We start from the raw sequence: 57,671 nt of genomic DNA on the forward strand, positions 1-57,671 counted from the left end.
TCTTTTCCTGCAACACATTCAACTCCTTTTTATAGTATCCACCATATCTTACCACTACTGGTTTCGGATTCCACCTCCATTTTGAAATGTTGCGAATTTATTCACAAATTTTATGCCAAGAAAATATTTTTCAGAAAATTATAATTATTCGTTGATATTAAGCGAAAAAATCCATATAATTATAAAAAGCATCAGAGGTGATTTTCATGAATGAAAAATCATACACCGAATTAATGAAGCTTGGTGCCATGAAACGCAATCGAATGAAAGAGAACTTCGTCCAAGATTTATACATCGACATGCTCCTATCCGAGATCCAGCTAACGGTTGAAAAGGAAAAATTATTGCAAAAAATTGACTTGGCCATTGACCGTCGTGACAAAAATTTATTTCTCCGTTTATCTGGGCAGCTGAAGGAAATTAATAAACGATTTGGAACTTAAAACACATTCCCACCGAACCGTCGACAAGACGGTTCTTCTTTTGAAAAAAAATAAGGCTAAAGACATAGAGATTGTCTTTAGCCTTATTTTTATTGTTCATTTCGATGTTTTACCTGGTATTCCTCAAGCGTGGAAATACGGTCAAGCATCGGAGGATGTGTATAACGGAAAATTTTTACCAAGAACGGCGGGTTCACCTGGCTTAATCCTGAGCGGGTTAATTCCTGAAAAGAGGTGATCGCTGCCTCTGGATTTTTGGTCATTTCAATCGCATACCTGTCAGCCCGTTTTTCCTCATAACGGGAAGTCAAATTTGTTAAAGGGCTGGCCACAAATAACAGCATGGACAGAATCATGAAAAATAATGGGAGTGAGCGAATATCCCTTACATCTGAGATTTTCAGTTCCTTGCCAAAACGCCGTGCTGCCCAATTCATTAACCTGTAGGTCAAATAAAGCCCGAGCAGCGAAAGCAGCAGGTAGCCGCCTATCCCGAAATAAATATGTTTCTCGACATAATGGCACATTTCGTGGGCCATGATAAATAATATTTGGTTATCCGACAGCCTATTTAAAGTCGTATCCCAAAGGACAATTCTAGCATTAGAGCCAATCCCCGTTACATAGGCATTTAAAGCGTTCGTTTTATTCGCCATATTTACTTCAAATACATGCTTCGCAGGAATCTCTGCCTTGTCGGCAAGCGTCAGAATCTTCGTTTCCAGCTCCTTATTTTTTAAAGGATAAAAATCATTATATAACGGGTCGATGACAACCGGCTGCAGGAACATCATGAAAATGGTAAACGGGATTGATAACAGCCAGCCATAAAGCCACCAGCGCTTTTGACTTTTCTTCATCAGCCAGTAAAGAATCGGAACAATAATTAACCAGGTTCCATAATTAATCCAAAAGTCAATCAGCTCGTCTTTCATCCATGAGGCAAAGGTTTGTGTTGAAATATGATACGTTTTCGATAAAGAATAACTAATGTAGTTTAAAGGTAATGTCGCTACAAAGGCAAAAAAGGATAACCAAATCAGATAGATTGCCGTTTGCAGCAGTCTATACTTAGAAGTATTTTCAGCCCAGCGCTTAAATGCCTTTGAGAATCCAAATAATAAAATAAGAAAATAGAAAAGCCATTCGAACGGAGTCGATAAGAAAAACAGGAGGTTTCTAATTTTCGAATAATCCTCGCTTAAGTCTAGCTCTCTTCCGTTTAGAAATGTTGATGGGTCGGCTTTTGAACCTTCATATTCAAATGGCAGTTTCGTATCGGCAAAATAAAATAAATACCAATAAAAAAATAATCCATATAGGACAAAGGCCAAAACCGCATAGACCCCCATTTTTCTCACCATGATTTTGTCCCCCTTTGTGTACAACCTCTCTATACATAGTTTAGTACAAAAGCGATAAATTAGAACAAAGCATAAAAAAAACATGGCGGCCGCCATGTTTTATTTCCCTTTAAAAATTGGTTTTCTTTTTTCAGAAAAAGCTTGTAAGGCCTCGACGCGGTCTTCTGTCGGGAGCGTCATCTCGTAAGCCTTTCTTTCAATTTGAAGCCCTGTATTTATGTCAGCATTCATCCCATTTTTAATCGCAAACTTTGCTTGCTGGAGCGCAATTGGACCATTTGCAAGCAATTGTCTGCAAAAGGATAGGCTCTCATTTACTAAATTTATTCGCTCAACAACTTTCGTAAGAAGCCCGTAGTTGAAAGCCTCATCCGCTGTCAGCCGTCGTGCGGTCAGGATGAGCTCCAATGCTCTTGCCTGACCGATTAGTCTTGGAAGCCGCTGTGTTCCGCCAGCACCTGGAATAATAGCAAGGCTCGTTTCGGTTAGACCCATTAATGCCTCTTTTGCTGCAAACCGAAAATCGCAGGCCAAGGCAAGTTCCATGCCGCCGCCAAAGGCAAAGCCATTAATGGCTGCAATCGTTGGCTGCGGTAGTTGATCAATGGCATTGAAAACCTCATTTATTTTAAACAAATTTCGCTTCACTTGCTCATCTGTAAGGTTTTTTCGTTCTTTTAAATCGGCACCAACACTAAAGGCCTTCTCTCCTGCTCCAATAAATATGACAGCGCGGATATCCGGGTTGATACGAATTTGTTCCACTTTGCTCTGCAATTCAAGTAATGTCTCATAATTAAAAGCATTTAATGCTTCGGCCCGATTAATGGTAACTATCGCCGCATGATTTTTAATCTCAAGTAAAATTTGCTCCAATTTTTTCACCCCTTCAGTACATAAATTCTAAAAAGGCAGGCCAAATGCCTGCCTTTTTCATTAAAAATTTCTATAAAAATTATTTTCCAACAGCTTGTGTAACCTGGACCTTAAGGGCACGCCTTAATATCTTTCCTGTCGTGTTCTTAGGCAGTTCCTCCAAAAACTCAATCGTCGTTGGGACTTTATACTTAGCAAGATGCTCCTTACAATATTCGAGGACTTGCTCCTTGTTAAGTTCCGGATTTTTTCTGACAACATAGGCATTTACTGCTTCACCTTGGTTAGAGTCGGGAACACCGACAACAGCGACTTCAACCACATCAGGATGATTGTAGAGGACTTCTTCAACCTCTCGTGGATAAACATTATAGCCGCCAACAAGAATTAAATCTTTTTTCCGATCGACGATATAGAAATATCCCTCTTCATCCATTCTCGCCATATCACCGGTATGAAGCCAGCCATTGCGGATTGCTGCGGCAGTTTCCTCCGGCATTTTATAATAGCCCTTCATTACATTTGGACCGCGGACAATTAGTTCACCAACAGCGCCGACAGGAACCTCTTCCCCTAATTCATCGACCACTTTATTCTCCACTCTTAGTATTGATGTACCAATCGAGCCAGGCTTGCGCGGACGGTCAAGCGGGTTAAAGCTTGTGACAGGCGACGCCTCTGATAACCCATACCCTTCAGAAACCAACACATTAAATTTCTGTTCAAAATTCTTTAATAAAGCGACAGGCATCGAAGCCCCGCCTGAAATGCACAAACGCAATGATTTCAGGTCATCAGGATTTCCTTCAGGATATTGATGAAGGAAATTATACATGGTCGGGACACCGGCAAAAACAGTGGCTTCATAGTCTTTAACAAGCGCAAAAATTTCCTTAGGACTAAATTTCGGCACAATTAACATTGTTGCACCGCTTAATAATGGTGCATTTAAGGATACCGTTAAGCAAAAAACATGAAACATTGGCAGCGCTGTTACTACTCTGTCATCATTATTCATTTTTAGGTATTCGCTGACATCGTTGGCGTTACTAAATAAATTCTTATGGGTTAACATCGCACCCTTTGGTTTTCCGGTAGTTCCGGAGGTATAAAGAATAATCGCGGTATCCTCTTCCTTTAGTTCAGGACCTTGGAAAGACAATTCCCCCGCAGCAACAATCTCTGAAAACGATTTCATTTTTGGGTAGACAGTAAGATTTTCAATTTCTGATTGGACAATACTGTTTGGCGTTGTTTCACAGAATACATAATTCTCTACTTTAGGCAGAAACGTATGCATTTTTTCCGCCAATGGGATCGCTAAGTCAAGTGCAACGACCGTTTTCACATCGCCGTTATTTAAAATATAGCCAATTTCATCTGGTGTATAAATTGGATTTACGGGAATGACGGTTACCCCTAGCCGCAGCGCCCCATATAAGCTGATTACAAAATGTGGTGAGTTCCCCAATAATAAGGCAATATGATCCCCTTTTTTGACCCCTAGTTTTTCAAGACCTGAAGCGAATCTTGTAATCGCCCCATCTAGTTCTGCATAAGTACTTGCTTGATCCATAAAATAATACGCCGGTTTATCAGCAAATTTCTTAGCTGTTTCATGAAGCTTTAATGATAGATTCATGATTTCCCTCCCCTAAGTGAATGAATAGTCATTCATAAATTCGTAGAAATTTTCTAAATATATTATATTGCTAGAATCTTAAGTATTCAAGTGCAAGAAATAAATTTGCAACAAAAAACACGGTGTTTTCACCGTGTTTTTGGCTGTGTTAAAAGTAAATGTTGATTTCCGTTCCAGGCGCGAGCGGTTCGCGGGGCGGGCGGTGAGCCTCCTCGGCGCTATAGCGCCTGCGGGGTCTCACCTGTCCCGCTGCTCCCGCAGGAGTCTCACGCCTTCCACTCCAATCAACATGGTGCTCAAAATCAACAATGTTCTTTAACACAGCCTTGTTGTTAGTAAATTAAGTTAATGAATTCTTCCTTCGTAATTTTCCCAAAATAATAGCTCGTATCAATTGCTGCTAGTGCTTTTTCGATTTCGCTTTTTTCGTAGCGAATGTCCTTTAAGCAATTTTCAATTTCTCTGACGTCGCCGACGCCAAAAAAGTCGCCGTAAATTTTACAATTCTCTAAAATGCCTTTGTTTACTTCTAGACGGACATCGATGGAGCCCACTGGAAAACGATGAGAATGCTGGAGATTGAAATTAGGTGATTTCCCATAATTCCATTCCCAGTTGCGGTAGCGTTCTTTAGAGAGCTGATGAATCTGTTCCCAATCCTCTTCCGTCAGCACATATTCTGGTATTTCCTCTTGCCCGTCGAAAATGTATTTTAGAAGCAACGAACGGAACTCATCCATTTCGATTTTTTCTGTTATAAACTCGGAAATGTTGGCAACACGGCTGCGAACTGATTTAATTCCCTTTGATTCAATCTTATCTTTTTTAACTCTTAACGCTGATACAACGTTTTCTATTTCGGAATTAAGCATCAGGGTGCCGTGACTGAACATTCTTCCCTTCGTTGAAAACTGCGCATTTCCGGAAATTTTTCTTCCCTCTACCTCAATATCATTTCTGCCGCTGAGCTCAGCATTTACGCCTAATTTGTTCAGTGCTGCAATTACCGGCTCCGTAAATTTGCGGAAATTATGAAAGCTTTCTCCATCATCCTTCGTAATAAAACTAAAATTCAAATTGCCAAGATCATGGTATACCGCTCCACCGCCTGATAACCTGCGAACAACGTGAATCCCATTACTCTCTACATACTCTGTATTAATTTCTTCAATCGTGTTTTGATTTTTTCCAATGATGATGGATGGTTCATTTATGTAAAATAATAAATACGTTTCGTTGATATCAAGATTTTTCAACGCATATTCTTCAATCGCAAGATTAATACGCGGGTCGGTGATGCCTTTATTATCAATAAATAACATTTTATTCTGCCCCTTCTTATAGTGAAATTGATAGAAACTCGTCTGCAAGTTTAATTATACCAGTATATTCGCCCGAGGCCTCATTAATTAAATCAGATAAAGTTCCGTAATGGGGCAGATGGGTGAGAATTAACTGTTTAACAGCTGCTTTTTCTGCAAATTGACCTGCCTCCACGCTGTTCATATGTCCTGCTGACTGGCCGTTTTGATGCCCGTAAAAATTGCATTCACATAGTAAAACATCGGAGTTGCGGCTGAATTCGATAAACTCTTCTTTAAAGGAACTATCAGCTGTGTACACAATCGCTTTCCCGCCTGCTTCGATTCTCATCGCATAGCATGGGACAGGATGATTAGTTTTTAAAAATGAAACTTGGAATGGTCCTATCATAATTGTACTAGTGGGATCATAGGCAACACCTTGAGTAATATTTTTATAAGTCAATTTGGCAAATTCATGTTTGTCAAATTCATGTCCATATAGGGGTAATGTTGGGAATTCCTTGCCTAAAAACCCTTGAATCAGTCTAGCATGCTGCAGGACACCAATATCTGCGATGTGGTCAGGATGATAGTGAGAAATGATGACCGCATCCAGCTCGTCTGGCTGAGTAATATTTTGCAATTTGGAAAGAACTCCGCTCCCGCAATCGATTAATAATTGAAAGCCATAATGTTCAAGTAAATAGCCAGAGCTGGCTGCATTCTGTTTCGGGTATCCGCCCCAAAAACCGATAACTGTTAGTTTCATGAATAATCCTCCATCTCAATAGACTCACTTTTAATATACTCAAATATTCAATTCTTTTCATTAAGCAGATAAAAATTAGAAAAACCAGCCGAAAACATTACGGCTGGTTCGTAAAACTTATTCACTTACTAAAGTAGTATTTTGATGTTTAAACTGATGTTTATGTCTCATTGTAAAATACAAGATAGTAACAAGGGCGAATGCAGCAAGGAAGCTCGATAGAATCATAAAGTTTTGCCACATGAAGCTAAAGTCGCCGCTTGAAATTACTGCCTTTAAGCCACTCACAGAATACGTCATTGGCAGGAATGCATTAAAATGCTGTAAGAAGTTTGGAATTAATTCAAGCGGGAATGTTCCTGCGCTTGTTGTTAATTGGAAAATAAGAATAACAATTGCAATGAATCGCCCTGCATCAGCAAATACTGAAACAAGAAGCTGAATTAACGCGACAAAAGTTAAACTTGTAATGATTGAGAACAAAATAAATATCGGTATACTTTGAACTTCAAGTCCTAACCCTGCAAGAAGAATAATGTCGGCAACTATAGCTTGGATAATCCCAACACCGGCCATAATCGAAAACTTGCTAAAAAACCAATTAAATCCACTTGAAGGCACGACCGCCGCATCACGAAGCGGAAAGACAATCGATAACAGCAGTGCACCAACAAACAAACCTAGAGAAAGGAAGTATGGTGCAAATCCTGTTCCATAGTTAGGCACATGATTAATTTTTTCATTATTGAGTTTTACTGGATCTGCCATCATATTATAGGTTTTATCATCAGAATGAACCTTTGAAGCTTCTTTGGCACCATCTGATAACTTATCAGCCAACTCTTTGGCACCATCTGAAAGTTTCGTTGTACCATCTTTTAATTGGTCCGAACCATCGGCCAATTGCCCTGCTCCAGATGTAATGGCGGAGGCACCTGCTGTTAATTGGTTCATCCCATTTGAAAGGTCAGAAGCGCCATTTTTCAACTCTCCTGAACCTGCATATAAGTCATGAATCCCTTTTTGAAGATCTTGCTGACCACTATTAATTTTGCCAATACCGGTAATCAATTGATCGAAATAAGGGGTTGTTTGTGCTTTAATTTTATCTTCCAAGCCGTTCGTTGAGCCGGCTAATTTTTCATTAACGCCTGATTTAAATTGCTTAAAGCCTGCGTCTAGTTTCGGGTTTAATTCTGCTAAGATTTGTTGTTGTAACTGTTCTTTCGTTGGTGCATTTTTTTGCTCATTAGCCATTATTCCTTGTACGAGTGCCGGGTCTACTTTGTTATCAATTAAGGTTTGAGCTAATTTCTGCATTTTTTCTGTTTGTTCTGTAATGGTTTGCTCAGCAATTTGTGCCGCTAACATCCCGGATAATTGAGACTTAAACTGATCAATACCATTGTTTAGTTCACCAACACTTCCGGTTAATTCTTTTTCAATCCCAGAGGCAATCCCTGCTGGAAGGTCACGCTTTAATTGTTCAGCACCTAAGTAGGCATCTTTTGTACCAGCAATAAGCAATGGCAGATTGGCATCTGCTTTTGCTAACCCGTTTTTCAGTTCAGTTGAGCCTGCGGCAAGTTTAGTAGAACCAGCATCCGCTGTTTTCATCCCATTGTTAAATTCAATCGATTTCTTTGCCAGCGTCGCAAGACCTTCATTTAAATCCTCGGAGCCTTTATTTAAATCAACTGAGCCGTCGCTTAATTGACCTGCACCATCGCTTGCTTTTACAACGCCGTCAGCAAGCTCGGTAATTTTATCAAACATTGTTTCAGCATATGTCTCGGTTACCTTTTCAGCAACAGCTGTTTTAATCTTTTCTGCTGCTGTACCGCCGATTTGCGCTGAAAGGAAGTTATAGCTCTCGTTTGGGGTATAAATTAGTTCTAGTTTTTTCGGCTTTTCGTCCAATAAGGTGGTGGCGTTCTTGGAAAAATCCTTTGGAATTTCAATGACCATATAATATTTTTGGTCTTTTAGATTTTTATAGCCTTCTTCTTTATCAACAAATTCAAAACCAAAGTCCTTGCTTTTCTTTAGCTTTGCAACCAAGTCATCACCCAATTTAAGGTGATTGCCGTCAAGTGTTGCACCTGCGTCTTGATTCACAACCGCAACTGGCAGCTCGTTTAGTTTGTCATATGGATCCCAGAACGCCCATAAAAACATACCGGCATACATAACAGGGACAAACATAACGGCAATAATGGGAATAAGCACTTTTTTATTTTTGAAAATCGTCAATAGCTCTTCCTTTAACAAGATGTTTTTCACCTTGAAAACCTCCTTTTATATTAATGACTATTTTGTTCATTTGGTCATTATACTGCTAAAAATAGGGACTATCATGAGTGACAATCCTTAAAACATACACATTTAGTTTGACTTCAAATATCCATAAATGACCGTATGAATATTTCAGTCAGTTAATACTTTAAGAGTATACATCCATTTTTATTTGATGGCAAGGAAAAAAAAGAAGCTGACATTAATAGACAGCTTCTTTTGAAATATTGTTCACTTTTAAGTAATCGAGTACGTTCTGGACGGCTGCCTCTCCTTGATCAATGCAATCGGGAATGCCGACGCCTCCATAAGATGAACCAGCCAAGAATACTCCTGGTAACTCTGCTTTTACTTGCTCTAAAATGCCTGTTAACCGTTGTTTGTGTCCTACGGTATATTGCGGCATCGAATTCTTCCAACGGGAAACAAGCGCGAAATCAGGATTCATCGTGATATCCATGGTTTTCTTTAGGTCATCGAGCACAATTTTAATGATTTGATCATCTGAAAGGTCGACAATTGTTTCATCTCCCGCTCTTCCTACATAACAGCGGAGCAATACTTTCCCTTCTGGAGTAGAATGAGCCCACTTTTTATGTGTCCAAGTACAGGCAGTGATGGAATAATCGCTGTTTCTTGAAACAACAAATCCTGTTCCATCAATATCTTTCTTAATTGCTTCTTTTGGAAAGGCTAATGCTACTGTAGCAACGGATGTTGATGGCACGGATTTAAATGGATCAAAAAAGCTATAGGTTGAAAACATCATTTGCGTTACCTTGTGTGGGGTAGCGGCAATAATACAATCCGCCTTTATCGTTTCCCCATTATTAAGGTAAATTTCATATTTTTGCTGTACTTTAGTAATTTTATCAACACGGTGCCCTTTTAAAATCGACTTAGGGTCCAGTTTTGCTTCAATCGCTTCCGCAAATGATTGAAGACCGCTTTTGAAGGTTAAAAAAGCACCTTTTGTTTTTTCCTTAGTCTCAGGTTTTTTCGGTTGTGTTGGGGAGGATCTTTTCATTCCCATGATCAGGCTTCGGTATTTCTGTTCCACCTCGTAAAATTGCGGGAACGTGGACATTAGGCTCAATTGGTCAATATCACCGGCATAAATGCCTGATAATAACGGTTCGATTAAATTTTCAACCACTTCATTGCCCAATCTTCTTCTAAAGAACTCGCCTAATGATTGGTCTTTTCCACTTTCAGACCGAGGGAGAATAAAATCAGCCGCAGCTCTTAGTTTACCGGGAACGGAAAAAAGACCTGTTGTAAGAAATGGTCCTATCTCTGTAGGAATTCCCATGATCGAACCTCCGGGCATAGAGTGCAGTTTCTCGTTAACGAGAACATACGATTTACCCGTGGAATTAGGAATTAATTGGTCATCCATCCCAACTTCCTTTGCCAGTCGTATAATGCTTGTTTTCCGCGCCAAAAATGAATCCGGGCCTCTTTCTATCGTGTATCCGTCGCGATGGGCGGTCTGCATCTTTCCTCCGAGACGGTGTGATGCTTCTATGAGTTGAATTTCGATTGGCAGTTTATGTTCCTGGATTGTTTTTTGAAGATAGAAAGCCGACGCGAGCCCTGTTATTCCTCCTCCAATAATGACAACCTTTTGTTTTTCTTCCGTCACGGACGTCACCTTCTTCCGTTTATTTTCCTACAATGTTCATTCCGCTGCCATTTTAAGAACGACAGCTGCTAAGCAATCTATAAATTCTTCCTTGGCATTCGGCATTTCCGGACGGTAGTAGCTTGCTCCTATTTCGTCCGTTACATTTTTACATTCAAAATCATTATCATATAGCACTTCTAGGTGATCACAGACAAACCCGACAGGTGCGTAAACAAATGCTTTATAATGATGTTCTTTATATAAATCCCTTGTTAAATCCTGTACGTCTGGCCCAATCCATGGCTCTGGAGTATTTCCGGCACTTTGCCAGCCAATTTGATAATTCTTTATTCCTGCTTGTTCCGCAATTAAATCAGCTGTTTCCTGAAGCTGTTTTGGATAAGGGTCTTGAAATTGTAAGATCTTCTCTGGCAAGCTATGTGCTGATACAATAAGTACTGCTTCATCTTTTTCTTCTTCCGGCAACTGTTCGAAGATTTGTTTCACTTTTTCGGCCCAATAGCCAATAAATTTTGGCTCCTGATACCAGCTTTCAATTGTTCTAATTTTTAAGCCGCCCAATTTTTCTGCTTCCTCTACAGCTCTTCCGTTGTATGATTTGACACTAAAGGTTGAAAAATGAGGCGCCAGGACAATGCTAACTGCCTCTTCAATCCCGTCTTCATGCATTTGTTTAACAGCATCTTCAATGAATGGTTCGATGTGTTTTAACCCTAAATACATTTTAAATTCGATTTGATCTTGAATTTTATTTAAGTGCTCTTCAAGCTTTTCCGCCTGGTCAAGAGTGATTTTTGCAAGTGGAGAAATCCCGCCGATTGCTTCGTAACGACTGCGAAGCTCGTCAATCATCTCTGGAGTTGGTTTCCGGCCATGACGAATATGCGTATAATATCTTTCTAAATCCTCTAATTTATATGGGGTTCCGTAAGCCATTACAAGGAGGCCCATTTTCTTCTTTGTCATATTGCTAGCACCTCATTTTTAAGTCTCTACGCGTTTGCTTTTTTAGGTAAAAAAGGGCCATGATTCTACTAATCCTAATGACCCTTAAAAAGCAGCTCATTCTATTGTGCCAAAAAACTGGACAGCTTACCAATTTTAACACTTGCTGACGAGCACCTAGCGACTTGATTTGGAGGCAGAATACTCATGTATGAATGATGCTAATCTTTTCAACGTTTCTGGTTTAACAGATGGGAATACCCCGTGACCTAAATTAAAGATATAACCGTCTTGTGCCATGCCTTGGTCTAAGATTGCTTTTGCTCTTTCCTCAATAACCTCCCAAGGAGCTAAGAGAATAGCAGGATCAAGGTTGCCTTGAACAGTTTTATGAATGCCAAGTGCTCTTGCCTGTTGAATTGGCAAGCGCCAGTCTAACCCAACAACATCGATAGGAAGGTCATTCCATTCTAATGCCAGGTGGCTTGCGCCAACACCGAACATAATTAACGGAACATTTTCTTCTTTTAATGACGCAAAGATTCGATTCATAATAGGCTTAATGAAATAACGGTAATCCTCTACATTTAAGGCCCCAACCCATGAATCAAAAATCTGGATTGCCTTTGCGCCAGCCTTTATTTGTGACTTCACGTATGTAATAACCATATCGCCTAGTTTATCCATTAATGCAAACCATGCTTTAGGCTCTGTATACATGAACGCTTTTGTCTTATTGTAGTTTTTTGAAGGGCCGCCTTCTATCATGTAGCTAGCAAGGGTAAACGGTGCTCCAGAAAAACCAATTAATGGCACATTCAATTGCTCTCTCGTTAATAACTTGATTGTGTCTAATACATACGGAACATCTTCTTCCGGATGAATTTCTGTTAATTTTTCAACATCGGCTAGTGATTGGATCGGATTGTCAATTACTGGTCCAATTCCACCCTTAATTTCCACATTCATCCCCATCGCTGGAAGTGGAGTCATGATATCTTTGTAAAGAATTGCTGCATCAACGTTGTACTGTTCAACAGGTAAGCGTGTAACATATGCACAGAGTTCAGGCTGATGTGTGATTTCAAATAGCGAATACTTTTCTTTAATTTCCCGGTACTCCGGCTGGGACCGCCCAGCTTGGCGCATATACCAGACAGGTACATGATCTGTTTTCTCTCCTCTGGCTGCTTTTAAAAATGTTTCATTAAATGTTCTATTCATGAATAAAATCCACCTTTCAAAGACATGTCTGCATTCCATTTTAATATATTACGCATAAATTTAAAAACTTTCGCTTGATGTAAACTCTCTCCACTATATCTGTTTATCCTATTTGTGTATAGATAACGATAATAACTGTCAAAAAAAAGTCGTATTTCTCGCGATAAATTATTTGATTTAACAGTGAGCATACTGGAGAATTATCAGTATAGACTAGTAGAAAATTATTATTGAAAGGGGAAGATGCAAATGAACATCTTTTTGACCGCAGGAACATTCGATTTTTTAAAAAGGATGGAAAACACATATCCAGAAGAAGTAATGGTGACCATGGTCAATCAGAATGGAGCCTTATTACTTCATGAAACAAACGGAAAAACCTTATTTAAAGAACCGCGCCGCTATGAAGTGCTGGAAGCAAGCGGTGAATTAAAAAAAGAGGGCTTTGCGGTCATGAACAATATTCCTGTGACAGAAGAAGGACGCCCCGTATTTGAACATCAAATGAAAAATAGTATCAGAAAAGTGGAGAATCAGTCAGGGTTTAGTTCATTTCGAATTCTTCGCCCGTTATCTTCTAATACATATGTCATCATGACGGTGTGGGAAAATGAACTTTCCTATCAAACGTGGCAAAGTTCCGAGTCTTTTTTTGGAACACACCAAACTAATGCGTTCGTGAATAACCTGCAGCCAAAAATTTTCGAAAGCGGCTCATACGTAAGCAAATATACGATAACGGAATAGGCTTTGTTACAGCTGAAATGGAGGATATTACTCCATTTTTTTATTTCCTTTTTTAAATAAAATTTCTTCCTTTCCTCCTCACCACTTGTTGCAATTTTCATATTCTGTATTACATCCAAACAGGGCGAATGCCCATGATCCTTGGGTAGTAGAGAGGAGGAAAATGAATGATTGTCGAGCTTACTGCTCTTCATTGGATATATGTAGTCTTTATTGCGCTTATTATCGGGGTTATGATCATGCGACGCGATACGACGATTGTTTGTATTGCCGGGATATTCTTAATCGCGATTACAGCCACCGGCAGTTTAAGTCATGCGATTAGCAGTATCTTTAATAGTTTCAGCTATGCCATTACCGAGTTATTGTCTACTATTCTTGTGATTTCCATCATTGTCGCCATGAGCAACACGTTAACAACAACCGGGATTAATGATGTCATGATTTCTCCTTTTCGAAAATTGATCCGTAACCCTACTCTTGCCTATTGGACTATTGGTATTCTCATGATGGTCATTTCCTGGTTCTTCTGGCCTTCACCTGCAGTAGCCCTTCTAGGAGCTGTTCTTCTACCGGTGGCGATTAGAGCAGGACTTCCGGCACTTGGCGTTGCGATGGCGATGAACTTGTTCGGACACGGGATTGCCTTATCGGGAGACTTTGTGATTCAGGCAGCACCAAAACTGACGGCTGATGCTGCCGGACTTCCTATCCAAGACGTTATTAATGCCAGCATCCCGTTGGTATTTATTATGGGACTTGTGACAACTGTGGCTGCCTTTTACTTTTTAAAAAGGGATATGAAGCAGGGCGTTCTGAAAACGGCACCGGCAGTTGTATCGCAGTCACCGACAGAAGTTTCCAACCAGCCGGAACTTTTATCCACAGCCCAAAAACGATTCTTCGCTATCCTCGTTCCATTATTATTTGCAGCTGACGTGGCTGCCATGTCTATCCTCGATTTAGCAGGCGGGGATGCAACTGCATTAATCGGCGGAACCTCGATCCTAATTCTTTTATTGATCACATTAACAAGTCACAAAAACAAGGGACTTGAAAAAACAACTCAATATTTAATTGAAGGATTCACCTTCGGATTTAAGGTATTTGGCCCCGTAATCCCAATCGCTGCTTTTTTCTATTTAGGTGATTCCGGATTTGGAAAAATTATTGGCGACTTTTTACCAAAAGCTTCGCAAGGAATCGTCAATGATTTAGGTGTTGCCCTTGCTGGCGTTGTTCCCTTAAGTAAAGCAGTCGGGGCTGTTACTTTAACAACAGTTGGCGCTATTACCGGACTAGATGGTTCCGGATTCTCGGGAATTTCCCTTGCCGGATCGGTTGCAAGTTTATTTGCCATCGCAATTGGTAAAGGGGCGGCCACGCTGACAGCACTTGGGCAAATTGCCGCCATTTGGGTAGGCGGCGGTACACTTATCCCATGGGCGTTAATTCCGGCAGCCGCCATCTGTAATGTTGACCCATTCGAACTCGCAAGACGAAACCTCGTACCGGTCATTTTGGGCCTCATCGTAACCACAATAGTAGCAATGTTTTTGATCTAAATTTTTAAAGCGGCTGACTTTGTCGGCCTTTTTTAGCCGATAGGAAAGTATAACTTTCCAATCAGGCATAAGTGCAACTACGCTCTGTCTTCGCCTAACGGCGAGTTTTCTAATGTCTTATTTGAAGAAAAGTGTTAAAATAGTTTGAAAATACTATTAAGCAGTTGGGGGGATTATAAATGCTAGAAAAATTGTTTTCCAAATTAGAAGCTTCCTATGAAGATATGGTTGCTATCCGCAGATACCTGCACCAGCATCCGGAACTTTCCTTTCATGAAGATGAAACGGCAAAATTTATCCAATCCTTTTATGAAAAGCTCAATATAGAAGTAAAAGATAAGGTTGGCGGCAATGGCGTGGTTGCACGAGTGTATGGCAGCAAGCCGGGTAAAACGGTTGCATTACGGGCGGACTTTGACGCATTGCCCATCCAAGATGAAAAAGATGTTCCCTACAAGTCATTGGTGCCTGGCGTTATGCATGCCTGTGGACATGACGGACATACGGCAACACTTCTCTTGCTCGCTAAAGCATTAAATGAACTTAAAGACGAGCTTGAAGGTACATACATCTTTATTCACCAACACGCAGAAGAATATGCACCCGGCGGGGCGAAACCAATGATTGAGGACGGCTGTTTAGATGGAGTCGATGTCATATTCGGCACCCATTTATGGGCCGGAGAACCGACTGGAACTATCCAATATCGAATAGGTCCAATTATGGCGGCGGCTGACCGCTTTGAAATTGAAATTCAAGGCCAAGGCGGACATGGTGCACAGCCTCATAAAACGAAAGATGCGATTGTAACCGCCTCACAGCTGGTAGTAAATCTCCAGCAAATCGTCAGCCGCAGAGTCAATCCCGTGGAATCTGCCGTTGTTACGGTCGCCTCCTTTACGGCGCAAAATGCCTTCAATGTCATTGCAGACAAGGCAAAGCTTGTTGGAACCGTCCGGACCTTTAATGAAGAGGTTCGAACATTCATTGAGGAGGAAATAGAACGCGTCATCCATGGTACATGTTTTACGTCTGACTGTGCCTATAACTATGATTTTGTCAGAGGGTACCCAGCAGTAGTTAATCATGCAAAGGAAACTGAGTTTTTAATTGCCTGCGCTCAGGATGTTGCTGAGGTGAAAACAATCGAGGAAACTGAGCTGCAAATGGGTGGCGAGGATTTTGCCTATTATTTAGAAAAGGTGCCAGGAACATTCTTTTTCACCGGAGCCAAACCGCTTGGTAATTCGCAAGGTTATCCACATCATCATCCCAAATTTGATATCGATGAAAACGCGATGCTAATTGCCGCAAAAACGCTTGGCGCAGCAGCAATTAAAATTCACGGAAATGAATAATAAGAAAAGCGCAAGCGCCCTGGTCAGCGGCGTATGGCCTGGAGCGCTCCAACTGAGATAAAGGAAACACGAAGAGCCGGAGGCGCATTCGTGCTTGACTTATCGTAGGGCGGAGAGCGAAGGACATTAGCCGCTAGGGCGCTGGAGCTGGACAATAGTAAATCCCCTGACCTTTTCATAGTTCAGGGGATTTTTGTAGCAGCCTCAGGCGATAGGCGTTCATTGCGGTTTCGCCTAACTGCTTTAAAAGATTATTATTGGCATAGGCACCGACAATCGCTCCAATACCAGGGACAAGCTGAAATAGCTTCGCAAGGTCAATATAATCCCGATATTCCTGCTGAAACTTTCGCCAATCCATTTCAACAAGGTCATGCTTGCGGCTTTCCCAATTTTCAATATCGGCTAATGTAGTTCTGCGAATTTCATTACTTGAAAAAGCAAGCTGAAAAACATGGAGAATAAATAACCGTTCTTCATATTCCTTAGTATTAAAACCATAAACGGAAGCTGCTTCAAACAGAAATTTCATCTTGATTGTAAGTAATAAGGGAAAGTCCGCGAGACCAAGTAGTATTCCGCCCGCGCCGGTCCCCGCTCCCTCCGCCACCGCTGTCTTCTGATAGGCCGCAATTTTCCTGCGTGCCAATTCATCTCTTTCAGCGAGTGTTAACCCGCGTGCCTGATCTTTCACTGTCGTTGCCTGCGAGCCAAATAATGTGGCTTTTACCATTGCCTTTATGCTCTCCGTCATTACCTCATGAACCTTCTCGGGAATCCAGCCATTAATTTTCCCTTGGGCTTTTTTCGATAAGCGATTTATCATTCCTGAACGTCTAGATAATTTCCGTTTCCATTCTTCTACTTCTTCGTAAACCTTTAATTCATATTCGTTCACGTTATTCCACCCCCTTCTCCAATGACATAACCTTCATTACGACGGCAACCTCATAAAAGTTTTAAAGAAAACTCGCCGATTGGCGAGCCGTTAGGCGGTTCATGAGGCGTAGTTGCACTTATGCCTGATAGGAAAGTTATACTTTCCTATCGGCCAGAAAAATCTCCCTTCAACACGAAAGGAGATTTTCAACTATACTTTTAACCGTTTTCTACTGTATAGATAAACGAATAAATAACTAAACACAGCACCTGCCAATAATGCTAACAGTGCAATCATCATCTCACCTTTAATTAGGATAAATAAAGCAAAAATTGCCGTTTGGATTAATAAAATGACCATCATTAACTTATGGAAAGCTGCGATTTTACTTTTTGGAGCTACTGGATATAAATCAACCCAAAGCTTGTTTTGATGATGATTCCAAAGAGGCAGCAATTGAAACCCCGTCAAATATAAAAATAAAACGCTAAGCAGCATCTGCCCCAAGCCAAAAGAAATAAAATAGATCCCAAGTGCGCCAATGACCGTTAGGCGGATAAATAGCCCCAGATAATCCGATGAGCGCAAAAATGCCCGTGAATATAAATACAGATAGGTCTTGTCCTTCGTAAAAGCAATCCGATTAATCAAAATGTCGAGCCATTTTCGCCTTTTGACTGTAACTTTTAACTGCGGCACATCAGTAAACATATTGGCGAGGCGGTAAAAGGAAGCCATTCGTTTCCCTTCCCCGTCAATTAATATATCCCATTTGAGCCCCATATTACTTGTTCGAACAAAAAATGAACGATAATAAAACGCCATTACCACAACTATCAGCAACAGGAATAGCAGGTTAGCTTGTTTTAATAATAAATACGTAAAAGCAGCATTGATAAAATAACGGACAACCATGTCCCATTTATATACAGAAGGCTGAACGAAATAATGGATTCTCCAATTAACTGCCATATTCCAGGCTTTGACAAATAACAAAACAGCCAGGTATGGGACAAATAAACGAAAGCCGCTGCTGTTAATATGGGCATACATCGGCATAAGTACTGCTAGAACCATTAAGAGAATATACCCTTGAAATGTTAGACTTATTACACCTGAACGCAGGAAGTATCCCTTTAATTTATTTTCCAGCGGGATTAAAAAGACCTGATCCGCTTCAAGGAGAAAATTATAAACTGGACTGTACGTTAACAAAATACCGATTAGAATTGCGATTACGAGTTCGGCAGGGAATTCGGCTGAAAGTGTTTTAATCCATTTTTGATAATAAAAGGCTCCTGTTCCAATCAGAAACAACAACACAATTACAAGATGGCCATTAAATATGTATCGCAAATACCTTCCTAAATCCTTGACGCGGCCGCCAGCCCGCTCTTTCCAAAGCTTTTTATCATCAAACATAATTTTCTTCCTTCGTCAATTGAATATACAAATCATCTAAAGAAGCTGAAGGCAAAGAGAATTGCTCCCTTAGCTCTGCTAGGGTCCCTTTGGCACGAATCTTTCCTTCATGCAGGATGATAAAACGGTCACAATACTTTTCCGCCGTTGCCAGAATATGCGTCGACATTAAGATACCGGCACCGTTTTCTTTCATTTTTTTCATCAAATCAAGCAGCGATTGAATTCCAAGCGGATCAAGGCCGACAAAAGGTTCATCAACAATATAAAGTGATGGCTGCACGAGGAAGGCACACATAATCATCACCTTTTGTTTCATTCCTTTAGAAAAATGAGCCGGAAACCATTTTAATCGTTTTTCCATTCGAAATTCTGATAGCAGGTGAGGAACGCGTTCATTATAAGTGGACTCATCTAAACCGTAAGCCATAGCGGTAAGCCGCAAATGCTCATCAAGTGTCAATTCTTCATATAAAACGGGTGTTTCTGGAACAAAGGTGAACAAACGTCGATAGGCTTCTTTGTCCTCGGTAAAGGTTTGTCCCTTTATTTTTATTGCCCCTTGGTGCGGCTCCATTAAGCCGATGATATGTTTAATCGTCGTACTTTTCCCCGCCCCATTCAAACCAATAAGTCCGACCAGCTCACCATTCTGAACTTCAAAGGAAACATCCTTTAAGACCGGGTTTCTTGTATATCCACCAACAAGGTTTTCGATTGATAATAAAGACATTGGCAACGTCCTTCCGTAGCATGATTATTGTTTATTTTATCAAAATATCTGTAATAAAAATAGGAATTCACTTTTTCGTTATTTTTTGTATATTTCTTTCGCTATCGGACATCATAATATTCGAAGGGGAAACAACTTACTTCGATGAAGAAATTCATCAAAACTTGAAATGAGGTGTCTGTTAAAGACAATAACATTTCAATATAAGTTAGCTTCCAAATCGTATCAGATAAGGGGATGGTTGTATTGTACAATGTACATGGGAACCATTTAGAGTTCAACACCAACTGTTTATCTTAAAAAATAAACATTAAATGAGGTGTTTACCGCAGATCGCGACCCGTTTTTATAAGTTGGAAAAACATATAAAAACTATATAGGGGATGGTCAGCTTGAACAATGATGTCTCTTTATAAAAAAACACTCTATGAAAAATGAGGTGTTTATCAAAGAACACTCCTAATTGAACGTCACTTTGAAGCAATCCCCTTCGAGAGGGCAGGATTCCATGCGAATCCTGTCTTTTTCTTTTTTATTTCTCCATCTCCTGTGGTAATATAATACAAACCAAATAGAAGGGCTGTGTTATTCATGAGCGATTGTATTTTTTGTAAAATTGTTAATGGGGAAATACCTGCAGCAAAGGTATTTGAGAACGAGCATGTCGTGGCTTTTTTAGATATTAGTCAGGTTACAAAAGGTCATACTCTCGTCATTCCGAAAGTACATAAAGAGAATTTATTTGAATTAACTCCTGAGATGGCGAGAAATCTATTTGAAGTGGTCCCTGCCATTGCTAATGCCTTAAAAAGAGAATTCGAACCGATTGGCTTAAACACCATCAATAATAACGGAGAACATGCGGGGCAATCTGTCTTTCATTACCATATGCATTTGATACCGCGCTATGGAAAAGGTGATGGTTTCGGTGCCGTCTGGAAAAATAACCAAAGTGATTATTCAGGGCAACTGTTACAGGAAATGGCAGTAGCTATTAATAAGCAGCTATAATTCTCACGATGAATATAATTATCTGAAAATTATATCTTTATTAAAATTATATTAATATGTTATAATGATGATAAGTTTTTCGCTGCAGGCAATGAGCGCACTGTGGGAGGAACTAAAATTGCTTAGAAGAGCAGAGGAGAGATGAGAAATGAATACGAAAAACCTTGTAATTTTAGCACTTTTAGCCGGGATTGGGGTAGTCTTGCACACAGTAACACCCAATTTTTTCGGTATTAAGCCTGACATGATGCTGGCAATGATGTTTTTAGGGATTATTCTTGTTCCAGAGATTAAAAGCGTTCTGCTTTTGGCCATTGTGACCGGAGTACTATCTGCCTTAACGACCGGGTTCCCTGGCGGACAAATTCCTAATATCATTGATAAGCCCATTACTGCGTTAGTATTTTTCGGGTTGTTTTTAGCTTTAAAAAAATACCGCAACTCGATTGTTAGTGTGGGAGTTTTATCAGCATTAGGAACATTAGTTTCAGGTTCGGTGTTCTTAGCATCAGCCTATTTCATTGCAGGATTGCCAAAAACATTCGCCGTACTATTTGCAGCAGGTGTGTTACCAGCTATTGCACTCAATACCGTAATAATGGTTATTTTGTATCCAATTGCTCAATCCATTTTTAAAAGAACGAAATTAACTTCAGCTTCCGTCATTCAAAAATAATGCAGCGGATCCTTTTTAAGAAAAGAACCCCCTTGGGTTCTTTTCTTAAATTCAATTTTCTATAAAAAATAGGACAGCATAAAAGCAGCCAGCAAGAAGATCCCGCCGCCACCTGCTAATGCTGCTGCGCGTTTCTTTAAGACTTGTTTAGGCGGATAAACACCAGGTCTTTTTAAGTCCAAAATATATTTACAAGTTCCCAAAAACAGAATAACACTTAAGATAAAAAACATCACAGTGATACTCTTCATTTTTTATCCCCCTACTGAATTAGAAATTTCGAACAACCGTTGTAACTATTTATATGTTTCACCGTCCATTCTTATGAACAAGTCGTCTCCTAAAAACAAGGAGAATAGGACAATTTAACAGCTAAAGGGTCTGAAAATTTAAACTTCAACATAATATTTCTCAATTTCTAAAGATTTTGTGAATTTATATCTTTATTAATTTTTATTTTATTGGCATAATGATAATAGAGAAATGTAAAAGTAGGTGAAAATTGGGATGACGGAGAAACAATATTCAATGAAGGAAGCGCTTCTCTTTAGTCAGAGAATTGCACAATTAAGTAAAGCCTTATGGAAATCGATTGAGAAAGACTGGCAGCAATGGATAAAGCCCTTTGACCTAAATATTAATGAGCATCATATCCTCTGGATTGCCTACCATCTAAATGGTGCTTCCATATCAGATGTTGCCAAGTTTGGCGTTATGCATGTCTCAACAGCTTTTAATTTTTCAAAAAAGTTAGAAGAAAGAGGTTTATTGGAATTTTCCAAGAAGGAGAATGACAAACGTAATACGTACATTAAGCTCACTGACCAGGGGGAAGAGATTTTACTTCAACTATTAGAAACCTATAAGCCTGATGGCAATGCAGTATTTTCCGGAGCTTTGCCACTTCGAGATTTATACGGAAAATTTCCGGACATTATCGAAATGATGGCGATCGTTCGCAATATTTATGGTGACGATTTCATGGGAATATTCGAGCGATCTTTCCATAATATTGAAACTGAGTTTACTGAAGAAAACGGGAAATTAAGAAAAGCAGTAAAAACAAACCAAGAGCTTGCTTAAAGATTATTTATAAGTATTTTGCTAACTCCAAAAATAGAGGCTTATAGATATTCTGAGCGAGGCATGCATTTATTACTTCTTTCATAGACAATTCTGTTGGTAAAGATGCTGATAATTCATCGAAAAGCGGTTGAAAGTAGACATACCCCTCCGCTTTTTGTTCTTCCAGTTTCATGCTCAATTCGTCACATAAATAATAAAACTTTTCTTTTTCCTGCTTGGTTATCCCATTTTCAATCACTAACTGATAAAATTTGAGTTCAGGGTTTTTTAGCAGCTTTAATAACAGCTTCTGATGATATTCAAGAAGATTAATTCTTTCCAATAGCAATTCATGTTCATTCATACAATGACCCTCTTTTCAAACCGATACAAAACCTAAATTCATTATTAACCTTTTATAGGCTTGGGTAAACCTTTTTTTGAATATCAAAAAAATCATTTTTAAAAATCTATATTCTTCCATTCTTTATAACTATCTTTTTTTCTTAATATTTGATATTGTATAAAGAATAATACGTACAACAGGGAGGGAATCATCGATGATCTCCGTTTTTATTGTCTTTGCCATTTTTATCTTGTTTTATGTAAATAAAATGACCAATTCTCTTTGTATTCAAAAGGAAATCCCGGAAGAAAACCAGCATAAAGTGTTTCGTACGATTAATGTTCTAATCACGATATTACTGATCTCTTCCTATCTGGAAATTTTATATACATAATCCAATAATTATAGTTGGATTTATACTTTTACAAGCAATCCGCTAAAACGGAAGCGATGAGGTTTGCCGCATCGCTTTTTGTTTGTATTACATACTGTTACATACTGTTGTGAAAATTTAATAAACTAATACCGCTTATATTTTTGCAGTAGTTCCCATTTATGTTATAGTTAACATTGTGGACAAATTAACTCACAAGAAATTAACTATTTAGGAGAGATTCATCATGAAGAAATGGATATTATCCCTCACATTAGCTGGCGGTGTTCTTACATTAGGTGCGTGTGGTCAAAGCGGTTCTACTACGGTTGCAGAAAGCAAAGCTGGAAATGTTACACAAGATGAGCTTTACAAGACGATGAAGGAGAAGTACGGAGACCAAGCTCTTCAACAGCTTGTATTTGAAAAAGTTCTTTCCAAGAAATACAAAGTAACAGATAAAGAATTAAATGAAAAAATTGATCAATTAAAAGCTGATCTAGGTGAAAATTTTGATGCCACCATTGCCCAATATGGCTATAAAGGCGTAGATGATTTAAAGAAAACGATGAAGCTTGGCATGATGCAAGAACAAGCGGCACTCAAAGACGTTAAGGTAACTGATGAAGAATTAAAGGAATATTATGATACATATCCTGATATAAAAGCCCGCCATATTCTTGTTAAGGATGAAGCTACAGCAAATGAAGTAAAGAAAAAGCTGGACGGCGGCGCTAAATTTGACGAAGTTGCAAAGGAATATTCAACAGATACAGGTTCTGCACAAAATGGCGGTGACTTAGGCTGGTTTGGTCCTAAAGCAATGGTTCCTGAATTTGAGAAGGCAGCATATGCACTTAAGGTTAATGAAATTAGTGCTCCAGTTAAGTCAGAACATGGATATCATATTATCCAAGTAACGGAGAAGAAAGAGAAAAAACCATTTGCAGAAATGAAGAAAGAGCTTGAAAAGGAATTAAAATCAAAGAAATTAACAAGCGAAGACATTAATAAAGCAATGCAGCGTGAACTTAAAGACGCAAATGTAAAAGTAAGCGACAAAGACTTAAAAGATGCGCTTAAGCCACAAACATCTGCACAACAATAATGTAAAAGGAGAGACTCTGGGTTTGAGTCCCTCCTTTTTTTATTCTTCTCCTTCACGGCGCATTTCCTTTGCCTGCTCCAATCGTTTGATATAAATTTCTCCTTCTTGTTCAATGGTTTCAAGCTCTAACTGTCGCTCTTCCCTGCCTGTTTTGATTGCCATTAGGGCACTGACAGCAATTCCAACCACAACTGCATAAATCCAAATTGGTATAGTCAATTTCTCTTGCTCCCTTCAACAGTGGTTGTCCACTTTTTATTACAACTTATTCGACTATCACAAAAATATTCATTTCCGATAAAAAAAATAACCCATTTAGGGTTATTTATTAAAAACAGGCTTATAAAATGACCGGTTATCCAAGGCAAAGATCCGCTCGGAAAACTCACCAGGTTTCACTCTTTCTAAGGCACGGTCAAGCATATTCATTTTTGCATCAAGGTTATCAATGTAATGAAGAATCTCTGCCTCTTTTATTAATGGTGGTTTCGGACTCCCCCATTCGGCCTTTCCATGATGGCTAAGGACAAGATGCTGAAGAATTAGAATTTCTTCCCCTTCAATCCCTAGTTCTTCTGCCGCTTTACCAATTTCATTGATCATAATCGTAATATGGCCAAGTAAATTTCCTTCAATTGTATAGACCGTTGATATCGGACCTGATAATTCCATTACCTTGCCCATATCATGCAGAATAACACCCGCATACAGCAAGTCTCTATCAAGGCTCGGATATAATAAAGCAAGCGCCTTGGCGAGATCAAGCATGCTTACCACGTGATATGCGAGCCCGGAAACAAATTCATGATGATTTTTAGTTGCTGCCGGGTATTCCAAAAAGGCCTTTTGATGCTTTTTGATTAAGTGGCGAGTGATTCTTTGGATATTAGAATTATTCATTTCAAAAATATACTGGGTCAGCTTGCCGACCATCTCTTCTTGACTTAGAGGTGCAGTCTCAAGAAAATCTTCTAGCTTCACACCGTCAGAAGGGCCGGCTTTTCGAATCTGACGAATTTTGAGCTGACTTTTCCCACGGTAATTTTGTACATCACCTTGTATCTTGACTATATTTTGCGCTGCATAGCTCTTTTCGTCTTCCTCACTGGCATCCCAAAGTTTAGCTTCAATTTCACCGCTTTGATCTTGGAGGATTAATGTTAAAAATGGTTTTCCATTACTGGCAGTCCCTTTTGTGGAACTTTTTATTAATAGATATAATTCCACATGTGATCCTACATCATAATTTAAAATTCCTTTACTCAAGCTAATCACGCTCCTTCCACTATTAAGAGTATAACATATCCAACTATTACTCTATGAAATTATCTGAACAGCGCCTTTTGCAAACTTAGAACATTCTCCTTTGGAAAGAGAGGAAGTAAATGGCTATGACAAGTGAAAAATAAAATTTGATTATGTTCTAGCCTTTTGAGGAGCTCAATTACCTTTTGTGTTCTTTCTGCATCAAAATTGACAAAGCTATCATCAATAATAATTGGAAATCGATAGTTTTCATAAAGTGTTGTCGCTAAGGCAAGTCGAATCGATACATATAATTGTTCGGTTGTAGCTTGACTAAGTTCATTTGCTTCAAATAGCGTCCGGTCCTCACGCTCTACTAAGAAACCAAGGCCTGAATGCTGGAGATGAATCTTTTGATAATTGCCATTAGTAAGAAAGGACAAGTATTCTTCCGCTTTCAAGAGCATCCTCGGCAAGTGAACGTTTTTATATTTTTCAATCGTGCTGGACAAGAGCTCCTGGGCTAGACAATAGACAGACCACTCTCTCGCTGCTTCATCCAATTCAAATTTTTTCTGCTTGTAGTGATGAAGAATGTCAGAATAAACGCCGCCTTCTTCAAGTATTTGAATCTCATAGTTAATTGATGCTTGCTCCTCATGAAGCCTTTTTAATTTTCCCTGGAAATGCTGTGCTTCCTGATTACATTCTCTTCCTAATTCATCACTGTTATGAATCAATAAAAAGCCATCCCTATCTTGTTCAGAAAGAATTGAGTATTGTAGCTGGCTTTGGATGGTTTCGAGCCTTTCGAGAAGCTTCCCTTGTTTTTCGGCTTTTGCACCTAGTTCATAGAATTGCTGCTCTGTCTCCACCTTTGCTGCATGTAAGAGCTTTTTATATTCTACCTTTAAATGCTCTAGCTCTTGGGACCTTTGCTTCCTATCTGCTTCAAGACCGGCAAGCTTTTCCCGTCTCTCTTGAGTCTTAATTTGCTTTTCATGCTCTTCCTTAAGTTTGTTTCTCAGGAGATAGGCCGTATTGTGTAAATCTAAGCCTTTTTCAGGCAAAAAGCGGGTTTCATAGGATTTCAGCCCATCTGCTAATTTCGACTGCTGCTGATTGATTTGCTCTAGTCTTGTATATAATTGCTTTTTCTCCCTGCAAATGGATTTATATTGTTCAATTAGTTCAAAAGCTTCCAGCAAAAAAGTTGTAGCGATGTATTCAGGTATTTGTAATTCACTGCTTATCGATAACAGTTTTTCTTTATTTTGCGCTGACTCCATTTCCCATTCAGCAAATTTGGCCATAATCCTTTCATATTGGGATTGCTGTTGTTTTAACTTGATTTTTAACATTTGCAGCTCTTCCAGCCGTTGATTATCAAGCATTAATTGGTTCTCGAGTTTTGTAAAATCTTCATATTCAGCAGTTTGTAGTTTTTGAATTAACTGCCTTTCCTTTTCTCTTAAACTATCAAGTGTTTGATCCATGTTCTTACTATTGGACTGTTTAGTGCTTTTCGTCATAAAAATGACCATTCCAATACAGCCTAGCACCCCTAAGAAGAACAAAATCCAATTCTTTGATAACATACCATACAATGAAAGCCCAACAAAAATCAGCTCAAAAAGAAAAAACTGATACTTTTTCTGCCTTTTAATGCTTGCTCTTTCGGCCTTATCCCGTTCATTTTCTTCTTCAATGAATGAAACTTTATCTTGTAAGGCCTTTAATTCCCATTCTAAGCTCTTCTTATCATTACCGTAACCTACTTGCTCCTCAAGCCGTTCCCTTTCCTGTTTAGGGAGAACTTGACGCTCTGCCAATCGAACCTCTGTTTCTATTTCTTCCAATAGGTTTTTTTCTTCTTGATAGCGATCCTCTAACTCTTCCCTTGCCTCTGCCAGATTTTGTCTTTTCCGTGAAATGATTTCAACCTGGTTTTTCATATAAATATTTGTATTGATGGTAAAGATGTCTTCTTCCTTCAATGATAAATGAAGTTTTTCGCTTGTAACGGAAAGTTTTTCGTTATCCTCCGCTAGTTTCATTTCACATTGCTGCTTCTCAAGCTTCAATTGCTCATAAAGCGGGACTTGATCAAGCAGTGCTAAGATTGCAGGCTCGGTTTCAAGAAAATTTGGCTCTGGCTGAATTGCAGCTAATTCTTTTTTTACGGTTTCGATTCTTCCAGAAAGGCTTAGAATCTCGGCATTGTACGGGTGAATGAGCTGATTTAATTTTTCTATGCGTTCAATCCCACGGGCAGGGAAGTCGATTTCTCCCAGCTCGGCCAGCTCCTTCTTTGTCCATATTTCCTCTTTAACAATAGCATCTATTCTCTTCCATTCATTCAGTTTTTCGAGTCTATTTTGAATTTCCTCAAGGGAGCAATTTATTTCTCCCATTTCCTGTTGCATCATTTCTTTCTTTTCAACCAGGTTTTCATATTCTTTATTTTTTGCGGCCGCTTTTTTTAATTCACCGTTAATGTCATGAATCGCCTGTAATTTTTCATTCAATATAGGTTTCTTTCCTGATGGTTTAAAGCGGGAATCCAGCTCTTTCTGCAGAGCCGATTCCGTTTTTGATAGCCGTTCTGTTCCTAATGTTCCTGCTGAAAATAGGAATTTACCAATATCCTCACCCTTCAATTGATGAATGTTTTGCAACCCATGGATATTAAAGGAAAATATCGCTTGGAATAGGCTTTTATCAAAGTTTGCTACTAATTCTTTTAGTAGTTCTTCGTCTCCGATATTTCCATTGTCCATGACCACCTTTACATCGCCTACGGCCTTACCTTTAACACGTTCAATGACCGCAAACCCGTGCTCTTCATGATAAATTCTAATCTTGCCGCCATACTTAGTACTATGTTTTGGTTCATAGCGAAGCTCTGATTGCAGTCTAGTTGGAAATCCGAATAAAATCCCATGGATAAAGGCCATAATTGTAGACTTCCCCGCTTCATTTTCACCAAATAAAACTTGAAAATTGGCAATATTGGTAATTTTCACATTTTCCAATTGCCCATAGCCGTATATGTGCATCTCAATAATTCTCAAATGCCGCTCCCCCTTTCCTATGATGGATTAAGCAATGTAATTAACAATTTCTCCGACTTTTCAATCAACTCTTCCTGCTCTGTCTCAGATAAATGGGATAAATATTTTCTCCCTAAATGGTGTTCATACAACGGAGCTAGAGCATAATTAACATCGTCATAATGTTCGATTGTCTCAAAAAGTTCTGCATAAAAATTTGCTTCCATTTTCAATTGTTCTTTGTCTATTTGCTGACTTTCCTTGATATTTAAGCCGACTAGCCAAACAAAAGATTCCTCCTCTCTTTCGACGTCTAAAATCAGCTCTATAAGTTCGCTATCCAAGCTTCTTTTTTCGAGGTCATTATCCAGCTGAATATTCTCTATAAAGAGTGTTAGAAAGACTCCTGTTTTGTCTCTTCTAAGTTTATCGATGGTAGATTGGCATAATTGAAGAATATCATGAAAATTTTTCGCTGAAGCAGCGTCAAGAGTTACCTCCTCCCAAACAATATCAGACGATTCAATAAAATCCAGTTCGGTCTCGGCATCTGACAAGGTTACATGATAAAAGCCCTTGCTCCCGGTTTCTTTCTTATTCCTTCCTTGGATATTGCCTGGGTAAATAATCGGTGGATTTTCTGACAAAATACAACGTTTATGGATATGACCTAATGCCCAATAATCAAAATCTTTTTTCTGTAAATCCTTGATTGTAAATGGAGCGTAGTTATCATGCTCGGTTCCGGAACTTTCATTTCCATGAAGAATACCAATATGAAAATCAGCCCCGGCTAGCATCTGATAATCATCTATTTTCCGGGCGAATACATGCCGAGTAGGATAGCTAAAGCCGGAAAGATGGACGATTTCTCCGCTTTTCGTCTCTAGTCTCTTTGTTTCAACCTCACTATTAAATACATGAACATTTTCAGGCATGTCAAGGTGAACCCACGAACCGTTTAAATGATCGTGATTACCATGGACGACATAAACAGGTATTTCTTGTTCTGAGAGCTTAAGCATTTCCATACGAAAACGCGATTGTGCCCGCAAGCTCCGGTCCTCACCATCAAATAAATCGCCTGCTAAAATAACAAAATCAACCTGCTGTTCAATGGCTGTAGCCGTAAGCTTTTTTAAGGCCGTAAAGGTGCTTTCCTTCACCCTTGTAAAGATGTTTGCTGGCAAATGTTTTAATCCAACCATTGGGCTGTCCAAATGCAAATCTGCTGCATGGATAAATGATATTTTTTTCATAAATATTCCTTTCATTCTCTTTTCTCAATTGTAGCACTTCCAAAATGCGAATGCACGTTCCATCCGAAAAAATAATAAAGAGCTTTACCAAAATGGCAAAGCTCCAACAAACCTATTCGTTCTTTGTTAATTGTAACGCCTTTTTAATATCTTTAAAGGAGTTGGACTTCCCGTACATTAAGACACCGCCACGGTATACACGGGCGCCAAATACGGCTAAAGCAACAATGGTTGCTAACAGGATGGCAATTCCTAAAATTGCCTCCCAAGCTGGGATTGTCAGCATTCCCACACGCAAAAACATTATCATCGGTGTGAAGAAAGGAATATACGAGGTGACAGTAATAAATGCTGCATCTGGTTTCCCAAGACCAAACATGGCAATCATAAATCCGCCAACCACAAGGAACGTCATTGGGGTAATCATTTGCTGCACATCTTCAATCCGACTGACAAGCGAGCCCAAAAAGGCCGCAAGTGTCGCATAAAGAAAATAGCCCAGAATAAAGAAAATCACCGCATAGACAATTGTTACGACTGGAATATCGCTGAATCCATACACGCCAAAAAAGCCTTCTTTTAATGACTCTAAATTTCTTGTTAGCGAGAAGTAACCTACGAGTAGAAACGCTGCTAATTGGGTTAGACTTAAAAGTCCAATCCCGATTATTTTGGCAAACATTTGCTTAATCGGCGAGACACTCGAGATTAATATTTCCATTACCCGTGAAGACTTTTCCGTCGCCACTTCCATCGCAATCATGGTAGCATACATAATGACGGAAAAATAAATAATAAACAGCAAGACATAGACAAGGCCGCGGGCTTGGTTAAGTTCTTCTTCCGTCTTTGCATTTTTCTCAAGGGCAAATTTTTCAAAAGAAACCGGTTCATAGAGCTTCTGCAGCTGCGCCGGCGCCAAATTGATTTGAGAAGCGGCCAGCATGGTTTTTAATTGCTGCAGTCCTGTTTGCAGGTCAGTAAACAGGGAGGATTCCGCGATACTCATGGCTTTAAAAGTTGCCTCCGGTAATTTCTCGTTATTATAACGTAATTGAATGACCCCTCTAAAATCGCCTTTTTCTACCGCTTTTTCTGCCTCTTTTTCACTGCCTTTGTAAAGTGTAAGATTAATATCTTTGTTAATGGTATTAACCTGCTTCTTAAAAGGCTCAAACAGCTGGCCTGTTTCATCGAGTACGGCCACCTTATCTTTCCCGCCATTTTTATCAAACATATCGATGATATTATTAATGTTTGTCAGGGCTAATACAATTACCACCGTAATAATGGTTGTGATAATAAACGATTTACTCTTCAGTTTATTTAAATAAGTATGGAACAAGATAATCCAGAAACTATTCATAAGAATTACCTACTTTCTCGATAAAAATATCATTTAAAGAAGGCTCTTCAAGGGAGAATCTTCTGATAAATCCTTTACCAACAATCTCTTTCAGGATCTTTTCGGCAACATATTCTCCTTCGATCTGCAGTTGAATTCCTTCCATTGTCGTTTTCGCCTTGACGACACCAGGATAATTTTCCAATGATGCTAATGGAAAATCTGCATGAATAACGAGATTCTTTTTTCCAAATGAGCGCTTGATTTCCTTTAATCCACCATGCACAACCGGGCTTCCTTTATGCATGATACAAAGATGTTCACACATTTCCTCCACATGGTGCATTTGATGACTCGAAAACACGATGGTCGCTCCATTTTCTTTCAAAGCTAAAACGGCTTCCTTCAGCATTTCAACATTTACCGGGTCAAGACCGCTAAATGGCTCATCAAGGATTAATAATTTCGGTTTGTGTACAACGGCGGCAATAAATTGGATTTTTTGTTGGTTACCCTTTGATAGCTCTTCAACCTTTTTATTCTCATACTCCGGAATTTTAAAGCGCTCTAGCCAAGTTTTCAATTCAATTAGCGCCTCGCTCTTCGGCATCCCTCTTAATCTCGCTAAATAGACGATTTGATCACGGACTTTTAACTTCGGGTACAAGCCTCTTTCCTCAGGAAGATAACCGACCAAATGGCTGGTGGAATAATTGATTGGCTTTCCATCCCAAGTAATCTGCCCACCGCTCGAATCAAGCAGACCTAGAATCATCCGAAATGTTGTCGTTTTCCCGGCACCATTTGCCCCTAAAAAGCCAAACATTTCTTTTTCAGGAATTTCCAACGATAAATCATCTACGGCGGTAAATTTCCCAAACCGTTTTGTGACATGTTCAAGTTTAAGAACCATTTCACACACTCCTCTCTTACTTTAATACGAGTAAACCGCATAATGGTTTCAATTTCTTTTGCCCAATTGAACGAATTATGTGAAAATAGTAGTAGGAATCTTGGAAAAAGGGGATATTGAAATGAAAACGTATAAATTAACTGCCTTTGAAGCGAATGGTGAAAAGATTTTAGACGAAAGCTTCCAAGCTGAAGATGATGCTTCTGCTAAGAAGTTAGGTGAACAACTATTATCAGAGAAAAACCTATTAGAGCATACACACCGCTGCACCTCACCAGGTGGTAAACTACTGCTTTTTCATTCATAAAAAAACGAAGCCGATTGGCTTCGTTGTTTATTTTCCTCTGAAATTTGGTTTTCTTTTTTCAATAAATGCCTTGATGCCTTCTTGATGATCAAGGGTTTCCCGCATTTTTCGCTGACCGTATTTTTCTAGTTCTAATATTTTTAGCAATTGTGGGCGGTTCTTTTCGGCCATTATTTTCTTCGTTCTTATCATTGCTTGCACAGGCCTGCTTAACCAATCCGTTATTCTAGCATCTAACGTCCCTTGAATACCATCTTCCGCTACTTCCTGAATTAGCCCCGACTTTAGTGCTTCTTCGGCACCCATCATTTTTCCATCCCAGATAATTTGCTTTGCTTTTGTTTCACCGACTCTTTTTTCCAAAAAGAAATGGGCTCCCCCATCAGGAATCAGGCCGATGCCGATAAAATTCATTGCCAGTTTGCTTGTTTTGTCAGCAATTATATAGTCTGTTGCTAATGCTAAACTGAAACCCAATCCTGCCGCCGCACCTGAGATGGCGCTGATTGTTAATTTCGGAATGCTGTAAAGTGTAATAATCAATTCACTAATACAGTCCATCACTGGAAAGAAATCGCTCTCATTCATGTTTGAAAGCATCGTTTTAATATCCCCGCCTGCCGAAAAGGCTTTTCCTTTACCGCTTAACACAACAATATCAATATCGTCAGATTCACTAATTTCTTTCAGCTTACAGACAAGCCCCTTAATCATATCTAAATCCATTGCGTTTAAAGCTTCCGGTCTGTTCATCTCCACCGTTGCAACACGGCCAACTACTTTCAAATTCACCTTATCCGTAACAAAATTGATTGACACCTGATATCCCCCCCCAATTTCTTCATTCAATTCCATTATATAATGGAATTGAATGGAATAAAAACAGTTTTCTTAATATAACAAATTTTCTTTTCCGGTTAATAAACATGAATAGGGACAAAGGCTAGTGCCCTTGTCCCCATTTCTTAACCTTTTTTAAGTGCTTCCTTTTGCACTTGATCCCTTAATGTCATTTTCAGAAATTTCCCTACAGAAGTCTTCGGAATTTCATCAAGAAACAGGATATCGTCTGGAATCCACCATTTGGCAAACTGTGGTTTTAAGAATTCTAACAGCTCTTCTTTCGTTGTATTTCCTTTATAGGCTTCCTTTAAAACGACGCAGGCGACAGGGCGCTCCTGCCATTGTTCATGAGGAACAGCAACTACTGCCGCTTCAAATACAGCGTCATGAGCCATTAAGGCATTTTCTAGATCAACTGATGAAATCCACTCGCCGCCGCTCTTAATTAAGTCTTTTGTCCGATCAACGATTTTCACAAAGCCTTCCACATCAATCGTGACAACATCGCCGGTATGGAGCCAGCCATCACGGAAGGCCTCTTCGGTTCGCTCGTCTTTATAATATTCGGAGGCAATCCATGGTCCTCTAATACACAATTCGCCCATTTCTTTGCCATCCCAGGCTACTTCACCGTCTTTACCTAAGATTTTTATTTCTAGTCCTGGGACAAGTGTTCCTTGCTTTGCTCTTAATTCTAATCTTTCCTCGTAATCCAATTCTTCTTGGTAGCTTTTTAGAGTGGAAATGACTACGAGCGGACTGGTCTCCGTCATGCCATACGCATGCATGAATGGAATGTTATGACGTTGTTCAAATGCCTTAATCATCCCTTTCGGTGCTGCAGATCCTCCGCATAAAACACCTCTTAAACTGCTCAGGTCATAGGAGCCCTCGTCAAGTTCCTTTAACAAGCCAAGCCAAATGGTTGGAACTCCAGCCGTTACGGTAACTTTTTCCTGCTCAATCAGCTCTGCAAGCAATTTTGGGGTAAAATACGGTCCAGGCAGTACTAGCGATGTACCAAACCAGACGGCGGAAAATGGCATCCCCCATGCATTGGCATGGAACATCGGTACAACAGGAAGTGCTACATCTTTTTCACTTAATGCGGCGCTGTCCGCTAGGCCTAGTGCCATACTGTGGAGAACAATCCCGCGGTGGGAATAAACAACACCCTTTGGATTTCCAGTGGTTGCCGACGTATAGCACATTCCAGCCGGATCATTTTCATCCAAATCTTCCGGGTAGTGATATTCCGGATTTGCTTCAGCCAATAGTTTTTCATAATGATAGACTGGAGTGAGTATTGTTTCTGGAAGTTCTTTATCATCGGTCATGACGATAAATGCCTTAACGGTCTTTAGTTCAGCGGCACAGCTTTCAAGTAATGGCAGGATGTCTGGGTCAACAATGAGAACCTTGTCCTCTGCGTGATTAATAATGTAGGTAATATGCTGGGGTGATAGCCGGATGTTTACGGTGTGTAGCACGGCACCCATACATGGGATGGCAAAATAGGCTTCTAAGTGACGGTGATGATTCCACGCTAATGTTCCTACCATGTCGCCTTTTGTTACACCTAATTTTGTTAAGCTGTCGGCAAGTCTTCTCGTTCTATCGGCAATTTGTTTGTAAGTGAATCGCTGAATGCCGTTTGCCGTTCTGGATACTACCTGTTTCTTTGGAAAATACTTTTCAGCTCTTTCCATCATTTGCGTCATCGTTAAAGGCGTTTGCATCATAGCTATATTCCCCTCCATTAATGAAAGCATTTTTTAAAAAAAGTTCTATGGACAATCCAATTAAATATTCGACATTAAGAAAATATTATCCTTTTTTAAGAACTAAATTTGTCAGTCAAAAATAACTTTGCAGAACAAATTTATCAACCTTTTTTGAAATAATAAAAGTTAACAAAATAGTCAAAGTTTGTACTGGTCTCAGCGGCAATCTTTAATAAAATTATATTTAGAAATAATAATCAAAAGGATGATGGATTATGCTTAAAATGCCCCGCCCGCTACCAAAGGAATTGATCGTTATGCGGTCGCTAAATTTGCGAAAGATTTTATCCCAGCAAGAAAAGAAGAACTATAAAAACCTTGAGAAGGGCTTTGAAGGAGAAATAAAGTTTGATTTGTTAACGGAGAAGCTACAGAATGAATGTTTAGTCTTAAATGGTTTGCTTCTAGAGGTTAACAACAGTGAATTTCAAATCGACACAAGTATTATTTTTCAAAAGTCGATTTACCTAATTGATGTGAAAAATTTCGAAGGCGGCTACTACTATGAAAATGAAAAACTTTATTATGCAAATGGAGATGAAGCCAAGGATCCTCTGATGCAGCTAAGACGGTGTGAATCCCTATTCCGGCAATTACTCCAAAAACTCCGTGTTAATTTACATGTTGAAGCCTACTTGGTCTATATCAACCCCGAGCTGACCCTTTTACAAGCCCCACGCAGCTTTCCAATTATTTATCCTACCCAACTTAATCGTTTTATGCAAAAATTGAACATGGTTCCATCTAAATTATATGGAACCCACGAAAAGCTTGCTGACCAACTAATTTCACTTCACAAAACTGAATCGGTAAATACCAGATTGCCTCCATATAATTATGACCAGGTGCAAAAGCGGATATTTTGTCCATCGTGTTGTTCATTTTCGCTATCTGTCAGGAGAAATAAAATAGTTTGTGAGAAATGCAATCATCAAGAGGAAATTGAATTGGCTGTTTTACGGATTGTGGAGGAATTAAAATTCTCTTTCCCGATAGAAAAATCACTACGAATGAAGTCTATCATTGGTGTATGATAATCGAATCAAAAAAAATGATTGGGCGGATTCTTAAGAAAAACTTTAAACAAATAGGATATGGTAAATGGTCCTATTATGAGTAAATTAGGTAAGTATCCTTGTTAAATATTCTTTATTGGCGACCGAACTTGGACGACTTTCTCGGTTTCGGTAGCTTATACCCTTTTTAAGCTACCGAACTTGGACGACCTTCTCAGTTTCGGTCGTTTATACCCTTTTTAAGCTACCGAACTTACACGACTTTCTCGGTTTCGGTCGTTTATACCCTTTATAAGCTACCGAACTTACTCGACCTTCTTAGTTTCGGTCGTTTATACCCTTTATAAGCTACCGAACTTGCTCGACTTTCTCGGTTCCAGTAGCTTATACCCTTTATAAGCTACCGAACTTACAAGACCTTCTCAGTTCCGGTCGCTTATACCCTTTATAAGCTACCGAACTTGCTCGACTTTCTCAGTTTCGGTAGCTTATACCCTTTATAAGCTACCGAAGACAGCGGCATTTCTCAGTTTCGGTAGCTTATACCTCTTATAAACGGCCGAACTTACCAAGTTTTCTTGGTTTCCATCGCTAATCCCACTTTTGTCATTGTTTACGCCAATATGAAAAAAACTCCTGCTTAAATTAAGCAGGAGAACCTTTCTCTGAAAATAACTCATCTAGAATTTTTATTTTATCTTCTGTATAAGCTTCAAAGCTGTCATTATAGGTTTTAGGGTCCTTCGGATTTGCAAAGTGGGTAATCTTTCCGGTAACCGAATCTATAAACTTGCTAGCTGCCCCGCAGCCGAGCCCGATAATTGTCTGCTGTTCTTCCATAATCATAATGTTATAGATGCTTTCCTGATTCGGAAGTGAGTAACCGACATTCTCAAGATTACCGAGAATGTTCTTTTGCCGATAAAGGTAATATGGTGTATAGCCATGGTCCGCCGTCCAGACCTCAGCAAGCTCCATCATTTTTTCAACCTCATTCCGGTCCGCCACTTTGTATTTTTCCTTGTTCTTGGTCATTTCCGAAGCACGCTTGAACGATAAAGTATGAACGGTCAAGGATTCAGGCATCAGCTTTTCCGTTTCAGCTAACGAATGGGTAAATTCAGAGACACCCTCACCTGGCAAGCCAATAATTAAGTCCATATTGATATTGTTCATGCCGCTTGCACGAGCCATGTGATACTTTTCAATCGTTTCGGAAACAGTATGGTGTCTGCCAATCGCTTTTAACGTTTCTTGCGTATACGATTGTGGATTAATACTGATCCGGTCGATATTCCACTTTTTCAAAATATCTAATTTCTCAGGGGTAATCGTATCCGGGCGCCCCGCCTCCACGGTAATTTCACGGATGTTTTCAACATCAGGAAACGACATGTACATTTCTTCATAAAGCATATCCATCTCTTCAGCCGTTATGCTGGTCGGGGTTCCTCCACCATAATAGACTGTTGTAATCCGGACACCTTTTTCCTTCAGCCAGGCACCGATTTTCTTCATTTCATAATGAAGGCCACCAAGGAAGGAATCCACCGATCCTTGGCGTCCGTTAATCGCGTATGCAGGAAAAGTACAATACGCACATTTCGTCGGACAAAAGGGTATTCCAATATAAATACTGACTTCTTTTTGCAGCGAATATAGGTCAGGAACAACGCTGAGCTGGCGGTCGACAATTTGCTGCATCAACTCAATCTTTTCATCAGTGATTAAATAATCGGCCTTTAATTGCTGATGGGCAGCCTCTAATGGAATACCTTCTTGGACTTTCCGATGAAGCAATTTCGTCGGTCTGATTCCAGTAAGAATGCCCCACTTTTGCTTAATGCCTGTCAAATCCTGCAGGACGGTTAAATAAACATGGGCAACAGCATTTTTTATTTGTTTGAATTTTTCCTTTTCAGACCCCGCCCGGAATAATTCCTTTTGGTATTCGGCGGCAAATATTTTTCCAAGGTTGTCCTTTAATTCAGCAGAAACAGAAATATTTTCCTGAATTTGCAAATGGAATTGTATCTGAATATCCGCTTCTTCCGCATTTGCATATATAATCTTTGATTCTTCAAAAAACAAATTAGCAATCAGCTGGAGCGGTCGATTAAATCTTTCATCCTCTAACCCTATTATCGAAATTCGCAATGATATCACCTTTCAATAGTAAACTTCCTTAAGTGTACCGAATTGCAAAAACAAGGTCAATAAGCTGGTATATTTTTACATAAAAATATCAACGGCTGCTGCTGCCGTTGATATCTTCAAAATTTACTTTTTTATGATATTCATCTTTCTTAAAAACTCAATTGGCTGCTGTTTGCGGAAGTGTTCCTTAACCATATAGGCAACACCATTTTCATTTTTGGACCTGGTTATCCAATCCGATGCCCTTTTCACCTCGAAATCAGCGTTCCACATCGAAACACCAAGACCTGCTGCTTCTATTAAGGGAATATCATCCAGACCATCACCAATATAAACCATTTCACTCCTGCGGATTCCAAGCTGCTTTCCTAGGTAAGTTAATCCTGTTAACTTTGAAACTCCGGCAGGAACAATATCCAAACGTAAGGAATCCAGCTCGATTATTTCAATCTCGGTAAACATTTTACCTAGAGCATTTTTTGCATCCTTTAAATCACTCTTATCCTCAAAATAAACCTCAATCTTGGGAGGAGTAACCGGCTGGTCATGTAAATATTCACTTAGTGATGAAACAAATTGCTGGGAATAGAAAACAGGGTCGCCTGAAGTAAACACCGTTTTTGCCAACAAATGATTGTTAAGCTTTAACCTATTCGCTAAAGAAAATTGTTCAGTGACTAAGCGGATTTGGCACGGTAATGCCTCTAAAAAACTAACTGCATCATAGGTAATGTTTTCATTAATCCTTTTCACATAAATCGGCTTTTCCGCGGTACTTGCAATATAGGCGCCTTGATGTGTGATCAATGGTGACTTTATTTTTAACGCCTTAGCAACCTTTTTTGCTGAAGGAAAGCTGCGCGAGGTTACAAGTGTTACATAAATTCCTTTTTGCTGTACATATTCAACCGCTTCCTTTGTTGACTTATGAATTTTTCCATTTGTTTGAAGAAGCGTGCCATCAATATTTAACGCAAGTAAGCGATAAATCATTATGTTGCCCCCTGTTCTTGGTGAAATTACCCTTATATCACTTTTATGACTTTTCACTCATTTATAGAACAGAGGAGATGACCATCCGATTGAAAAAGAAAAACCCCGGTTTGGCACCAAGGGCTTAGTATGAAGTCTTACATTTGACCATATAGGTCTTCTAATGGTTTCATAATGACTTTATTTAATTCACCAATTATCATGCTCATCCGCTGCTCCGCTTGCATAAGATGGGCAATTTTCGGATTCTGCTGCACGAGTGCCACTGTTGACTGTGCCTGTTGTATTTCTTGTTCAGAAATATCCTGGCCCATCATTTGTTTTTGCTGCAGATTCATTTGAATTTGCCGGAACCCGTCAAACATTTGCTTTGAGGCCGGATCGGCATTCACTTCACTGTACGCCTGCTTTAATTGAGCATACTCTTCACTTTGTCGGATCGCGTTTTCTAAGGCATAGGCGGAATCATACAAATTAACTGCCATTAGGTTCACTCCTTTTTTGGTAACAATTCTTCACAACTATAACAAACTATTCGTTTAAATGCGAGAATGTTCAAATCACCATCTAAATTATTTTCACATACGATACTATCAGCGAATGCCTATTTTTACACAAATGAGGAGTGATTATGTCATTATCTTTAACCCCCATTAAGATTGTGCCCGGGAAACCAACAGAAAGAAATAACTTCATTGTACAAATGTCCAACCAATTGTTTATCCAATTAAAAATAGGAGCACACCAGGATTTGAACATCACGCTAGGGCAAAAAACAATCACTACAACCTTACAAACAGTAGAAATGGCTGCAAATGAGCTGATTTTCCCGGCAAACATGATAACAGATTTTTGTCTGCCGCTTCAATGCTATAAGTTTCAGGCCATGTACCTGGCAGATAGCCATACCCTGAAGCTTGGTCCAGTGGTCGGTTTACTTACTAATTTCACCTCAAATAGGCAGGAAGATCTTCACTTTCGTTCTATCCATTCCTTTTGCGAGGAACTTCATCACGGTATATCGGAGCAGGGTGGTTTTTTTTACGTCTTTGCTTATGACCAATTTTTAAACGAAGCATATTACCTTATGGACGGAAAATGGCATCCATTTGAACTCCCCCTGCCTGATGTGATTTACAACCGCATCCATTCCAGAAGGCTTGAACAAAAGGAGTCCTATAAACAGTTCCGCAAACGGCTGGAACAACTAACGATTCCGATTTTTAATGACCGTTTTCTTTCTAAATGGGAAGTGTATGAGCAGTTAAGCAATGAGAAACAGCTCTTGGCTTATATTCCCGAGACAAAACTCTTCTCAAAGGAACACCTGCATGATTTCATCCAAAAATACGAAACTGTCTTTCTTAAGCCGATACATGGCAGTCAAGGCAGGAACATTATTAAAGTGAAAAAGGAAAGGGAAAATTACTACACTTTTCAATCCTCAATAACAAGTCAGATTGATACCGTTGGGGAGGGAGTTACCCTAGACGAAATTTATCAGCTGGTAAAACCAATCCTTCATAATCAGATTTATATTATTCAGCAGGGACTTGATTTAGTTACAAATCAGGCTTGTGCCATGGATTTTAGGGTTTTATGTCATAAAAGTCTTACTAACCATTGGAAAATCACATCAACTGTGGCAAGAATTGCTGCTAATGGGGAGTTTGTTTCCAATATTGCTAGAGGCGGAACCATTACACGACCGTTGACGGCATTAGGGACTTGTCTCGGCGGAAAGAAATCTTTAGCAACACTCGAACTGATGAAGGAATTGGCGCTTGAAACGGCTACGGTTATTGGCAGTAACTCAGCAGGAATAACTGGAGAACTTGGCATCGACATCGGCGTCGACCTCGATGGGAGGATTTGGATAATCGAGGTGAATTCCAAGCCTTCTAAAAACTTCGAGGATGATGTTGGAAAAATAAGACCGTCCGCAAAGGCGATTATTCAATTTTGTACGCAGCTTGGCTTTGAAACCAAGCCATTAAAGGAGTGACATTAAAATGATTACATTTGGCATTATGACGTTGAATATGGAAAGCGAACATGCTTATATAAATGAAATTGCCAGACATGCTGAATCGTGCGAAATGGAGGTATTCCGTTTCCTTCCCTCCGATATCAATCCGCATACACTTCAGGTAAAAGGGAAAAAGTTTGATTCAATGACAAATTGCTGGCTGGAGAATGAATTGCCAATCCCATCCATCATTTACGACCGCTGTTTTTACGGTGAGGATGAGCATTCCAAACAATGCCTTCCGATTGTTTCTTGGTTGAAAAGCAGAAATGATATTACTTTTTTAGGCTATGGATTACCTAATAAACTTGAAATCCATAAATCGTTAAGAAACTCTAGTTTAGCCTCCTATTTGCCTGAAACCCAATCCGTTTCAGATACTGGAATCATTCTAAAAGAATTAGCGGCCAAGAAAAAGATAATTTTAAAGCCAATTAATGGTTCTCAAGGCTATGGTATTTATTATTTGAAAAAAAACGACAAATCCTTTCATGTAAAGACAGAAAAACAGAAGAAAATCATTTCACGGATTTTCCCAAATGAGGCAAAACTCCTTCAATGGCTGCAACCATTAATCAAGCAGCGTGATTTTCTGCTCCAGCCTTATCTGGAACTGTCGAACAATGAACTCCAGCCCTTTGACATTCGTGTTCTGTTGCAAAAAAGTGCACATGGAATCTGGGGCGAACTCGGCAGGGGAATTCGGATTGGTAGTACAGGGGGTCTCCTCTCAAACTTAAGTGCAGGTGGAACCGTCATCACGTTTACAGATTGGCTGACTTCACTTCCACCCGTAAAAGGGGAATATATTCGCCAGGAATTAGACTACATTCTTACCAGCCTACCTCCCCTGCTTGAAAAAGAATTTATGCCATTATTTGAGATTGGGGTAGATATTGGCATCGCCAAAAATGGATCGATTTGGGTCCTTGATATCAATTCCAAACCTGGAAGAAAGGTTCTCTTGCAAACACGGCCAGATTTAAAGGAGTCCATCCACCTAAATCCGCTGCTTTATGGCAAATACCTTTCCGAAACGGCTCCGCATGAAAGGAAGAGCTATTATGAGACAACATTATCTCATTGAGGTTGCTCAAAATGATCAAATGGTTGTGTTCTGTCCTAAGGCCATTCTTCGGGATAAACAGATAAAGCGAATCGCTTTTGGCTCCAAATCAATTGCTGTTGACTTTTTCCCACACCCTGATGAAAATGACCGCATTGTGATCAGCAGGAAAATTCAGAAGGTAATCAAGTTTCCCGATTTCACTATCCCGCTCCATGCCTTTATCGAAAACCAAAGTCTTTATATTGGTCCGCTCGTTGGTATTTTCACGGCAGGATTTTCGTCCATTCCCTTGCAGCCAATCGGCGAACGTACATTGTTTTTTTCAAAACTCCTTTCGGTTAATAAAACAGTCGGCGCTCTCGCGTTTGTTTTCGGGGAGCAGCATATTGATTGGGAGCAAGGAACGATAGAAGGGTACTTTTTTCAAAATCACGCTTGGAAAACGATTGAGGTTCCTTTTCCAAATGTAATTTATGACCGTCTTCCCAATCGAAAAAGTGAGAGCAACCCAAAATTGATGAAAGTAAGAGACCGATTACAAAAAGAATACCTGATTCCGTGGTACAATCCTGGATTTTTCAATAAACTTGATATTTATGAACTCCTGCTAAGGGATGTTCAGGTTACTGAATACCTCCCAGAGACTCAGCCGTTTACCTCCTTTGCAGCCATCGAAACGATGCTGGCTAAATATGGCCATATTTTTATTAAGCCAAAAAACGGCAGTCTTGGATTAGGGATTCATCAGGTGATTTTCGACAAACAATCTGGAAGTTATTATTGTCGCTATCAGGATGAAGCTTATATAAATCGCTTACGTAAATTTGTCAGTTTAGACAGGTTGTTTCAATCTGTATTTGCACATCAATCCTTAGAAAAAATGATAGTGCAGCGGGGCATTTCCTTGCTTCGAAACGAGACTCGCTCGATTGATTTTCGTGTCCATACTAATAAGGATGACTACGGTAAATGGCAGGTGTCCGCAATCGCAGCGAAGATTGCCGGGCACGGAAGCGTGACTACGCATGCCCGTAGTGGTGGAGATATTAAAACACTCGCAGAAATTTTCCCAAAGGAAGAAGCTGATTTATATTTCGAAAAGCTGACCAGTGCAGCACTTCAGCTTAGTAAATCGTTAGACAGAAATATTGAAGGCATTATTGGCGAGATCGGTTTTGATTTAGGCATCGACCGTAAAGGGAATGTATGGCTCTTTGAAGCGAATTCCAAGCCGGGCAGATCGATTTTTAGTCATCCGGAATTGAAAGAAGTTGATTTCCTAACACGCAAATTATCAATTGCCTATGCTGTTTTTCTAACGGAGCAAGCATTATTACATCCTGAGGAACTATTCAAATGAAAAATAATTCACCAGGCCCACTGATTGGAATCTTAACAGCACAGAAAGCGAATGGCTCCATTGCAGGCAACGGCCCGCTTTTTATCGAATTGCAAAAAAAGCTTATTTCATTAAATGGAGTAAGCTTTGTCTTTACTCCTGAAGGAACGACAAAGGATTTTATTATTGGCTACACGTTTGCACTTGATAAAAACCGTTGGATAAAGGATAAATTCCCTTATCCAGACCTTGTTTATAACCGAATTCCATTTCGGAAATCAGAACAAAATGAACCCTTCCAAGCTTTGATATCCAGGTTAAAAGAAAACAATATCCCTTTTTTTAATCCCTGTTTTATCGATAAATATGAGCTTTATCAGTTATTGAAAAATCACACGGTGGTACAAAAATTTTTACCGCAAACTATCCTTGTCGAGGATAAAAAGGACCTGTGGTCATTTTTGAAAAAACATACAACTATTTATTTAAAACCCAGGCAATCAGCAAAGGGAAAAGGTATTTTCCGGCTCAAGCTGAAGAACCCTTCAGAATTTCAACTTGAAGGGGTTGAACACAGTGAATCCTACAAATCCTTTGATTATTTCTGGGAAAATTGGAAGGAAAAGCTTTTTAAGAAAAACTATTTGGCCCAAGAAGAAATTAATTCAGCCGAATTTGAGGGTTACCGCTTTGATTTTCGCATTCTTGCTCATGCTGAGGATAACGGTTATACGCTTACAGGGGTCGGGATTAGGCAGGCTCAGGAACAAGAGATTACGACCCATATTCCCACCGGAGGCAGACTGCTTCCATATGAGCTTTTACAATCAACAGAACATGATCAGTTCATTCAAACCGTTGTTCCTTTTGTCGGTGAAGCCTTATCGGAACAATTCGGCTTTTTTGGCGAGTTTTCAATAGACGCAGGCGTAAGTAAAACTGGCCAGTATTATATCTATGAAGCCAATTCAAAGCCGATGAGCTTCGATGAGACGGAGATTGAAGAAAGGAAAATAGCCAACCTCTGCCGCCTGTTCCTCCAATTAACAGGAAACCAGTATTAATTTTGTTTAAATTATTTCCTAAACAAGGTAAGCTAGAGGCAGTACTAGGCAAGGGGATGAGGTAAGTGTTGATGCATTTTCAGTTCAAGCCATTATTTGAAAATAAAAATATTCCCGGCTGGAACTTTTCCTTTTATTACAAAAAGCAAAGGTATACAGGAATCTATCACCAAACAGGAAAAATTGAATTCACCACAAATACACCTGAACAAAAAGATATTGACGCATTAACAAGCCAAATCCATGAATTAATGCTTTATCACGTTTATGAATAGTTCGATTAACCTTTCCACAAACTAACAATATAGTTGCGAAAGGATTGATTGTCTTGGAAAAAGATAAAGATAAGCTAGCTGTACAAGGTTCTGTTTATGAAGGAAGAGATAAAGTCTATCTGGATATTGACCGGATGATCAATGAAGGAATGTCAGGCGGTTCCGTCCACGCACGTCACGATTCCACAAATATTGAAGAAGCACGTGAACTAACTGAAGAACAACCACCGTATGAATGCGAATAAACATTAAGTATCAATAAAGGCTAGCCGGCAATTTTATCCCAAAGGCTCAGCCTTTTTTTATTGTCAGTCTTTACTGGTATAATAGAAATAGATTTCAAGAAAATTTTTGATAATGGGGAAAATGACCGATGTTAAGTAAATTATTGTCCATATATGAGAATGCCATTATGTTTCTTAATCAACCTGAGAACCCTGCTGACCAATTGTATATCTTATGTAACGAAGCAGAGAATGAGTGGATTGGCATTCCTAAAACAGACGTAAGTGAAAAAGAACTAAACCTCCTTAAAACGATTTTCAAACTAGTTGAGGTTCAAACAACAGCCAATCATTCCGCTTCAAATGGCTGGTATGAATTTCTATTTTCGAACGGTCCTCTTCCAAGTTACCCATCTGAAACGAGTTTTCGGTTGATTCAATTCCATATGAGCAGCGATGATGCGAATCAAATTGAAATGGAGTCCGCTTTAAAAGGCTTTTTTACTGAGGATGTACTAATCATTTGGGAAAACGGAAGCAGGGGTATTGTAATTGAAGAGAAAACACAAATTTCTCTTTCAGAAGAAGAACTAATTTCGATGTCGGAAACATTAGAAAGCGATTTTTATGTAAAAATTTCATTTTTCATTGGGAAACTACATTCTTTTACCTTGGAGCTCCGTGAAAAATTCCGTCAGGAGCAAGAATACTTTTCTTTTGGGATGAACAATTTGGTCAACCCGCATATCTTTACATTTGAACGGGTTTTTCCTGCTTTTTTAGCACATCATCTGCCCGAGGAATTAAAGCACAAAGTCAACCAAGAGGTAATCGAACTATTCCAGGATGACCCGGAATTGTTTTCGACCGTCAAGATTTTTCTAGAAAACAATTTAAATGCTAGTTTAACTGCGAAACGATTGTATATTCACCGAAACACCCTCCAATATCGGATTGATAAATTTTGCGAAAAAACTGGAATTGGCTTAAAGGATTTTCACGGGGCCTTTACTGTCTTTTTAGCTTGCCTCCTGTTTGAACAGAATCATAAGTAAACAATGTGCCCAAAAAAGCGTTTTCATTTTTTGTGCAACCTGTCCATACTTTTTTCCTCCCTGAACCTGTAAACTGAGATTAACAAGAAAAACAAGGAGGTAATTCACATGGCAGAGTTAAAATTAGATCATATTTTTAAAATTTATGATAATAAAGTTACCGCTGTTCAAGATTTCAATCTACATATCGAGGATAAGGAATTTATCGTCTTTGTTGGTCCGTCTGGCTGTGGTAAGTCAACTACACTTCGCATGATTGCTGGACTTGAAGACATTTCAAAAGGTGATTTTTACATTGATGGCAAAAGAGTAAACGATGTCGCTCCGAAAGACCGCGATATCGCGATGGTATTCCAAAACTACGCCCTTTATCCGCATATGACAGTTTATGATAACATGGCATTCGGATTGAAGTTGCGTAAATTTCCAAAAGCCGAAATTGACCGCCGTGTTCAGGAAGCTGCCAAAATCCTTGGCTTAGAAGCATATTTAACTCGGAAACCAAAAGCTCTTTCAGGCGGTCAGCGCCAACGTGTAGCATTAGGCCGTGCCATTGTCCGTGATGCCAAGGTATTCTTAATGGATGAACCGTTATCCAATCTTGATGCCAAGCTTCGTGTACAAATGCGTGCTGAGATTGCTAAACTGCACCGCCGCTTAGATACAACAACCATCTATGTTACTCACGACCAAACAGAGGCCATGACAATGGCTACCCGTTTAGTTGTTATGAAAGACGGAGTCATTCAACAGGTTGGTTCGCCTAAAGAAGTCTATGAAAAGCCGGAAAATGTGTTTGTCGGTGGCTTTATTGGTTCGCCAGCAATGAATTTCTTCCATGGAAAACTTGAAGATGGCAAATTTTTCATTGGCAAAACCGCTATCGCTGTTCCGGAAGGTAAGATGAAATTCCTTCGCGAGCAAGGCTATGTTGGAAAATCAATCATCCTTGGGACCCGCCCAGAAGATATCCATGATGAACCTATTTTCATTGAGGCATCTGCTGGAACAAAAATTACCGCTAATATCGATGTTGCAGAATTAACCGGTGCCGAGTTAATGGTTTACTCATCTATTGGCGATCAAGACTTCGTCGCAAGGCTTGATTCACGTGCCGATGTTAAACCAGGTGATAAATTAGACTTAGCATTTGACTTAAACAAGGCTCATTTCTTTGATGTTGATACAGAATTAAGAATCAGACCATAAAATCATTTCTAACGCCTCCGTCCCTATCTGGGAACGGGGGCTTATTCTTTTATCAATATGATTTCATCATGATGGCAGGATGGACAGCGGTATAAATGCGGACAATTTTGTCCTGAATTTGTGTCGGAATAGCCATCCTCCATTTTCATTAAATCAATTTCCATATATGGACTATAATTATCATAAAAATCCATAATCCGGCCGTTTTCCAGCATAGGTTCGCCGCAATAGGTACATATTAAATAGACGTCGCGGAAACCATTGCAGACTGGGCATACTGTCATACACTTCACCCTTTTGATTGTAAGTTAACTTTAGTTTATGTTAGATTATCCGCCCTAAGTAGTGGGATAAACTACCAATTAATATTTCGAATAAGTCTTCAAGAATTAATCATAATAAAGATTACAAAGCAACAATTACACCGATGGATGAAACCAACCAACTAGGGTAGCAACCGGTGCAACTCCGGATCATCCAACCATTTACTAAAAGGAACAATAATAATATGGGTTAGGCCCAGGCGGCAAAATTATGGTTCAATTCCATACTGACCCCAAATTTATTAAGAGGAGTGTTATTCAACTATGGCAGCTAACAACAGCTCTAATCAACTTGTAGTACCAGGCGTTCAACAAGCACTTGATCAAATGAAGTATGAAATTGCTTCAGAGTTTGGTGTAAATCTTGGTGCAGATACGACTTCACGTGCCAATGGTTCTGTCGGAGGAGAAATTACGAAGCGTCTTGTTCAAATGGCAGAATCTCAACTTGGCGGCTTCAAACACTAATTTTTAGTAAACCCATTTATACAATAAATTAATAATATGGCTTAGCCCCCTCCCACACCGGAGGGGGCTTTCATTTGCGGTACTTTAAACCATATTTTCAGGTTTAATCCATTGGTCAAATTGTTCCGCTGAGACAAAACCGGTTTTAATGGCCGCTTCTTTTAATGTGCTGTTTTCTTTAAAGGCCAATTTGGCTATTTGTGCCGCTTTTTCATAGCCTATATGAGGATTTAACGCTGTCACTAGCATTAAAGACTGTTCTACATGTTCCTTGATTTTTTTTTCGTTAGCTTCTATTCCCACGACACAATTTTTATTAAATGACCTCATTCCATCAGAAAGAAGCCTTATGGATTGGATTAAATTATGAATAATCACCGGTTTAAACACATTTAATTCAAAATTCCCCTGGCTTGCCGCAACACCAATTGTCGCATCATTGCCAAAAACTTGGCACACCACCATCGTTAACGCTTCACTTTGTGTTGGATTTACTTTTCCAGGCATGATGGAGCTCCCTGGCTCATTGGCTGGGATGGTTAGCTCGCCAATCCCGCTGCGCGGCCCGCTTGCGAGCCAGCGGACATCATTGGCGATTTTCATTAAATCTGCTGCTAATGCTTTGATGGAACCATGGACGTAAACAATTTCATCATGACTTGTTAAGGCGTGAAATTTATTTTCTGCAGACCGGAATGGATGTCCTGTCAGCGTAGAAAGCTTCGCAGAAACCTTTTCTCCAAACTGAGGGTCAGCATTGATTCCTGTCCCAACTGCCGTACCTCCTATTGCCAAATCCAGCAGATAGCTGCTAGCTTCCGAAATCATTCTTTCATTCTTTTCCAGCATTGCCCGCCAGCCGCTTATTTCTTGGCCGAGAGTTAATGGCGTAGCATCCTGTAAATGCGTTCTTCCTATTTTTACAATAGTAGAAAAAGCCTTTTCTTTTTCAAGGAGTGTCTGTTTTAACTCTTGAATTGCTGGAAGCAGCGATTCCGTTACTTTTATAAAGGCCGCAATATGCATGGCTGTTGGAAAGGTATCGTTGGAGCTTTGCGACATATTGACATCATCATTCGGGTGGATTTTTTCAGCACTGCCTTGTTCCTTCAACCATTCGTTGGCACGGTTCGCAATCACCTCATTGACGTTCATATTGGACTGCGTGCCACTTCCAGTTTGCCAGACAGATAACGGAAATTGTTCATCGAAGTTTCCATTTAATATTTCATCAGATACTTTTTTTATTGCCTCCATTTTTAATTCACTTAGCTTACCCAATTGTTGATTCACTATTGCTGCTGATTTTTTAATTAAAGCTAAGCCATAAATGAGTTCCAAAGGCATTTTTTCGGTGCCAATTTTAAAGTTTTCCTTACTCCGCTGTGTTTGCGCTCCCCAATATTTATCTGCGGGGACACGAACTTCACCCAGTGTATCCTTTTCAATTCTAAAATTCTCCATGTGCATTCCACCTCACAAATTCATGCTACTTCAATATATATACCCAATCATACTCGTTTTATTAAAATAAAAGGCTGTGTTAAAGAACATTGTTGATTTTGAGCACAAAGTTGCTCTTCGTTTCAGGCGCGAGACTCCTGCGGGAGCAGCGGGACAGGTGAGACCCCGCAGGCGCTTTAGCGCCGAGGAGGCTTACCGCCCGCCCCGCGGAAAGCGAAGCGCCTGGAACGGAGATCAACATTCACTTTTAACACAGCCAAATAAAAAACTGCAGACATTTGTCTGCAGCCTATGCTTTATAAATTGTATATCCGATATAATAAGAAAGGATTAAAAAACTGCCGATTAATAGTACAATTGAATACTCACCCATAACCATCCCACCCCATTTTGATTTTTTTACTTAAACATTTTCAAGGTATCATAATAGGAAGGGCTAATAAGTGATAGAAATTACACTTTAGTGACTAAGGAGTGAATTTTTTGTGAACATTTTGCCAGGGATGCAATCAGTGGTCACGATTATCATTTATATTCCCCGCTTTTTTATGAAAAATTTTTCTAATAAAAATCAGGTAAAATAGCGTTGGCATTGGTGCTTGGATAAGTCCAACAATCCCCCAAAACCAATAGTTATGACTACGTTTCCGTGCATCCAAAAATAAATAGATGCTCTGCATTAATAAAATGGCAGCAACAATGATGATTAAAGTTGGTGAATAATCGACCTTCATCCACTCACCTTCTTAAGGAAACGTGCCCCTGTATAAAACACAATAAAGATAGTGGTAAATAATTGCAGAAACATAAACACGACTGGCATCTGAAATAGGGATACAATTATTCCTGTTAAAATAATCAATGCGATGATTAAAAATATCGATAAATCCCTGATGAGCTTTTTTCGGATTTGCTGCTTCTCTGCTGCCACCCTTTGTTCAAACCATGAAAGGTCTGGAGTATAGACAGGGAATTGATCTAGATGATGTAACCCCTCTTGCAGTTCGTGAATAGCAGCTGAGTCCTGTTTATCTAGTTGTTCGTTGCCCAGTATGATGACCTTCTGTTTCTTCACTTAATTTCAGCTCCCTTCTTACTGACTTTATTCCATTATGCACCCTTGATTTAACCGTTCCCGAAGATATTTTCATCCAATCGCCAATTTCTTCGTAGGAATATCCATAATAGTGTTTCAAAATGATTGGAATCCTGACATCCTCCGGTAATCGCGCCAGTGCCTCCAACGCATCATTCCATTCTTCATTTCTACTTTCGAAATGCCACTTCAATTTACGGTATACTTCCTCTTGTGCCTGCCAGTTTTTCTCTCGCTTTTTCTTTCTGCATTGGTCAATGTATGTATTTGTCGCAATCGAAACCAGCCAGGTGGAAAATTTACTTTGACCATTATAAAGATGTATTTTTTGTATACATTTCGCCATCGTTTCCTGTGCCAATTCTTCAGCTGTATCAGGATTCATTGTAATTTTCATCAAATATTTTACAAGTAATGGATAATTTTCTTTAAACAACATGGCGAATGCTAAATGATCCCCTTCTTTTGCATTTTTTATCAATGCATCCATTCGACAATAATCCTCTCTTTCAACCATCATCCTTATTTTTTATATTTATTTATTAGACGACCAGCTCAATATTTTGTTCATCTTAAAATTTATTTTACCTGCAAAACTCTGCTTGTTTAAGATAAAATTTTCGGGCATTGTCTTTCACCAAGTTTTGTCAGTAAATGTTCATATATTCATTCCAGTTAATTGGTATCTTTTTGTAGAATTAACATGGATGTGAAAATTATGAGAGAGGAAGTGCTGTATGGCTTACAAACCTCGAACGGAACGTGAAGAAATAATAATTTTAAGAAGTTTGGATGCACGATCGGATTTGACCGAAGAAGAAAAATGGAATTATTTGAATCTGAAAAAGGGCTATGAAGGAGAAGTAATGTTTGATTCCTTAACGGAGAAGATTAAGAGTGAATGTTTGATTCTAAATGATTTGCTGCTTGAGTTAAATAATTCGAAGTTCCAAATCGACACTTTAATTATTCAGGAGAAATTATTCCTTTTTGATGTAAAAAACCATGAAGGCGATCATTATTATGATAATGGTGATTTCAAATCCATGAAGACTGGAAAGCTATTAAAGAATCCGCTAGACCAACTAAAACGATGTGAAACCTTATTCCGCCAATTGCTTCAAAAACATGGTTACTACCTACCCGTTGTATCGTGGGTAGTGTTTATTAACCCCGAGTTTACACTTTATCAAGCTCCCAAAAATGAGCCTATTATTTATCCTACACAGCTAAATACACTCATGAAAAAATTAAATTCGTGGTCGGGAAAGCTGAATGGCAAGCATACGAAGCTGGCAGATCTTTTAGTTTCTATGCATATAGTTGAATCGCCTTATCCTCGTGTTCCCCATTACGAATATGAGAGACTCAGGAAGCGTATCATTTGTTCTTTGTGCCAATCTTTTGTGATTTCCATTTCCGGGGGGAAAATCGTTTGTGATAATTGCGGATGCGAGGAGGATGTTGATTCTGCTGTGCTGCGCAGTGTGAAGGAACTAAAGCTTCTTTTTCCGGATCGGAAGATTACTACGAGTTTGGTTCAGGATTGGTGTGGGGGGATTGTTTCGGTAAATGTGATTAGAAGAATTTTGCATCAAAATTTTAAAACGACAGGAACAGGCCGGTGGCTACACTTTGAGTAATTTTTCCTTTTACTTAATATGGAATAATTCAAAATTTCGATATGGAGATGGCTTTATTTGCGGTTCTGTTGCAGACCCTCTCCTCTTCAATAGCGGTAGTCATTTCTTAGGTAAAAGTGTAAATAGAAACTCTCTACTTGCACTTTTTTCCTCTATTTTCACTTTTAAGTTGAAGTAGACCCTCTCTACTTCAACTTTAACCCTCTTTTTTCTGCCAAACGTTGAAGTAGATCCTCTCTACTTCAACTTTAACCCTCTTTTTTCTGCCAAACGTTGAAGTAGACCCTCTCTACTTCAACTTTAACCCTCTTTTTTCAACCAAACGTTGAAGTAGACCCTCTCTACTTCAACTTTAACCCTCTTTTTTCTGCCAAACGTTGAAGTAGATCCTCTCTACTTTAACTTTAACCCTCTTTTTTCAACCAAACGTTGAAGTAGACCCTCTCTACTTCAACTTTAACCCTCTTTTTTCTGCCAAACGTTGAAGTAGACCCTCTCTACTTCAACTTTAACCCTCTTTTTTCTGCCAAACGTTGAAGTAGATCCTCTCTCCTTTAACCTAATACCATTTTCATCAAGCACTAGTCTAAGCAGAAAAAGGCACGAATTTCTTCGTACCTCCCTGAATTAATGCTCTTTTCCTTTATCTTTTCCTTTATCCTTTCCTTTGCCCTTTCCCTTACCTTTGTCCTTCTCCTTCTTATCCCACTTTTCCTTTTGTTTATTCCATTTTTCTTCCCACTTTTGGACCTCGTTATTGAATTTCTTTTGAAAATTATCAAGATTCTTTTCTTCTTCTTCCTTTTTCCGCTTTTCAATTAACGAGGAAATGTGCGGCACATTAAAGCTTTCGTTTGGATAGCCTTTTAGTGCTTCCTTCATCACTTCACTGAAGATAACAGCAGAACCTGTGCCGCTCGTTGGAGTGATATAGTGGTCGGCATCGGTTTTATCATAACCAACCCAGATGGCACCCACTAGCTGTGGTGTATACCCAACAAACCATTGATCCTTCAGCCCGTTGATTCCTTGAATCGGAACCTGGGTGGAGCCTGTTTTACCCGCCGTTTCCCGGCCTGGGATTTGTGCTGCTTTTCCAGTCCCTTGTTCAACGACGCCCAGCAGCATTGTTGTCATATTGTCGCTGACCGCTTTTGTCGTCACGCGCTCCTCCTTGGTCTTCGACTCAGCAACTACATCGCCTTTAACATTAACAATCTTTTTAATCACATGCGCATTAATAAGAACCCCGTTATTTGGAAAAACAGAAAAGGCTTCAGCCATCTCGATTGGAGAAACGCCTTTATGCAAACCGCCGAGGGCGATAGCTAAATTACGGTCACCCTTATCCAAGGTAATGCCAAAGCGGTTAACCGCATCTAATCCCTTTTCGATTCCTAATTCATTTAACAGCCAGACAGCCGACACGTTTTTTGATTCCTTAACCGCCTCATACATTGGTACTTCGCCTTCATATTGATGATTATAATTGCTCGGTTCATAAGTGCCGAACTTCATCTGTTCATCCTTTAACATGTCCGTGATTTTCCAGCCTTCTTCAAGGGCCGGGGTATAAACTACCAATGGCTTGAAGGAAGATCCAGGTTGTGCCTCTAACTGCGATGCGCGGTTATAACCTCTAAACGTATGATCTCCTCTGCCGCCGACAAGAGCCCTGATACCACCTGTTTTCGGGTCCACTAAGACGCCGCCGCTTTGGACAAGCCGGTCCTTGCCTTGTGGAAATAAGGCGTCATTTTGATATGTGTTTTCCATCGCCGTTTGCATCGCCGGATCAAGTTCGGTATAAATCTGATACCCGCCTGTCAACAATTCATCTTGAGTGAAGCCGTACTGTTTTATCGCCTCATCCAAAACTTGGTCGACATAATAAGGAAATTTACCGCGGAACGGGTCTCCGCCCTTATCATCAAGAACCACCTTTTCATGTTTTGCCGTTTCAGCCTGCTGATTTGTGATATAGCCTTGCTCCTGCATTCTTGCGAGCACAAGATTTCGCCTTTCCGTTGCCTTTTCCATATTTTCGTATGGATTTAGGGCAGAGGGAGCATTAATTAGACCAGCTAGTAAGGCGGATTCACTAATCGAAAGGTCCTTAACCTCTTTTGCAAAATATTTACTGGCAGCTTGTTTAATTCCATAGGCACCGTTGCCAAAATATATTTGGTTTAAATACATCTGCAGGATTTCCTGTTTCGAATATTCTCGTTCAACTGCCAATGCTAAAAATACTTCTTCCATTTTTCTTTTTACTGTTTTTTCCGAAGTGAGGATCGTATTTTTCGTTAATTGCTGTGTGATGGTACTGCCGCCCTCAACCATCGCGCCAGCTTTTAGGTCGCGGAAAAGAGCCCTGGACGTACCGATTAAATCAACACCGCTATGTTGATAAAAACGGTGGTCCTCAATGGCAACAATAGCATTTGTCATGGAATTCGGGATTTCCGTGATTGGAACCCCTTCATTTTTATTGGCCGATACTTTACTTGCTACTTTCCCATTAATATCATAAAAAACCGTTGGCTGTGGAAGTTCATTTTTCAGTTCTGATATGTCAGCATCCTTGGAAAAATAATAAAGAAGTCCAAAAAAACTTAGAATCATAATCAAGGCAGCTAACACAATCACCTGAAGTAAATGCCACTTTCTCCAATTTTTGAAAATGCCACGTAATCTATCTTTAAATACCAAATCGATGACATCCTTTGTCTGTATTCTCTATAACAGGTATACTTTTCGATGAATGTTTGGAATTTATGACTGTTTACTAGAAAATAATCGATTAACAAAAAAAGACAGGTCTGAAACCCGTCTTTTCTGTTTCCTCTATTCTTCACTTTTAGTCAATTCTTTAAAGCGCTGCTTTGTCATTTTTTCATCGAAACTGCTGTAGATTCGATAATTCCCCGCGTCTAATATTCGAAAATGTTTGCTGAGAATATTTTGCTGAAGGATAAATCCGTTTTTCTTTGATATCGCTTTCCACCATAACCGGCCGCCCATTGTTTTCATTCTGCGATAATCAATACCTTCTCTGGCGACTGTCTCCAATACTTCCAAGGGCTCGTTCCCAAATAAAAATTGTACTGTTTCTGTTTCACGAAAAAGTGCGCAAATGGCAACAACAGTAGACCAATTGGCAAGAACTCTTCCCTTCTCAATTTGCACAAGCGTTTTCTTTGAAATACCAATAATATCTGCCATTTTATCCTGGGTATAACCTGCTTCAGTCCGGATTAACCGAAGCTTTTCAGAAACCTGCATGATAATTTCTTCCCTGGTCACATTAAGCCCTTCCTTCAATAGCTTCTAGTGTAATTTTACACAAATCCCATTCATCATTCAAATCATAAGAATAAAAAACTGCTATCGTCTTAAGATAGCAGTTTTTTACGAGACTTTTATTACACTTTTGGCGGAATACTGCACTGGCTTGAACAGGAGTTTTTCAACTCACAGGCGGCACATTTTCCTTTTTTAGATTTATTTATGAATTTCACAAAATGCCAAATCGCGTATCCAAAGATAGCTACACCTATCAAAACACTGGCAATCATTTGCTCCACCTCTTTTTAATAGATAAGAAAGTATACAATTTGGGACTTTCAAATTTGTTCAGCTCTTGCACCTCAGCGGCTTTTCTTAGAATTAAACCCATCCGAACAATTTGCCGCCTTGATAAATGATTAAGGATAAAACATAGGCAATTGCGAAGGCATAGATCATCGAAAAAGCTGTCCACTTTTTCGATGCTGTTTCTTTATAAATGGTTGCTACAGTTGCTAAGCACGGAATATACAACAAAATGAATACCATGAAACTATAAGCCGCAAGCGGGGTATAATAATCTGCTAATAAGCCCTGCAAACTGGCATCATTCGGTACAAAATAGATAATATTCATCGTCGAAATAATCGCTTCTTTGGCTAGGAATCCTGTGATTAATGACGCGGATGCCTGCCATGTAGAAAAGCCAAGCGGCGCAAAAATTGGCGCAATCGCATTTCCAATTGCAGCTAAATAGCTGTGATCCATATCCACGTTTAATCCATTGGGACCTGCATATGATAACAGCCAGATAAAGACCGAACCAGCGAAAATAAAGGTTCCAGCCTTTCTTACGAAGCCTTTTCCTTTATCCCAAGTGCTTCTCCATAGTGATTGGAATTGAGGTAGACGATACGGCGGCAATTCAATCACAAATAAGGAAGTTTCTGATTTTAAAATTGTTGAAGAAAAGATTTTAGCCAAGATTAAGGCCACAACAATTCCAAGGACATAAAGGCTTAGAACAACAAATGCCTTATTACCGGCAAAAAAGGCACCCACAAATAAAGCATATACGGGTAAACGGGCCGAACAGGACATTAATGGCGTAAGTAAAATGGTTAATAACCGTTCCCTTGGTGTTTCAATCGTTCGTGCCGCCATGATTCCAGGAACATTACAGCCGAAGCCAATCATCATCGGGATAAAGGCCTTCCCATTCAATCCGACTGATTCCATAATTCGGTCCATAACCAAGGCAACCCTGGCCATGTACCCGGAATCTTCTAATAACGAAATAAAGAAGAACAGAATAAAAATTTGCGGTACAAACACGAGAACACCGCCAACACCTGCGACCAATCCATTAATTATTAAAGCATGAATAAACTCCGAAGCATTTATGGCTGTTAGCACCTTCTCGAATCCGACTGTAACCGGTCCAGTGAAAAGGGCATCAAGAGCATCAGATAAGGGCGTTCCCAGCCAATCAAATGTCAGCATGAACATAAAATACATGAGCAATAAGAAAATCGGCATCCCTAAGAAACGATTCGTAACAATACTGTCAATTTTTTCCGACAGTGGAATATCCGAATTACTTTTTCTAGCTACATCTGCCACGATACCCTCAATGACTTCTTTTCTTTTTAAATAGATGAGGTTTGCTAATGATTTACTATCATATAGCTCCTGTAATTTAATTTCCAAATTTGCACTAATGGTCTTCAATTTTTCGGAATCTGCAATACTATTTACATATTCCTGAACATATTCATTTCCTTCAAAATACTGAATCGCCAGAAAACGTGCAGAATGATTGGTTTTTCCGATTATTTCAACGGTCAATGCCGTGATTGCTTCCTCAACCTCTTTTCCATAATAAACGAGGTTCTTTTTCGTTGGCTGAATTGATTTTGTTGCGATGACATCTACTAGTTTATCGCAGCCTTTTCCACTTCTTGCTACGACTGGAACGACTGGTACACCAAGAACTTCCGATAACTTAGATGCGTCTATATGAATCCCGCGCTTATTGGCGACATCTATCATATTTAGACCAATAAGAGCTGGCTTTTCAAATTCAAGTAATTGCAGGGTCAAATGTAGATTTCGTTCTAATTGTGAAGCATCCAATATATTTAACAGGCGGTCAACCGATTCATTCAAGAAAAAGGAAGTGACCACCCCTTCATCCTTTGACAATGGATTAAGGGTATATACACCTGGCAAATCTATTAAATGACCAATATTATTTTTGAAAACGCCGACTTTCTTTTCAACGGTTACACCACTCCAGTTACCGACATACTCATAGGAACCTGTTAGATTATTAAACAATGATGTTTTCCCGGTATTAGGGTTTCCGATAAGAGCGATTTCCATTATATTCTCTCCACTTCAATCTGAACTGCCT

57 protein-coding genes (2 of these 57 cut by a window edge) are annotated in these 57,671 nt (G+C 39.4%); 21 read left to right on the forward strand and 36 right to left on the reverse strand.

All coding sequences use genetic code 11. The annotated features are described in order from the left end of the window. On the reverse strand, nt 1–13 hold the beginning of the coding sequence (locus tag ACFVSW_RS03990) for a competence protein ComK (protein ID WP_387312461.1). The gene continues 563 nt to the left of window position 1, outside the view; the window shows 13 of its 576 coding nt (coding positions 1–13); it begins with the start codon at nt 11–13; its stop codon lies off the left edge, out of view. Nucleotides 14–206: 193 nt separating this feature from the next. Here ACFVSW_RS03990 and ACFVSW_RS03995 point away from each other — a divergent pair, with 193 nt between their 5' ends. Continuing rightward, nucleotides 207–443, forward strand: coding sequence for an IDEAL domain-containing protein (locus ACFVSW_RS03995; RefSeq protein ID WP_387312463.1), 237 nt, complete (start codon nt 207–209; stop codon nt 441–443). 89 nt (nt 444–532) lie between these two features. On the opposite strand, the gene ACFVSW_RS04000 is transcribed toward ACFVSW_RS03995, so the two are convergent. From ACFVSW_RS04000 to hemE, 9 genes are all read right to left on the reverse strand, one after another. After that, nucleotides 533–1,807 carry a M48 family metallopeptidase gene (locus ACFVSW_RS04000; protein ID WP_387312465.1) on the reverse strand — a complete coding sequence of 425 codons (1,275 nt, stop codon included), beginning with the start codon at nt 1,805–1,807 and terminating at the stop codon, nt 533–535. Between the two features lie 99 nt (nt 1,808–1,906). Continuing rightward, nucleotides 1,907–2,683, reverse strand: coding sequence for an enoyl-CoA hydratase-related protein (locus ACFVSW_RS04005; RefSeq protein WP_387312467.1), 777 nt, complete (start codon nt 2,681–2,683; stop codon nt 1,907–1,909). A gap of 79 nt (nt 2,684–2,762) precedes the next feature. Continuing rightward, on the reverse strand, nt 2,763–4,325 hold the full coding sequence (locus tag ACFVSW_RS04010) for a fatty acid--CoA ligase family protein (protein WP_387312469.1): 1,563 nt from the start codon (nt 4,323–4,325) through the stop codon (nt 2,763–2,765). Nucleotides 4,326–4,657: 332 nt separating this feature from the next. Further along, nucleotides 4,658–5,647: a lipoate--protein ligase gene (gene lplA / locus ACFVSW_RS04015; protein ID WP_387312471.1), complete on the reverse strand. Its 990-nt coding sequence runs from the start codon at nt 5,645–5,647 to the stop codon at nt 4,658–4,660. Nucleotides 5,648–5,663: 16 nt separating this feature from the next. Further along, nucleotides 5,664–6,398, reverse strand: a complete 735-nt coding sequence (locus ACFVSW_RS04020) for an MBL fold metallo-hydrolase (protein ID WP_387312474.1) — start codon at nt 6,396–6,398, stop codon at nt 5,664–5,666. A gap of 117 nt (nt 6,399–6,515) precedes the next feature. Beyond that, on the reverse strand, nt 6,516–8,681 hold the full coding sequence (locus ACFVSW_RS04025; protein WP_387312477.1) for a YhgE/Pip family protein: 2,166 nt from the start codon (nt 8,679–8,681) through the stop codon (nt 6,516–6,518). Nucleotides 8,682–8,895: 214 nt separating this feature from the next. Further along, entirely contained in the window at nt 8,896–10,338 is a 1,443-nt protein-coding gene (hemY, locus tag ACFVSW_RS04030) for a protoporphyrinogen oxidase (RefSeq protein WP_387312480.1), read from the reverse strand. A gap of 36 nt (nt 10,339–10,374) precedes the next feature. Beyond that, a complete protein-coding gene (gene hemH / locus ACFVSW_RS04035) occupies nt 10,375–11,307 on the reverse strand; it encodes a ferrochelatase (RefSeq protein ID WP_387312483.1) in 933 nt (310 codons plus the stop codon). Between the two features lie 156 nt (nt 11,308–11,463). Continuing rightward, nucleotides 11,464–12,510, reverse strand: coding sequence for a uroporphyrinogen decarboxylase (gene hemE / locus ACFVSW_RS04040; protein ID WP_387312485.1), 1,047 nt, complete (start codon nt 12,508–12,510; stop codon nt 11,464–11,466). A gap of 249 nt (nt 12,511–12,759) precedes the next feature. Here hemE and ACFVSW_RS04045 point away from each other — a divergent pair, with 249 nt between their 5' ends. The 3 genes from ACFVSW_RS04045 (at nt 12,760) to ACFVSW_RS04055 (ending at nt 16,180) form a co-directional block, all read left to right on the forward strand. Then, the gene (locus ACFVSW_RS04045) at nt 12,760–13,257 is read left to right on the forward strand and encodes an antibiotic biosynthesis monooxygenase family protein (protein ID WP_387312486.1); all 498 of its coding nucleotides are present in this window, start codon (nt 12,760–12,762) and stop codon (nt 13,255–13,257) included. A 167-nt stretch (nt 13,258–13,424) separates the two neighbouring features. Continuing rightward, nucleotides 13,425–14,822: a hypothetical protein gene (locus tag ACFVSW_RS04050; RefSeq protein WP_387312488.1), complete on the forward strand. Its 1,398-nt coding sequence runs from the start codon at nt 13,425–13,427 to the stop codon at nt 14,820–14,822. A 179-nt stretch (nt 14,823–15,001) separates the two neighbouring features. Further along, nucleotides 15,002–16,180 (forward strand): amidohydrolase, encoded by a 1,179-nt coding sequence (locus tag ACFVSW_RS04055; RefSeq protein ID WP_387312491.1) that lies wholly within the window; start codon nt 15,002–15,004, stop codon nt 16,178–16,180. Nucleotides 16,181–16,355: 175 nt separating this feature from the next. On the opposite strand, the gene ACFVSW_RS04060 is transcribed toward ACFVSW_RS04055, so the two are convergent. The 3 genes from ACFVSW_RS04060 to ACFVSW_RS04070 form a co-directional block, all read right to left on the reverse strand. Then, complete coding sequence (locus ACFVSW_RS04060) at nt 16,356–17,078, reverse strand: EcsC family protein (protein WP_387312494.1); 723 nt, start codon at nt 17,076–17,078, stop codon at nt 16,356–16,358. Between the two features lie 192 nt (nt 17,079–17,270). Next, on the reverse strand, nt 17,271–18,482 hold the full coding sequence (locus tag ACFVSW_RS04065; protein ID WP_387312496.1) for an ABC transporter permease: 1,212 nt from the start codon (nt 18,480–18,482) through the stop codon (nt 17,271–17,273). Then, on the reverse strand, nt 18,475–19,215 hold the full coding sequence (locus tag ACFVSW_RS04070; RefSeq protein ID WP_387312499.1) for an ABC transporter ATP-binding protein: 741 nt from the start codon (nt 19,213–19,215) through the stop codon (nt 18,475–18,477). Before ACFVSW_RS04070 ends, ACFVSW_RS04065 begins: the two co-directional genes overlap by 8 nt. Before the next feature lie 591 nt (nt 19,216–19,806). Here ACFVSW_RS04070 and ACFVSW_RS04075 point away from each other — a divergent pair. Together ACFVSW_RS04075 and ACFVSW_RS04080 are read left to right on the forward strand one after the other, a co-directional pair. Further along, entirely contained in the window at nt 19,807–20,226 is a 420-nt protein-coding gene (locus ACFVSW_RS04075; RefSeq protein ID WP_387312502.1) for an HIT family protein, read from the forward strand. Between the two features lie 148 nt (nt 20,227–20,374). Beyond that, nucleotides 20,375–20,902, forward strand: coding sequence for a tryptophan transporter (locus ACFVSW_RS04080; protein ID WP_387312505.1), 528 nt, complete (start codon nt 20,375–20,377; stop codon nt 20,900–20,902). A 59-nt stretch (nt 20,903–20,961) separates the two neighbouring features. On the opposite strand, the gene yhzF is transcribed toward ACFVSW_RS04080, so the two are convergent. Further along, a complete protein-coding gene (gene yhzF / locus ACFVSW_RS04085) occupies nt 20,962–21,153 on the reverse strand; it encodes a membrane protein YhzF (RefSeq protein WP_387312508.1) in 192 nt (63 codons plus the stop codon). Nucleotides 21,154–21,409: 256 nt separating this feature from the next. On the opposite strand from yhzF, the gene ACFVSW_RS04090 reads away from it, so the two are divergent. Beyond that, entirely contained in the window at nt 21,410–21,985 is a 576-nt protein-coding gene (locus ACFVSW_RS04090; protein WP_387312511.1) for an HTH-type transcriptional regulator Hpr, read from the forward strand. Nucleotides 21,986–21,992: 7 nt separating this feature from the next. On the opposite strand, the gene ACFVSW_RS04095 is transcribed toward ACFVSW_RS04090, so the two are convergent. Next, nucleotides 21,993–22,331, reverse strand: coding sequence for a DUF1878 family protein (locus tag ACFVSW_RS04095; protein ID WP_387312514.1), 339 nt, complete (start codon nt 22,329–22,331; stop codon nt 21,993–21,995). A 196-nt stretch (nt 22,332–22,527) separates the two neighbouring features. On the opposite strand from ACFVSW_RS04095, the gene ACFVSW_RS04100 reads away from it, so the two are divergent. Together ACFVSW_RS04100 and ACFVSW_RS04105 are read left to right on the forward strand one after the other, a co-directional pair. Beyond that, nucleotides 22,528–22,707: a hypothetical protein gene (locus tag ACFVSW_RS04100; protein ID WP_007084261.1), complete on the forward strand. Its 180-nt coding sequence runs from the start codon at nt 22,528–22,530 to the stop codon at nt 22,705–22,707. Nucleotides 22,708–22,933: 226 nt separating this feature from the next. Beyond that, the gene (locus ACFVSW_RS04105) at nt 22,934–23,794 is read left to right on the forward strand and encodes a peptidylprolyl isomerase (RefSeq protein ID WP_387312518.1); all 861 of its coding nucleotides are present in this window, start codon (nt 22,934–22,936) and stop codon (nt 23,792–23,794) included. Between the two features lie 39 nt (nt 23,795–23,833). On the opposite strand, the gene ACFVSW_RS04110 is transcribed toward ACFVSW_RS04105, so the two are convergent. The 6 genes from ACFVSW_RS04110 to ACFVSW_RS04135 all read right to left on the reverse strand — a co-directional run bounded on the left by ACFVSW_RS04110 (nt 23,834) and on the right by ACFVSW_RS04135 (nt 31,609). Next, complete coding sequence (locus ACFVSW_RS04110) at nt 23,834–24,013, reverse strand: sporulation YhaL family protein (protein ID WP_387312521.1); 180 nt, start codon at nt 24,011–24,013, stop codon at nt 23,834–23,836. A gap of 102 nt (nt 24,014–24,115) precedes the next feature. After that, nucleotides 24,116–25,060: a 3'-5' exoribonuclease YhaM gene (gene yhaM / locus ACFVSW_RS04115; protein ID WP_387312524.1), complete on the reverse strand. Its 945-nt coding sequence runs from the start codon at nt 25,058–25,060 to the stop codon at nt 24,116–24,118. Nucleotides 25,061–25,119: 59 nt separating this feature from the next. Then, entirely contained in the window at nt 25,120–28,113 is a 2,994-nt protein-coding gene (locus ACFVSW_RS04120; protein WP_387312526.1) for an ATP-binding protein, read from the reverse strand. 17 nt (nt 28,114–28,130) lie between these two features. After that, entirely contained in the window at nt 28,131–29,351 is a 1,221-nt protein-coding gene (locus ACFVSW_RS04125; RefSeq protein WP_387312528.1) for a metallophosphoesterase family protein, read from the reverse strand. Nucleotides 29,352–29,463: 112 nt separating this feature from the next. Continuing rightward, entirely contained in the window at nt 29,464–30,717 is a 1,254-nt protein-coding gene (locus ACFVSW_RS04130) for an ABC transporter permease (protein ID WP_387312530.1), read from the reverse strand. After that, nucleotides 30,710–31,609 carry an ABC transporter ATP-binding protein gene (locus ACFVSW_RS04135; RefSeq protein WP_387312533.1) on the reverse strand — a complete coding sequence of 300 codons (900 nt, stop codon included), beginning with the start codon at nt 31,607–31,609 and terminating at the stop codon, nt 30,710–30,712. Before ACFVSW_RS04135 ends, ACFVSW_RS04130 begins: the two co-directional genes overlap by 8 nt. 121 nt (nt 31,610–31,730) lie before the next feature. On the opposite strand from ACFVSW_RS04135, the gene ACFVSW_RS04140 reads away from it, so the two are divergent. After that, a complete protein-coding gene (locus tag ACFVSW_RS04140) occupies nt 31,731–31,916 on the forward strand; it encodes a YhzD family protein (protein ID WP_387312535.1) in 186 nt (61 codons plus the stop codon). Nucleotides 31,917–31,943: 27 nt separating this feature from the next. Here the strand turns inward: ACFVSW_RS04140 and ACFVSW_RS04145 are convergent, their stop codons facing one another. After that, nucleotides 31,944–32,735: an enoyl-CoA hydratase gene (locus ACFVSW_RS04145; protein ID WP_387312537.1), complete on the reverse strand. Its 792-nt coding sequence runs from the start codon at nt 32,733–32,735 to the stop codon at nt 31,944–31,946. Nucleotides 32,736–32,881: 146 nt separating this feature from the next. Beyond that, nucleotides 32,882–34,501, reverse strand: a complete 1,620-nt coding sequence (locus ACFVSW_RS04150) for a long-chain fatty acid--CoA ligase (RefSeq protein ID WP_387312539.1) — start codon at nt 34,499–34,501, stop codon at nt 32,882–32,884. 257 nt (nt 34,502–34,758) lie between these two features. Here ACFVSW_RS04150 and ACFVSW_RS04155 point away from each other — a divergent pair, with 257 nt between their 5' ends. After that, nucleotides 34,759–35,577 carry a nuclease-related domain-containing protein gene (locus tag ACFVSW_RS04155; RefSeq protein ID WP_387312542.1) on the forward strand — a complete coding sequence of 273 codons (819 nt, stop codon included), beginning with the start codon at nt 34,759–34,761 and terminating at the stop codon, nt 35,575–35,577. A 627-nt stretch (nt 35,578–36,204) separates the two neighbouring features. On the opposite strand, the gene ACFVSW_RS04160 is transcribed toward ACFVSW_RS04155, so the two are convergent. The 3 genes from ACFVSW_RS04160 to ACFVSW_RS04170 form a co-directional block, all read right to left on the reverse strand. Further along, nucleotides 36,205–37,716 carry a coproporphyrinogen III oxidase gene (locus ACFVSW_RS04160; RefSeq protein WP_387312544.1) on the reverse strand — a complete coding sequence of 504 codons (1,512 nt, stop codon included), beginning with the start codon at nt 37,714–37,716 and terminating at the stop codon, nt 36,205–36,207. A gap of 123 nt (nt 37,717–37,839) precedes the next feature. Next, complete coding sequence (locus tag ACFVSW_RS04165; RefSeq protein WP_387312546.1) at nt 37,840–38,709, reverse strand: Cof-type HAD-IIB family hydrolase; 870 nt, start codon at nt 38,707–38,709, stop codon at nt 37,840–37,842. A 137-nt stretch (nt 38,710–38,846) separates the two neighbouring features. Continuing rightward, nucleotides 38,847–39,194 carry a YlbF/YmcA family competence regulator gene (locus tag ACFVSW_RS04170; RefSeq protein ID WP_387312548.1) on the reverse strand — a complete coding sequence of 116 codons (348 nt, stop codon included), beginning with the start codon at nt 39,192–39,194 and terminating at the stop codon, nt 38,847–38,849. Between the two features lie 146 nt (nt 39,195–39,340). Here ACFVSW_RS04170 and ACFVSW_RS04175 point away from each other — a divergent pair, with 146 nt between their 5' ends. The 8 genes from ACFVSW_RS04175 (at nt 39,341) to ACFVSW_RS04210 (ending at nt 46,973) form a co-directional block, all read left to right on the forward strand. Continuing rightward, nucleotides 39,341–40,714, forward strand: coding sequence for a YheC/YheD family endospore coat-associated protein (locus ACFVSW_RS04175; RefSeq protein ID WP_387312551.1), 1,374 nt, complete (start codon nt 39,341–39,343; stop codon nt 40,712–40,714). A gap of 7 nt (nt 40,715–40,721) precedes the next feature. Beyond that, entirely contained in the window at nt 40,722–41,825 is a 1,104-nt protein-coding gene (locus ACFVSW_RS04180) for a YheC/YheD family endospore coat-associated protein (RefSeq protein WP_387312554.1), read from the forward strand. Then, complete coding sequence (locus tag ACFVSW_RS04185) at nt 41,803–43,167, forward strand: YheC/YheD family endospore coat-associated protein (protein WP_387312557.1); 1,365 nt, start codon at nt 41,803–41,805, stop codon at nt 43,165–43,167. Before ACFVSW_RS04180 ends, ACFVSW_RS04185 begins: the two co-directional genes overlap by 23 nt. Then, nucleotides 43,164–44,210, forward strand: coding sequence for a YheC/YheD family endospore coat-associated protein (locus tag ACFVSW_RS04190; protein ID WP_387312560.1), 1,047 nt, complete (start codon nt 43,164–43,166; stop codon nt 44,208–44,210). Before ACFVSW_RS04185 ends, ACFVSW_RS04190 begins: the two co-directional genes overlap by 4 nt. Nucleotides 44,211–44,275: 65 nt before the next feature. After that, a complete protein-coding gene (locus tag ACFVSW_RS04195; protein ID WP_387312563.1) occupies nt 44,276–44,485 on the forward strand; it encodes a YheE family protein in 210 nt (69 codons plus the stop codon). Nucleotides 44,486–44,538: 53 nt separating this feature from the next. Further along, nucleotides 44,539–44,730: a hypothetical protein gene (locus ACFVSW_RS04200; protein ID WP_387312716.1), complete on the forward strand. Its 192-nt coding sequence runs from the start codon at nt 44,539–44,541 to the stop codon at nt 44,728–44,730. A gap of 128 nt (nt 44,731–44,858) precedes the next feature. Then, nucleotides 44,859–45,764, forward strand: a complete 906-nt coding sequence (locus ACFVSW_RS04205) for a PucR family transcriptional regulator (RefSeq protein ID WP_387312566.1) — start codon at nt 44,859–44,861, stop codon at nt 45,762–45,764. 108 nt (nt 45,765–45,872) lie between these two features. Continuing rightward, a complete protein-coding gene (locus tag ACFVSW_RS04210; RefSeq protein ID WP_387312569.1) occupies nt 45,873–46,973 on the forward strand; it encodes an ABC transporter ATP-binding protein in 1,101 nt (366 codons plus the stop codon). Nucleotides 46,974–47,014: 41 nt separating this feature from the next. Here ACFVSW_RS04210 and ACFVSW_RS04215 read toward each other — a convergent pair whose 3' ends face one another. Next, nucleotides 47,015–47,257 (reverse strand): hypothetical protein, encoded by a 243-nt coding sequence (locus ACFVSW_RS04215; protein WP_387312572.1) that lies wholly within the window; start codon nt 47,255–47,257, stop codon nt 47,015–47,017. Between the two features lie 303 nt (nt 47,258–47,560). On the opposite strand from ACFVSW_RS04215, the gene ACFVSW_RS04220 reads away from it, so the two are divergent. Further along, complete coding sequence (locus tag ACFVSW_RS04220) at nt 47,561–47,764, forward strand: alpha/beta-type small acid-soluble spore protein (protein ID WP_387312574.1); 204 nt, start codon at nt 47,561–47,563, stop codon at nt 47,762–47,764. An 84-nt stretch (nt 47,765–47,848) separates the two neighbouring features. On the opposite strand, the gene fumC is transcribed toward ACFVSW_RS04220, so the two are convergent. The 4 genes from fumC to sigY all read right to left on the reverse strand — a co-directional run bounded on the left by fumC (nt 47,849) and on the right by sigY (nt 50,814). Next, nucleotides 47,849–49,228: a class II fumarate hydratase gene (gene fumC, locus ACFVSW_RS04225; RefSeq protein ID WP_387312577.1), complete on the reverse strand. Its 1,380-nt coding sequence runs from the start codon at nt 49,226–49,228 to the stop codon at nt 47,849–47,851. A gap of 509 nt (nt 49,229–49,737) precedes the next feature. Continuing rightward, complete coding sequence (locus ACFVSW_RS04230) at nt 49,738–49,962, reverse strand: sigma-Y antisigma factor component (RefSeq protein WP_387312580.1); 225 nt, start codon at nt 49,960–49,962, stop codon at nt 49,738–49,740. Further along, complete coding sequence (locus ACFVSW_RS04235; RefSeq protein ID WP_387312582.1) at nt 49,959–50,303, reverse strand: YxlC family protein; 345 nt, start codon at nt 50,301–50,303, stop codon at nt 49,959–49,961. Before ACFVSW_RS04235 ends, ACFVSW_RS04230 begins: the two co-directional genes overlap by 4 nt. Next, nucleotides 50,257–50,814, reverse strand: a complete 558-nt coding sequence (sigY, locus tag ACFVSW_RS04240; protein ID WP_387312584.1) for an RNA polymerase sigma factor SigY — start codon at nt 50,812–50,814, stop codon at nt 50,257–50,259. The genes ACFVSW_RS04235 and sigY overlap by 47 nt, the downstream gene beginning before the upstream one ends. A gap of 247 nt (nt 50,815–51,061) precedes the next feature. Here sigY and ACFVSW_RS04245 point away from each other — a divergent pair, with 247 nt between their 5' ends. After that, nucleotides 51,062–51,967 (forward strand): nuclease-related domain-containing protein, encoded by a 906-nt coding sequence (locus ACFVSW_RS04245; protein WP_387312586.1) that lies wholly within the window; start codon nt 51,062–51,064, stop codon nt 51,965–51,967. Between the two features lie 627 nt (nt 51,968–52,594). On the opposite strand, the gene ACFVSW_RS04250 is transcribed toward ACFVSW_RS04245, so the two are convergent. The 5 genes from ACFVSW_RS04250 to ACFVSW_RS04270 all read right to left on the reverse strand — a co-directional run. Next, nucleotides 52,595–54,679, reverse strand: coding sequence for a transglycosylase domain-containing protein (locus ACFVSW_RS04250; RefSeq protein WP_387312589.1), 2,085 nt, complete (start codon nt 54,677–54,679; stop codon nt 52,595–52,597). A gap of 135 nt (nt 54,680–54,814) precedes the next feature. Then, complete coding sequence (locus tag ACFVSW_RS04255; protein ID WP_387312591.1) at nt 54,815–55,273, reverse strand: helix-turn-helix transcriptional regulator; 459 nt, start codon at nt 55,271–55,273, stop codon at nt 54,815–54,817. A gap of 119 nt (nt 55,274–55,392) precedes the next feature. Continuing rightward, nucleotides 55,393–55,545: a FeoB-associated Cys-rich membrane protein gene (locus ACFVSW_RS04260; RefSeq protein ID WP_387312594.1), complete on the reverse strand. Its 153-nt coding sequence runs from the start codon at nt 55,543–55,545 to the stop codon at nt 55,393–55,395. Nucleotides 55,546–55,636: 91 nt separating this feature from the next. Beyond that, nucleotides 55,637–57,640, reverse strand: a complete 2,004-nt coding sequence (gene feoB / locus ACFVSW_RS04265; RefSeq protein ID WP_387312597.1) for a ferrous iron transport protein B — start codon at nt 57,638–57,640, stop codon at nt 55,637–55,639. Beyond that, a protein-coding gene (locus ACFVSW_RS04270) for a FeoA family protein (RefSeq protein WP_024030721.1) crosses the window boundary here: on the reverse strand, nt 57,640–57,671 show its final stretch. Its footprint extends 193 nt past the window's final position; the window shows 32 of its 225 coding nt (coding positions 194–225); the start codon falls outside the window, past its right edge — the gene reads right to left on this strand; the stop codon is at nt 57,640–57,642. Before ACFVSW_RS04270 ends, feoB begins: the two co-directional genes overlap by 1 nt.

The sequence above is a fragment of the Neobacillus sp. NPDC058068 genome (genome assembly GCF_042885335.1).
Taxonomy (GTDB): domain Bacteria; phylum Bacillota; class Bacilli; order Bacillales; family Cytobacillaceae; genus Neobacillus.

Coding starts and splice junctions, on each gene's coding strand:
- ACFVSW_RS04050 (WP_387312488.1), top strand. CDS start 13,425: ATGATTGTCGAGCTTACTGCTCTTCATTGGATATATGTAGTCTTTATT.
- ACFVSW_RS04155 (WP_387312542.1), top strand. CDS start 34,759: ATGCTTAAAATGCCCCGCCCGCTACCAAAGGAATTGATCGTTATGCGG.
- ACFVSW_RS04165 (WP_387312546.1), bottom strand. CDS start 38,709: ATGATTTATCGCTTACTTGCGTTAAATATTGATGGCACGCTTCTTCAA.
- ACFVSW_RS04125 (WP_387312528.1), bottom strand. CDS start 29,351: ATGAAAAAAATATCATTTATCCATGCAGCAGATTTGCATTTGGACAGC.
- ACFVSW_RS04135 (WP_387312533.1), bottom strand. CDS start 31,609: ATGGTTCTTAAACTTGAACATGTCACAAAACGGTTTGGGAAATTTACC.
- yhzF (WP_387312508.1), bottom strand. CDS start 21,153: ATGAAGAGTATCACTGTGATGTTTTTTATCTTAAGTGTTATTCTGTTT.
- ACFVSW_RS04095 (WP_387312514.1), bottom strand. CDS start 22,331: ATGAATGAACATGAATTGCTATTGGAAAGAATTAATCTTCTTGAATAT.
- ACFVSW_RS04260 (WP_387312594.1), bottom strand. CDS start 55,545: ATGATTGCCAGTGTTTTGATAGGTGTAGCTATCTTTGGATACGCGATT.
- ACFVSW_RS04100 (WP_007084261.1), top strand. CDS start 22,528: ATGATCTCCGTTTTTATTGTCTTTGCCATTTTTATCTTGTTTTATGTA.
- ACFVSW_RS04105 (WP_387312518.1), top strand. CDS start 22,934: ATGAAGAAATGGATATTATCCCTCACATTAGCTGGCGGTGTTCTTACA.
- ACFVSW_RS04080 (WP_387312505.1), top strand. CDS start 20,375: ATGAATACGAAAAACCTTGTAATTTTAGCACTTTTAGCCGGGATTGGG.
- ACFVSW_RS04245 (WP_387312586.1), top strand. CDS start 51,062: ATGGCTTACAAACCTCGAACGGAACGTGAAGAAATAATAATTTTAAGA.
- ACFVSW_RS04140 (WP_387312535.1), top strand. CDS start 31,731: ATGAAAACGTATAAATTAACTGCCTTTGAAGCGAATGGTGAAAAGATT.
- ACFVSW_RS04055 (WP_387312491.1), top strand. CDS start 15,002: ATGCTAGAAAAATTGTTTTCCAAATTAGAAGCTTCCTATGAAGATATG.
- ACFVSW_RS04175 (WP_387312551.1), top strand. CDS start 39,341: ATGTCATTATCTTTAACCCCCATTAAGATTGTGCCCGGGAAACCAACA.
- fumC (WP_387312577.1), bottom strand. CDS start 49,228: ATGGAGAATTTTAGAATTGAAAAGGATACACTGGGTGAAGTTCGTGTC.
- ACFVSW_RS04010 (WP_387312469.1), bottom strand. CDS start 4,325: ATGAATCTATCATTAAAGCTTCATGAAACAGCTAAGAAATTTGCTGAT.
- ACFVSW_RS04230 (WP_387312580.1), bottom strand. CDS start 49,962: ATGAAGGTCGATTATTCACCAACTTTAATCATCATTGTTGCTGCCATT.
- hemE (WP_387312485.1), bottom strand. CDS start 12,510: ATGAATAGAACATTTAATGAAACATTTTTAAAAGCAGCCAGAGGAGAG.
- ACFVSW_RS04150 (WP_387312539.1), bottom strand. CDS start 34,501: ATGATGCAAACGCCTTTAACGATGACGCAAATGATGGAAAGAGCTGAA.
- ACFVSW_RS04215 (WP_387312572.1), bottom strand. CDS start 47,257: ATGACAGTATGCCCAGTCTGCAATGGTTTCCGCGACGTCTATTTAATA.
- ACFVSW_RS04070 (WP_387312499.1), bottom strand. CDS start 19,215: ATGTCTTTATTATCAATCGAAAACCTTGTTGGTGGATATACAAGAAAC.
- ACFVSW_RS04130 (WP_387312530.1), bottom strand. CDS start 30,717: ATGAATAGTTTCTGGATTATCTTGTTCCATACTTATTTAAATAAACTG.
- ACFVSW_RS04075 (WP_387312502.1), top strand. CDS start 19,807: ATGAGCGATTGTATTTTTTGTAAAATTGTTAATGGGGAAATACCTGCA.
- ACFVSW_RS04170 (WP_387312548.1), bottom strand. CDS start 39,194: ATGGCAGTTAATTTGTATGATTCCGCCTATGCCTTAGAAAACGCGATC.
- ACFVSW_RS03995 (WP_387312463.1), top strand. CDS start 207: ATGAATGAAAAATCATACACCGAATTAATGAAGCTTGGTGCCATGAAA.
- ACFVSW_RS04185 (WP_387312557.1), top strand. CDS start 41,803: ATGAGACAACATTATCTCATTGAGGTTGCTCAAAATGATCAAATGGTT.
- ACFVSW_RS04210 (WP_387312569.1), top strand. CDS start 45,873: ATGGCAGAGTTAAAATTAGATCATATTTTTAAAATTTATGATAATAAA.
- ACFVSW_RS04180 (WP_387312554.1), top strand. CDS start 40,722: ATGATTACATTTGGCATTATGACGTTGAATATGGAAAGCGAACATGCT.
- ACFVSW_RS04205 (WP_387312566.1), top strand. CDS start 44,859: ATGTTAAGTAAATTATTGTCCATATATGAGAATGCCATTATGTTTCTT.
- lplA (WP_387312471.1), bottom strand. CDS start 5,647: ATGTTATTTATTGATAATAAAGGCATCACCGACCCGCGTATTAATCTT.
- sigY (WP_387312584.1), bottom strand. CDS start 50,814: ATGGATGCATTGATAAAAAATGCAAAAGAAGGGGATCATTTAGCATTC.
- feoB (WP_387312597.1), bottom strand. CDS start 57,640: ATGGAAATCGCTCTTATCGGAAACCCTAATACCGGGAAAACATCATTG.
- ACFVSW_RS04045 (WP_387312486.1), top strand. CDS start 12,760: ATGAACATCTTTTTGACCGCAGGAACATTCGATTTTTTAAAAAGGATG.
- hemH (WP_387312483.1), bottom strand. CDS start 11,307: ATGACAAAGAAGAAAATGGGCCTCCTTGTAATGGCTTACGGAACCCCA.
- ACFVSW_RS04000 (WP_387312465.1), bottom strand. CDS start 1,807: ATGGTGAGAAAAATGGGGGTCTATGCGGTTTTGGCCTTTGTCCTATAT.
- ACFVSW_RS04090 (WP_387312511.1), top strand. CDS start 21,410: ATGACGGAGAAACAATATTCAATGAAGGAAGCGCTTCTCTTTAGTCAG.
- ACFVSW_RS04065 (WP_387312496.1), bottom strand. CDS start 18,482: ATGTTTGATGATAAAAAGCTTTGGAAAGAGCGGGCTGGCGGCCGCGTC.
- ACFVSW_RS04020 (WP_387312474.1), bottom strand. CDS start 6,398: ATGAAACTAACAGTTATCGGTTTTTGGGGCGGATACCCGAAACAGAAT.
- ACFVSW_RS04220 (WP_387312574.1), top strand. CDS start 47,561: ATGGCAGCTAACAACAGCTCTAATCAACTTGTAGTACCAGGCGTTCAA.
- ACFVSW_RS04190 (WP_387312560.1), top strand. CDS start 43,164: ATGAAAAATAATTCACCAGGCCCACTGATTGGAATCTTAACAGCACAG.